51 protein-coding genes (2 of these 51 cut by a window edge) are annotated in these 56,590 nt (G+C 67.4%); 12 read left to right on the top strand and 39 right to left on the bottom strand.

Going from position 1 to position 56,590, the window contains the following annotated elements:
* The 10 genes from gmd to pstS all read right to left on the bottom strand — a co-directional run.
* Positions 1-688, bottom strand: partial view of a GDP-mannose 4,6-dehydratase gene (gene gmd, locus AC07V5_RS18535; protein ID WP_495117182.1) — the 5' portion only. 437 nt of this gene lie to the left of the window's left edge; only the first 688 of its 1,125 coding nucleotides appear in the window; the start codon lies at positions 686-688; its stop codon lies off the left edge, out of view.
* 17 nt (positions 689-705) lie between these two features.
* Positions 706-1,407, bottom strand: coding sequence for an exosortase-associated protein EpsI, B-type (gene epsI, locus AC07V5_RS18530; RefSeq protein ID WP_495117181.1), 702 nt, complete (start codon positions 1,405-1,407; stop codon positions 706-708).
* Positions 1,404-2,291 (bottom strand): exosortase B, encoded by an 888-nt coding sequence (gene xrtB / locus AC07V5_RS18525; protein ID WP_495117180.1) that lies wholly within the window; start codon positions 2,289-2,291, stop codon positions 1,404-1,406. Before xrtB ends, epsI begins: the two co-directional genes overlap by 4 nt.
* Before the next feature lie 17 nt (positions 2,292-2,308).
* Positions 2,309-3,163, bottom strand: coding sequence for a CpsD/CapB family tyrosine-protein kinase (locus tag AC07V5_RS18520; protein WP_495117179.1), 855 nt, complete (start codon positions 3,161-3,163; stop codon positions 2,309-2,311).
* A 31-nt stretch (positions 3,164-3,194) separates the two neighbouring features.
* Entirely contained in the window at positions 3,195-4,625 is a 1,431-nt protein-coding gene (epsF, locus tag AC07V5_RS18515; RefSeq protein ID WP_495117178.1) for a chain length determinant protein EpsF, read from the bottom strand.
* 16 nt (positions 4,626-4,641) lie between these two features.
* Positions 4,642-5,478, bottom strand: coding sequence for a polysaccharide export protein EpsE (gene epsE / locus AC07V5_RS18510; protein ID WP_495117177.1), 837 nt, complete (start codon positions 5,476-5,478; stop codon positions 4,642-4,644).
* Positions 5,475-6,443: an EpsD family peptidyl-prolyl cis-trans isomerase gene (locus AC07V5_RS18505; protein WP_495117176.1), complete on the bottom strand. Its 969-nt coding sequence runs from the start codon at positions 6,441-6,443 to the stop codon at positions 5,475-5,477. The genes epsE and AC07V5_RS18505 overlap by 4 nt, the downstream gene beginning before the upstream one ends.
* A gap of 267 nt (positions 6,444-6,710) precedes the next feature.
* Positions 6,711-7,442 carry a bifunctional demethylmenaquinone methyltransferase/2-methoxy-6-polyprenyl-1,4-benzoquinol methylase UbiE gene (gene ubiE, locus AC07V5_RS18500; protein WP_495117175.1) on the bottom strand — a complete coding sequence of 244 codons (732 nt, stop codon included), beginning with the start codon at positions 7,440-7,442 and terminating at the stop codon, positions 6,711-6,713.
* Between the two features lie 5 nt (positions 7,443-7,447).
* A complete protein-coding gene (locus AC07V5_RS18495; RefSeq protein WP_495117174.1) occupies positions 7,448-7,840 on the bottom strand; it encodes a gamma-butyrobetaine hydroxylase family protein in 393 nt (130 codons plus the stop codon).
* Positions 7,841-7,854: 14 nt separating this feature from the next.
* Positions 7,855-8,898: a phosphate ABC transporter substrate-binding protein PstS gene (gene pstS / locus AC07V5_RS18490; RefSeq protein ID WP_495117173.1), complete on the bottom strand. Its 1,044-nt coding sequence runs from the start codon at positions 8,896-8,898 to the stop codon at positions 7,855-7,857.
* A gap of 112 nt (positions 8,899-9,010) precedes the next feature.
* Here pstS and AC07V5_RS18485 point away from each other — a divergent pair, with 112 nt between their 5' ends.
* Positions 9,011-11,041 carry a M13 family metallopeptidase gene (locus AC07V5_RS18485; RefSeq protein WP_495117172.1) on the top strand — a complete coding sequence of 677 codons (2,031 nt, stop codon included), beginning with the start codon at positions 9,011-9,013 and terminating at the stop codon, positions 11,039-11,041.
* A gap of 64 nt (positions 11,042-11,105) precedes the next feature.
* Here AC07V5_RS18485 and AC07V5_RS18480 read toward each other — a convergent pair whose 3' ends face one another.
* On the bottom strand, positions 11,106-12,926 hold the full coding sequence (locus tag AC07V5_RS18480; RefSeq protein WP_495117171.1) for a S8 family peptidase: 1,821 nt from the start codon (positions 12,924-12,926) through the stop codon (positions 11,106-11,108).
* Between the two features lie 449 nt (positions 12,927-13,375).
* Between AC07V5_RS18480 and AC07V5_RS18475 the strand changes: the two genes are divergently transcribed.
* Positions 13,376-13,873, top strand: a complete 498-nt coding sequence (locus tag AC07V5_RS18475) for a hypothetical protein (protein WP_495117170.1) — start codon at positions 13,376-13,378, stop codon at positions 13,871-13,873.
* Here AC07V5_RS18475 and AC07V5_RS18470 read toward each other — a convergent pair.
* Complete coding sequence (locus tag AC07V5_RS18470; protein WP_495118008.1) at positions 13,846-14,286, bottom strand: HIT family protein; 441 nt, start codon at positions 14,284-14,286, stop codon at positions 13,846-13,848. The genes AC07V5_RS18475 and AC07V5_RS18470 overlap by 28 nt on opposite strands.
* A 5-nt stretch (positions 14,287-14,291) precedes the next feature.
* Positions 14,292-18,158, bottom strand: a complete 3,867-nt coding sequence (locus tag AC07V5_RS18465) for a DUF3683 domain-containing protein (protein ID WP_495117169.1) — start codon at positions 18,156-18,158, stop codon at positions 14,292-14,294.
* A 238-nt stretch (positions 18,159-18,396) separates the two neighbouring features.
* Between AC07V5_RS18465 and ugpB the strand changes: the two genes are divergently transcribed.
* From ugpB to ugpQ, 5 genes are read left to right on the top strand one after another with little or no spacing between them, the layout of a single operon-like run.
* Positions 18,397-19,701, top strand: a complete 1,305-nt coding sequence (gene ugpB, locus AC07V5_RS18460; protein ID WP_495117168.1) for a sn-glycerol-3-phosphate ABC transporter substrate-binding protein UgpB — start codon at positions 18,397-18,399, stop codon at positions 19,699-19,701.
* Between the two features lie 14 nt (positions 19,702-19,715).
* Positions 19,716-20,603: a sn-glycerol-3-phosphate ABC transporter permease UgpA gene (ugpA, locus tag AC07V5_RS18455; RefSeq protein WP_495117167.1), complete on the top strand. Its 888-nt coding sequence runs from the start codon at positions 19,716-19,718 to the stop codon at positions 20,601-20,603.
* Positions 20,603-21,451 carry a sn-glycerol-3-phosphate ABC transporter permease UgpE gene (ugpE, locus tag AC07V5_RS18450; protein WP_495117166.1) on the top strand — a complete coding sequence of 283 codons (849 nt, stop codon included), beginning with the start codon at positions 20,603-20,605 and terminating at the stop codon, positions 21,449-21,451. Before ugpA ends, ugpE begins: the two co-directional genes overlap by 1 nt.
* A complete protein-coding gene (locus AC07V5_RS18445) occupies positions 21,451-22,506 on the top strand; it encodes a sn-glycerol-3-phosphate import ATP-binding protein UgpC (RefSeq protein ID WP_495117165.1) in 1,056 nt (351 codons plus the stop codon). The genes ugpE and AC07V5_RS18445 overlap by 1 nt, the downstream gene beginning before the upstream one ends.
* On the top strand, positions 22,503-23,243 hold the full coding sequence (gene ugpQ / locus AC07V5_RS18440; protein WP_495117164.1) for a glycerophosphodiester phosphodiesterase: 741 nt from the start codon (positions 22,503-22,505) through the stop codon (positions 23,241-23,243). Before AC07V5_RS18445 ends, ugpQ begins: the two co-directional genes overlap by 4 nt.
* On the opposite strand, the gene AC07V5_RS18435 is transcribed toward ugpQ, so the two are convergent.
* Positions 23,203-24,561, bottom strand: a complete 1,359-nt coding sequence (locus tag AC07V5_RS18435) for a histidine-type phosphatase (RefSeq protein ID WP_495117163.1) — start codon at positions 24,559-24,561, stop codon at positions 23,203-23,205. The two genes, ugpQ and AC07V5_RS18435, sit on opposite strands and share 41 nt — an antisense overlap.
* A 37-nt stretch (positions 24,562-24,598) precedes the next feature.
* Between AC07V5_RS18435 and AC07V5_RS18430 the strand changes: the two genes are divergently transcribed.
* Positions 24,599-27,142 (top strand): TonB-dependent receptor, encoded by a 2,544-nt coding sequence (locus AC07V5_RS18430; protein WP_495117162.1) that lies wholly within the window; start codon positions 24,599-24,601, stop codon positions 27,140-27,142.
* 160 nt (positions 27,143-27,302) lie between these two features.
* Here AC07V5_RS18430 and AC07V5_RS18425 read toward each other — a convergent pair whose 3' ends face one another.
* The 4 genes from AC07V5_RS18425 to AC07V5_RS18410 form a co-directional block, all read right to left on the bottom strand.
* Entirely contained in the window at positions 27,303-27,875 is a 573-nt protein-coding gene (locus AC07V5_RS18425; protein ID WP_495117161.1) for a GNAT family N-acetyltransferase, read from the bottom strand.
* A gap of 82 nt (positions 27,876-27,957) precedes the next feature.
* A complete protein-coding gene (locus AC07V5_RS18420; RefSeq protein WP_495117160.1) occupies positions 27,958-29,229 on the bottom strand; it encodes an MFS transporter in 1,272 nt (423 codons plus the stop codon).
* 144 nt (positions 29,230-29,373) lie between these two features.
* Positions 29,374-29,748, bottom strand: coding sequence for a PPC domain-containing DNA-binding protein (locus tag AC07V5_RS18415; protein WP_495117159.1), 375 nt, complete (start codon positions 29,746-29,748; stop codon positions 29,374-29,376).
* A gap of 2 nt (positions 29,749-29,750) precedes the next feature.
* Positions 29,751-31,364, bottom strand: coding sequence for a gamma-glutamyltransferase family protein (locus AC07V5_RS18410; RefSeq protein ID WP_495117158.1), 1,614 nt, complete (start codon positions 31,362-31,364; stop codon positions 29,751-29,753).
* A gap of 122 nt (positions 31,365-31,486) precedes the next feature.
* Here AC07V5_RS18410 and AC07V5_RS18405 point away from each other — a divergent pair, with 122 nt between their 5' ends.
* Positions 31,487-31,843 (top strand): hypothetical protein, encoded by a 357-nt coding sequence (locus AC07V5_RS18405; protein ID WP_495117157.1) that lies wholly within the window; start codon positions 31,487-31,489, stop codon positions 31,841-31,843.
* An 80-nt stretch (positions 31,844-31,923) separates the two neighbouring features.
* Here the strand turns inward: AC07V5_RS18405 and AC07V5_RS18400 are convergent, their stop codons facing one another.
* From AC07V5_RS18400 to AC07V5_RS18380, 5 genes are read right to left on the bottom strand one after another with little or no spacing between them, the layout of a single operon-like run.
* Positions 31,924-32,913, bottom strand: a complete 990-nt coding sequence (locus tag AC07V5_RS18400; protein ID WP_495117156.1) for a S49 family peptidase — start codon at positions 32,911-32,913, stop codon at positions 31,924-31,926.
* 1 nt (position 32,914) lies between these two features.
* Complete coding sequence (locus AC07V5_RS18395) at positions 32,915-33,301, bottom strand: Rieske (2Fe-2S) protein (protein ID WP_495117155.1); 387 nt, start codon at positions 33,299-33,301, stop codon at positions 32,915-32,917.
* Complete coding sequence (locus AC07V5_RS18390) at positions 33,294-33,959, bottom strand: HAD family hydrolase (RefSeq protein ID WP_495117154.1); 666 nt, start codon at positions 33,957-33,959, stop codon at positions 33,294-33,296. The genes AC07V5_RS18395 and AC07V5_RS18390 overlap by 8 nt, the downstream gene beginning before the upstream one ends.
* Positions 33,960-33,969: 10 nt before the next feature.
* Positions 33,970-35,253, bottom strand: coding sequence for a hypothetical protein (locus AC07V5_RS18385; RefSeq protein ID WP_495117153.1), 1,284 nt, complete (start codon positions 35,251-35,253; stop codon positions 33,970-33,972).
* Positions 35,253-36,257 (bottom strand): RluA family pseudouridine synthase, encoded by a 1,005-nt coding sequence (locus AC07V5_RS18380; RefSeq protein WP_495117152.1) that lies wholly within the window; start codon positions 36,255-36,257, stop codon positions 35,253-35,255. The genes AC07V5_RS18385 and AC07V5_RS18380 overlap by 1 nt, the downstream gene beginning before the upstream one ends.
* 614 nt (positions 36,258-36,871) lie before the next feature.
* On the opposite strand from AC07V5_RS18380, the gene AC07V5_RS18375 reads away from it, so the two are divergent.
* The 3 genes from AC07V5_RS18375 to AC07V5_RS18365 all read left to right on the top strand — a co-directional run bounded on the left by AC07V5_RS18375 (position 36,872) and on the right by AC07V5_RS18365 (position 43,280).
* Complete coding sequence (locus tag AC07V5_RS18375) at positions 36,872-39,823, top strand: Rne/Rng family ribonuclease (RefSeq protein ID WP_495117151.1); 2,952 nt, start codon at positions 36,872-36,874, stop codon at positions 39,821-39,823.
* Positions 39,824-39,914: 91 nt separating this feature from the next.
* The gene (locus tag AC07V5_RS18370; protein WP_495117150.1) at positions 39,915-41,471 is read left to right on the top strand and encodes a POT-type proton-dependent oligopeptide transporter; all 1,557 of its coding nucleotides are present in this window, start codon (positions 39,915-39,917) and stop codon (positions 41,469-41,471) included.
* A 120-nt stretch (positions 41,472-41,591) separates the two neighbouring features.
* Positions 41,592-43,280 (top strand): COG3904 family protein, encoded by a 1,689-nt coding sequence (locus AC07V5_RS18365; RefSeq protein ID WP_495117149.1) that lies wholly within the window; start codon positions 41,592-41,594, stop codon positions 43,278-43,280.
* Between the two features lie 20 nt (positions 43,281-43,300).
* Here AC07V5_RS18365 and acpS read toward each other — a convergent pair whose 3' ends face one another.
* The 16 genes from acpS to fabD form a co-directional block, all read right to left on the bottom strand.
* Positions 43,301-43,699, bottom strand: a complete 399-nt coding sequence (gene acpS, locus AC07V5_RS18360; RefSeq protein ID WP_495117148.1) for a holo-ACP synthase — start codon at positions 43,697-43,699, stop codon at positions 43,301-43,303.
* A gap of 85 nt (positions 43,700-43,784) precedes the next feature.
* Positions 43,785-44,552, bottom strand: coding sequence for a pyridoxine 5'-phosphate synthase (locus AC07V5_RS18355; protein ID WP_495117147.1), 768 nt, complete (start codon positions 44,550-44,552; stop codon positions 43,785-43,787).
* A gap of 4 nt (positions 44,553-44,556) precedes the next feature.
* Positions 44,557-45,309 carry a DNA repair protein RecO gene (recO, locus tag AC07V5_RS18350; RefSeq protein ID WP_495117146.1) on the bottom strand — a complete coding sequence of 251 codons (753 nt, stop codon included), beginning with the start codon at positions 45,307-45,309 and terminating at the stop codon, positions 44,557-44,559.
* A 4-nt stretch (positions 45,310-45,313) separates the two neighbouring features.
* Positions 45,314-46,237 carry a GTPase Era gene (gene era, locus AC07V5_RS18345; protein WP_495117145.1) on the bottom strand — a complete coding sequence of 308 codons (924 nt, stop codon included), beginning with the start codon at positions 46,235-46,237 and terminating at the stop codon, positions 45,314-45,316.
* A complete protein-coding gene (gene rnc / locus AC07V5_RS18340; protein ID WP_495117144.1) occupies positions 46,234-46,926 on the bottom strand; it encodes a ribonuclease III in 693 nt (230 codons plus the stop codon). Before rnc ends, era begins: the two co-directional genes overlap by 4 nt.
* Positions 46,927-46,942: 16 nt before the next feature.
* A complete protein-coding gene (locus AC07V5_RS18335; RefSeq protein ID WP_495117143.1) occupies positions 46,943-47,323 on the bottom strand; it encodes a DUF4845 domain-containing protein in 381 nt (126 codons plus the stop codon).
* Positions 47,324-47,330: 7 nt separating this feature from the next.
* Entirely contained in the window at positions 47,331-48,314 is a 984-nt protein-coding gene (gene lepB / locus AC07V5_RS18330; protein WP_495117142.1) for a signal peptidase I, read from the bottom strand.
* Positions 48,315-48,344: 30 nt separating this feature from the next.
* Complete coding sequence (lepA, locus tag AC07V5_RS18325) at positions 48,345-50,153, bottom strand: translation elongation factor 4 (protein WP_495117141.1); 1,809 nt, start codon at positions 50,151-50,153, stop codon at positions 48,345-48,347.
* A 515-nt stretch (positions 50,154-50,668) separates the two neighbouring features.
* The gene (locus AC07V5_RS18320; RefSeq protein WP_495117140.1) at positions 50,669-52,138 is read right to left on the bottom strand and encodes a Do family serine endopeptidase; all 1,470 of its coding nucleotides are present in this window, start codon (positions 52,136-52,138) and stop codon (positions 50,669-50,671) included.
* A gap of 66 nt (positions 52,139-52,204) precedes the next feature.
* The gene (locus tag AC07V5_RS18315) at positions 52,205-52,726 is read right to left on the bottom strand and encodes a hypothetical protein (RefSeq protein ID WP_495117139.1); all 522 of its coding nucleotides are present in this window, start codon (positions 52,724-52,726) and stop codon (positions 52,205-52,207) included.
* Complete coding sequence (locus AC07V5_RS18310; RefSeq protein WP_495117138.1) at positions 52,720-53,307, bottom strand: sigma-70 family RNA polymerase sigma factor; 588 nt, start codon at positions 53,305-53,307, stop codon at positions 52,720-52,722. Before AC07V5_RS18310 ends, AC07V5_RS18315 begins: the two co-directional genes overlap by 7 nt.
* Positions 53,304-53,723 (bottom strand): hypothetical protein, encoded by a 420-nt coding sequence (locus AC07V5_RS18305; RefSeq protein WP_495117137.1) that lies wholly within the window; start codon positions 53,721-53,723, stop codon positions 53,304-53,306. Before AC07V5_RS18305 ends, AC07V5_RS18310 begins: the two co-directional genes overlap by 4 nt.
* A gap of 12 nt (positions 53,724-53,735) precedes the next feature.
* Entirely contained in the window at positions 53,736-54,980 is a 1,245-nt protein-coding gene (gene fabF / locus AC07V5_RS18300) for a beta-ketoacyl-ACP synthase II (protein WP_495117136.1), read from the bottom strand.
* Between the two features lie 48 nt (positions 54,981-55,028).
* Positions 55,029-55,268, bottom strand: a complete 240-nt coding sequence (acpP, locus tag AC07V5_RS18295; RefSeq protein ID WP_056204266.1) for an acyl carrier protein — start codon at positions 55,266-55,268, stop codon at positions 55,029-55,031.
* Between the two features lie 87 nt (positions 55,269-55,355).
* Positions 55,356-56,099: a 3-oxoacyl-ACP reductase FabG gene (gene fabG, locus AC07V5_RS18290; protein ID WP_495117135.1), complete on the bottom strand. Its 744-nt coding sequence runs from the start codon at positions 56,097-56,099 to the stop codon at positions 55,356-55,358.
* A 1-nt stretch (position 56,100) separates the two neighbouring features.
* Positions 56,101-56,590: the 3' portion of an ACP S-malonyltransferase gene (gene fabD, locus AC07V5_RS18285; protein ID WP_495117134.1), read on the bottom strand. It continues 458 nt past the right edge of the window; the window shows 490 of its 948 coding nt (coding positions 459-948); the start codon falls outside the window, past its right edge; its stop codon occupies positions 56,101-56,103.

Raw genomic sequence — 56,590 nt, 5'->3', positions numbered from 1 at the left:
AGTCGCGCAGCGCACTCATGTTGCCGAGGTAGAGGCAGTCCTGCAGGCCGAGTGCGATGCGGGCGATGGCGCGCGTGATCTTGCGGGTGACGAAGGTCTCGCCGCGCAGCGGGCTCTCATGGTTGAAGAGCACGCCGTTGCAGGCGTACAGGCCATAGGCCTCGCGGTAATTGACCGTGATCCAGTAGGCGTAGAGCTTGGCCACCGCGTAGGGGCTGCGCGGGTAGAAGGGTGTGGTTTCCTTCTGCGGGATCTCCTGCACCAGGCCGTAAAGCTCGGAGGTGGAGGCTTGGTAGAAGCGGGTCTTCTTCTCGAGGCCGAGGATGCGGATGGCTTCGAGGATGCGCAGCGTGCCGATGCCGTCGGCGTTGGCCGTGTACTCGGGCATCTCGAAGGAAACGGCCACATGGCTCATGGCGGCGAGGTTGTAGATCTCGTCGGGCTGCACTTCCTGAATGATGCGGATCAGGTTGGTGGAGTCGGTCAGGTCGCCGTAGTGCAGCTTGAAGCGCCGGTTGTCGACGTGCGGGTCCTGGTAGAGGTGGTCGATGCGGTCGGTGTTGAACGACGAGGCACGGCGCTTGATGCCGTGCACTTCGTAGCCCTTGGACAGCAGAAGTTCTGCCAGGTAGGCGCCGTCTTGACCGGTCACGCCGGTGATCAGCGCGACTTTGTTGGAACTGCTCATGATGGAAAAGGGGAAGGCTAGCCGGCAAGCGCGCGGCCGAAGACCTTCAGCCGCGCGGGCTGGGGCATGGCGGTGCGCATGTCGGCGATGAAGCGGGCCTGTACGCGGTAGCCCGCGTCGGCGTCGGGGTCGATGCTGGAGACACGCACCAGCATGCCGTCAGGGATGAGGCCGCGCAGCCCATAGCTGAGCTGCGCCAGCTTCTGCTGCTGGCCCGACACGGCAATGCGCTCACCGATGACGAACCAGAAGGTCACGGGCTCGTAGCGTTGCCCCAGCTTGGCGAACATGTGGCGCACGGGCAGCTGCGCGCCGGCAACGTCGACGCTGGTGTAGCTGCTCGAAACGATATCGAAGCCCTGGGCCGGGTAGCAGACGTCCGGGCGGTGGGCGCGCGTGGCATCGGACTGGTCGCCGCCATAGGCGATGGACAGCATGATGCGTTCGCCCTTGGGGCCGATGTAGGTGCGGCTGAGCGTTTGCGCGTAGAGCGACTTCAGCATCGCCTCAACATCGGGCGACACGATGCTGACCGGCAGATTGGGGTCGAGGCGCCAACTGCCGAAGGTCTTGGGGAAGAGGGTTTCCAGGTCGACCTTGGCCTGCTGGTCGGCCAGATGCACGGTGGGCCGCGTCACATGCGCCAAGCCAGAGGCCGAGACCAACAGCAGCGCCGCGAACAGCGCACGCAGCCTCACGGGCGTCAGCGCGCCGCTCATGCTGCACCCCGCTCGGGCCTGAAGAAGACGTTGAGCAGCTTGTCACCCAGCAGCATCAGCATCAGCGCGATCATGAAGAGCACCATGCCGGCGAAGCCATGCACGAAGCCCTGGCCAGCCGCGTCACCGAAGTAGTAGGTGACGAGCACGAGGATCATCACGCGGCCGATGTTGGCGCAGAAGGCGATGGGCACCAGCATGACGGCCAGCGTCACGTTGCGAGCCACCGAGGTGTAGCGCATCAGGTTCATGTAGAGCATGCCCAGCGCTTCGAGCGTGAACATGGAGTTCAGGCCCGCGCAGGCATCGGCCACCATGAGCTGGTACTGCCCCACGGTCAGCATGACACCCGACCGCCCGACCGGGTAGCCCAGCACGTAGAGCAGGTTGCTGGCAACGAGGGACACGGCCGACTTCAGCGGTGCCGTGACGACGGCGACCAATGCCTCGGGCAGAGGCACCATGAAGAGCATGAAGAACAGCGGGAACCAGATCATCCGCAGGCCCGGCCAGCCCTTGAACAGCAAGGCCAGGCCAGCCAGCACCCAGATCTGCGAGCCGATCGAGAAGATCCAGATGTCCTGCGAGCGGCCGAAGGCGTAAAGCAGCGCGCCGAAGCCCAGAACGAGTGCGCCGCTGACCGTTGCGGGCCGCGAAGGCAACTCGGCCAGCGCATGCCGCAGGCCGTAGAGCAGCCAGAGGCTGACCGCGAAGATGATCGGGCCGTGGCCCTGTTCGTCGCTGCGCCAGATCGTCTGGCTGAGCTCTACATATTCCGGGATGTAAACCACCAACAGCCCCACCAACACCAGCAGCAGAGCTGGCAGGTCGACGCGGGGGGGAAGAAGGGGCTGACGGCCGGCCTGAGGTGCGGTCGCAGACATCACGGAAACACTCGCAATCAGAACTCGTTGAGGACGGCGCCCAGCAGTTGCACTGAGCTGCCCGCCAGGCTGGCCACCAGGTCCTGCAACGCGGCAACCTTGTTCTCGTGCTTGCGGGTCAGCACCAGGGCGGCGCCGCACTTGGCCGCGACGACACAGGCATCGGACCCCAGCGAGGCCGCGGCGGTGTCGATGACGACATGATCGAACTTGGAGGTCAGCTCACGCACCAGCAGGCCGAAGGCCGGGCGCTCGATGAGCTCGAGCGGGTTGGGCGGGATCGGGCCGCAAGGCAGCACGAACAGACCCGGCACGCCGTCGACCGGCTGGATGACCTGGCTTTCGGAACGGCCGGACAGCAGCGAGGACAGTCCCGCTGCGTTGCTGACCTTGAACACCTCGTGCTGACGCGGGCCGCGCAGGTCGGCGTCGACGATGAGCGTGCGGCCGCCCAGCTGCGCCAGCGCCACCGCCAGATTGGCGGCGAAGTAGGTCTTGCCGTCGCCGCTGGCGGGGCTGATGACGGCCATGGCCTGGCGGACCGCGTCAGGCTTGCTGAGCCGCATCGTGACCTGGCTGCGCACCGCACGGATGGCTTCAGCCTGCACGGAGAAAGGCTGCAGCAGCGTGACCAGCTCCGGGCTGGCCAGGCGCCGCTCTGCGTTGGCGAGCGGGTAGTGGAATTGCTGGGCGAGCGCGTTGAGCACGTCGTCGGGGCTGGCCAAGCCCAGCGTGACGGCGGCTTCGCCGAAACGCACGCCATGTTCGCGCTGGTAGCTCAGGACCTTTTCGACTTCGGCGGCGCTGAGGTTGCGCGCGTCGCGAATCAGGTCGCCGATGGGGCGGTCATGCAGGTCTGCGGGGGCGTTCACGGAAGCTCCAGAAGTTGCGGCGTTCATCGGCTCAGGCGCTCTTGCCTGGCGCGTGGCCGAGCAGGCGTTGCTGCATCAGGTTGGCGGCAGTGGCCTTGCCAAACAGACGGCGGGCAGTGGGCGACGGCAGCACACCAAGAATGGGCAGCGCCACGGCTTGGGCGACGTCGTCGGCGCTACGCACTCGGCGGTCCATCATCTCCATCGCGACGACCAGGGCCACGGCCAGCAGGATGCCGGCGAACACGGCCACGGCCATGTTCAGGATGAGCCGGGGCGACGCGGCCTCCACCGGAGCGACTGCCTGCGACAGCACGGACACATTACTCTGCGTGGCCATGCTTTCCATCGTGGCCTGATTCAGGCGAGCCATGATCTGGTCGTAGGTACGCTGCGCGTTCTCGACGTCGCGCACGAGCACGGCGCCATCGTCGCGCACTGCCTTCATCTGCAGCACCTTGGCGCGCTGAGACTCAAGCGCGGCCTTGATCTCGCCGGCACGCTGCTGGTTGATGTTGTTGGCGATGCCCAGCGAGCTGCCAACCTTGGTCGTCTCGCTGTCGATGCGGCTCTTGAGCTCGGCCAGGTTGGCACGCGTCTCGATGACCTGCGGGTTCTTGTCACCGAGCTTGGAGGTGAGCTCCTGCAGTCTCGCGTCCAGCCGCGCCTGATCGGCCTTGAGGCCGGCGATCAGCGGGTTGTTCAGCACTTCCTGCATGCGGTCTGCGCTGGCGCCGCGAGCGGCGGTCTGACGGCTGCCCGAATCGGACGCCAGGGACTGCAGGCCGACGTACTGCGAGGACAGTTCGCTCAGGCGGGAGTTCTCGACATCCAGGCGCTCGTCGGTCGCGATGATGCCCTTCTCCCTCTGGAACTCGGACACCCTGGTTTGCGCCTTCTCGAGCGCGTCGCGGGCTTCCTTGCCGCGTTGATCGAAGAAGGACGAGTACAGACGCGCCGGCTCGACGCGCATCTCGATGTTGGTTTCGAGATAGGCCTGCACGAAGGCATTGGCCAGGGCCGCGGCGAACTTCGGATCAGCGGCCTTGTAGGTGACGGTGACCACGTTGGACTCGCGCGAAGGCTTCACGTCGAGCGACTTCTGGAACACCGTACCCAGCCACTGCTCGATCGAGCCCTCGCCTTTGGTCGCGCTCTGCCATTGCTCGCGGATCTGCGGGTTCTCGGTGAGCTTGAGGTTGCGCACGACCTTGAAGGCCACGCGATCACTCTGGATCACGTCGATCTGCGTTGCGATGAGACTGGGATTGATACCGCCCGGATAGAGCACGGCGGCCAAGGGATCAGGCTTGGTCGAATCGATGACGACCGAAGCCGCCGCCGTGTAGCTCTTGGGCCAGACCAGGCTGAGCACCAGGGCGATCACGACAATGCCGGCGAACACGCCGAGGGCCATCTTGTAGCGCGCGCGCAGGATGGCCAGGAATTGGACAAAGTTCATTGCTGGATCCCCAAAATCAGAACAGGCTCTCTTTGACGTAGACCACGTCACCGTCCTTGAGGCTGTCGTCCATGCCCGGTTGCACGACCTGCACCTTGCCGTCGGCCGCCTTGCGGTGCACGCGGATACCGCGCTCGGTGCCGCGCTGGTTCAAGCCGCCGCCGGAGGCAAGCGCCTGCATCACCGTCATGCCGCGCTCAAGCCGCATCGGGCCGGGGCGCTGCACTTCGCCATAGATATAAGCCAGTGGTGCACGGTCGACCCAGAGCACGTCGCCGTTCTGGATCAGCACGTCGTTGGCACGGCCGTTCTCGGCGCTGGGGCCGAAGACGCTGGGCAGGTCGATTTCCATGCGGAAGGGCTTGCCGCCGCGCGTGCCGCTGAGCACGAGGATGTCGCCGCCCGTGCTGGCCACGCCGCCGGCGTTGGCCAGCAGGTCGGTCATGCGCATGTCGGCGGTTTCGATGGGATAACGGCCCGGGCGATTGACCTGGCCGAGCACGCTGGCCTGGTTGCCCTTGACCTGCATGAGGATCAGCGTGACCTGGGGCGACTTGACGAAGCTGCCGCTCTTCAAGCCGTCGGCAATGACCTTCTCTGCGGCGCTGACGCCCAGGCCACCGATGCGCACGTTGCCCAGCAGCGGGTAGCTGATGACGCCGGTCTCGGAAACCCGCGTCTCCAGCGTCAGGTCGGGGTTCTGGTAGACGACGACGCGGACGATGTCGCCCGCACCCAGGCGGTATTCCGCCGGTGCAGTAGCCGCGGCGGCGGGGGCACCGGCCTGAGCCTGCGCACCCAGGGCACCGAGGCCCAGAGCGGCAGCGAGAAGCAGTTCTTTGATGCGCATCATTTCAAACCCATGCCCTTGGAGATGGAAGCAGAGTCGAGGCCGCTGGCGGCAGGTGCGGCGGTCGGCGGAGCCTCGGACGCGGCGGGCAGCGCAGGTGCCGCTGGCGCACCGGCAGGAGCCGGTTGGGCGAACTTGCCCACGTATTCGATCTTGGAGCCGTCGCGCAGTGCCTTGACGTCCTTCTGCACGGCCTCACCCTTGCGCTGGTTCAGCAGGAAGGCTTCGATGGCGGGGCGTGCACGCACCTCGTCAACGGCCTGGCTGCGCGAGCCCACGAGGAAGAGCACCGTCAACCCGGCGGGGTTGGGACTGAGCATGGAGTCGCCGTCCTTCATCTTGGAGATGGCGTCCAGGCTGGTCAGCGGCAGTTGCTCGGCGGCGCGCACGGCCTGGTTGCCGTTGAAGCGCAGTTCGGCGGACTTCAGGTATTCAGCGAACTCGTTGAGGTTCTTGGCCGCGGACAACTTGGCGCGGATGGCCTCGAACTGCTCGGGCTTGGCTTCGATCTGCAGCTCTTGCAGGCTGTAGATGCGGCGTTCCTTGAAAAGGGCCGGCTTGTCGTTGTAGTACTTGGCGATCTCTTCGGCGGTGGGCTTGGCAACGCTCTCGCCAACGCGCTCGGCGTAGGAACGGGCAATGATTTCGCGCTTGGCGGCCTCGATCTGCTGCACGACGCGGGGGTCACGGTCGAGCTTTTGCTCCTGGGCCTTCTGCACCGCAAGCTCTTGATCGATCAAGCGCTCCAGCACCTGGCGGCTCGCGGCCTCGGCCTGCTCGGGCTTGAGGCCGGGCTGGCGCTGCAGCACGAAGTTGATCTGATGGACGGTGATCTCTTCCTTGTTGACCTTGGCTGCCGTCTGGGACGCCTTGTCACCCTTGTCGCCACCACAGGCCGTCAGCAGCGCCGCGGCCGCGATGACGGTCAGCAGCAGGGAGGCCCGGTGATTGATGAGTCGCGTTGCCATCTTTTGAAGGTCCTTTTTATGCAGAGGAAGGGATCCCCGCCCCAATGTGCGGACGAGTGTAGCGGTGGGATATGTCGCTTCTAGGGCATGCACGAACCCATTACTGGCTTCGTGAGCGGCCCCGGGTTAGAGCGAAATCAAGCGAGAAGTTCCATCGCCCCCACGTTCTTGGGGGGCAGCGCTACGCGTTCAAGGATAGCGCCGTCCGCGCGCGGTTCGCAGCGCGGGAAAGCGCTTGTTAACCCTAAAGCAGCCAGCCAGCAGGCGTTAGCACTTGATGCCGGCGTGCAGAGCGACGAGGCCGGCGCTGAGGTTGTGCACGTCCACATGGCCGAAGCCGGCCGTCTTCATCATGGCCTTGAGCGTGGCCTGGTCGGGGTGCATGCGGATGGACTCGGCCAGGTAGCGGTAGCTGTCGGCGTCGCCCGCGAACAGCGAGCCGAGCTTGGGCAGGATGTTGAAGGAGTACCAGTCGTAGGGTTTGCGCAGCGGCTCGGCGATGCGGGAAAACTCCAGCACGAGCAGCCGGCCACCCGGCTTGAGCACGCGGCACATCTCGGCCAGGGCCAGGTCCTTGTGCGTCATGTTGCGCAGGCCGAAGGCGACGCTGACGAGGTCGAAGCTCTCGCTCTTGAAGGGCAGCTTCTCGGCGTCGGCCAGGCTGGTGGGCAGGATCAGGCCTTCGTCCAGCAGGCGGTCGCGGCCCTGACGCAGCATGGCCTCGTTGATGTCGGTGTGCACGACCAGCCCGGTCTCGCCCACCTTGCGGGCGAAGGCGCGCGACAGGTCACCGGTGCCGCCGGCGATGTCCAGCGCCCGCTCGCCGGGCTTGAGGTTGGCGACCTGCACGGTGTAGGCCTTCCAGGCCCGGTGCAGGCCGGCCGACATCACGTCGTTCATCAGGTCGTACTTGGACGCGACCGAGTCGAAGACGCCGCGGACCTTGGTGGCCTTCTCGTTCTCGTCGACGGTGCTGAAACCGAAATGCGTTTGACTCATGGGATTCAGTGGGTGTGGCAGCTGCCGCCGCCCTTGACGGGCATGGCGTCGTCGCGGCTCTTGCCGGCCGCGGCGAGGCGAGCCTCGTAGTCGGCCCACAGCGCGGCCTCCTGGCTGCCGAGCTTGTAAAGATAGTCCCAGGCGAACAGGCCGCTGGCGTGGCCGTCCGAGAACTCGGGCCGCACGGCGTAATGGCCGACCGGTTCCAGCCCGGTGATGAGGACGTCGCGCTTGCCGGTCTGCAGCGTCTCCTGGCCCGGGCCGTGGCCCATGACCTCGGCCGACGGGCTGTAGACGCGCATCAGCTCGAACGGGATGCGAAAATGCGCGCCGTCGTCGAAGGCGATCTCCAGCACGCGGGACTGCTGGTGGACGGTGATCTCGGTGGGAGCGGGCATCCGCTGAGTTTCGCTCAGAACGATTGGTAGGCAGGCAACTGGCCATCCTTGGGGCGCACCTGGGTAAAGCGCACCGCCAGGCGGGACTGCACGCTGATGGGCAGCGGCGCAAAGCCCGAGCCGCGGGTCAGGTCGTCACCATGCATGAAGCACCAGTAGAGGAACTTCAGCGCGCCCTGGGCCTTGGTGGCGGTGGCGGGTTCGGCATCCACCAGCACGAAGCTGGTCAGAGTGATCGGCCAGGCCTCGACGCCCGGACGGTCCAGCAGGGTTGCCAGGTCGTCGCCCTGGCGGTGCATGTCGCTCTCCAGCACGGCCGCGCTGAAGCCTCGCTCGGAGGGCGCGACGAAGCGGCCGGCCGCATTGCGCAGCTTCACGGCCGCCAGCTTGTCGCGCAGCACGCGGTCGTAGGACACGTAGGCGATGGCGCCCGGCGTGGCGCGCAGCGTCTGCACCATGCCGTCGTTGCCTTCGGCCTTCAGCGGCTCGCCCGGCCATGCCGGCGCCTGGCTGGCGCCGACTTCACTCTTGAAGGTGCTCGACGCCCCGGCCAGGTAGCGGCTGAAGCCGTCGCTGGTGCCGGACTTCTCGGCACGCACGACGCGCTTGATCGGCAAACCCGGCAGGGCGACACCAGGATTGAGCGCGGCGATGCGGGCATCGCTCCAGAGCTTGACCCGGCCCAGGAAGATTTCGGCGAGCAGTTCGCCGTCGAGCTGCAGGGCGCCGCCGCCCGGCAGGTTGACGACCGGCACGACGCCACCGACCAGCATCGGGATCTGCACCAGATGCTGCTTGGCCAGTTCGGCCGGCGGCAGCGGCGCGTCGGTGCCGCCGAAGTCGACTTTTCGGGCCGTGGCCTGCTTGATGCCATCGCCCGAGCCCGTGCCCTTGTAGCCAACGGTGCCACCACCCGCCTTCTGGAAGGCGCGTGCCCAGGTGTCGTAGACCTTGGACGGAAAGGTGGCGCCCTGCCCTTGCACGGGTTCGGCCAGGGCGGCGGCGGTCAACAACAGGGACGAGCAAAGGGCCAGGGTCAGGCGCGGAAGAACGGACATGCCAGGGACGGAGGTCTTGGTGAAAACCCGCAATCATGCCCTGTGTCTTCCGGCGAGATGGTCGGGTGGGGCATCTAATCTCCCGTTCCCACGGCTCAATACCCCCTCCGCCATGCCCCGTTTTGCCCGCCATCGCCTGGCTGCCGCAGCGACCCTGCTCAGCCTGGCTGCGACCACCCAGGCCCTCGACCTGAACGGCCTGTCCAAGGACGTCCAACCCTGCGACGACTTCTACAGCTTCGTCAACGCCAACTGGGAGAACGCAACCGAGCTGCCCGCCAGCCGCGCCCGCATCGGCAGCTTCGAACAGCTGCGCCAGGCCAATGACGAATTGCTGAACAAGGCACTCCGGGAGCTGGCCGACCAGCCGGCGCTGCAAAACACGCCCGGGCTGAAGCTCATTGCCAGCTACTACGCCGCCGGCATGGACGAGGCTGCCATCGAGGCCCGCGGCCTCACGTCGATCACGCCGCTGCTGAACCGCATCGACGCCCTGCAGCGCCGCGAGGACCTGCCCGCCCTGCTCGCCCTGCTGGCGCGCAGCGGCGTGGCCGCACCGCTGGGCTACGGCGTTCAGCCGGACCGCAAGGACACAAGGCGCAACGTGCTGGGTCTGGGCCAGTCGGGCCTGGGCCTGCCGGACCGCGACGACTACTTCCGCAGCGACGAGCGCACGCGCACGCTGAGCACGGCTTATCGCACGTTCGCCAAGGCGGTGCTGACAGCTTCGGGCCGCCCGGCGGGCGACGCCGAACTGGATGCGCTGATGGCCTTCGAGACCCAGCTGGCCGACGCCTCGCGCGAACGCGCCAAGCTGCGCGACCCCAATGCCAACTACAACCCGATGAGCCCAGCCGAGCTGGCGGCCGCTGCGCCGGGGCTGGACTGGCCCGCCTACCTGGCCGTGCTGACGGCCGGCGCCAAGCTGCCGCAGCGCTTGATCGTCGCCCAACCGGAGTTCGCCACGCGCGTGGCCAAGCTGGCCGCCGAGACGCCGCTGGAGGTGTGGCGCAGCTACCTGGCCATGCGCGTGCTGGACGCCGCCGCTCCGCGCTTGCCCAAAGCCTTTGCGATGGCCTCGTTCGAGTACCGCGGCAAGGCCATCACCGGCCTGCAGGCGCCCGCGCCGCGCACCGAAGACGTCATCGTGCAGATCGGCGGCCGCACCGGCGGCGAGCCGGTTGCGCTGGCGCTGGGTGAACTCTTTGTCGCCCGCGCCTTCTCGCCCGAGGCGCAGAAGCGCTCGCTGCTGCTGGTGGAGGACGTGCGCGCGGCCATGAAGGAGCGCATCGAGAAGCTGGAGTGGATGACGCCCCCGACGAAGGCCAAGGCGCTGGAGAAGCTGGCCAAGATGCAGCCCATGATCGGTGCGCCCGAGAAGTGGCCGCAGTACGAGGGCCTGCAGCTGAGCAGCACCGACTACGCCGGCAACTGGCTGAAGGTGGCGCTGTGGAACAGCGACCGCCAGATGAAGGACCTGGACGCGCCGGTGGAGCGCGGCCGTTGGCGCACCAGCCCGCACATCGTCAACGCCTTCGCGGGTGGGCTGAACCAGATCATCTTCCCGGCCGGCATCCTGCAGCCGCCCTTCTTCTCGGCATCGGCCGACGACGCCAGCAACTACGGCGGCATCGGCATGGTCATCGGCCATGAGATCACCCACCACTTCGACGACAGCGGCCGCAACTTCGACGCCGGTGGCTCGTTGACCGATTGGTGGACGCCCGCGGACGCCGCAGGCTACAAGGCCCGCGCCGACAAGGTGGCCGAGCGTTACGGCGCGATCTCGCCGCTGCCCGGCTACAACATCAACGGCCGCCTGACGCTGGGCGAGAACATCTCCGACGTGTCGGGCCTGCCCATCGCCTACGAGGGCCTGCAGCGCGCGCTCAAGCGCAGTGGCGGCGCCGACAAGAAGATCGACGGCTACACGCCGGCGCAGCGCTTCTTCCTCAGCAATGCATTGGTGTGGCGCAACAAGGTGCGCATGGAGTTCCTGATCAACCAGATCCGCACGGACAGCCACTCACCGGCCAAGTACCGCGTGCTGACGCCGATGAGCAACACGCCCTATTTCGCGCAGGCCTTCTCGTGCAAGGCGGGCAGCGCGATGGTGGCCGCGGACCCGCTGATGGTCTGGTAAGCCAACGCAGGACGAAAAAACGGGGCCCGAGGGCCCCGTTTGTCATGGCGCAGCGGTCAACCGCTTACCACTGCAGCTTCAGCGTGTAGGCGCCGGTACCGCTGTAGCGCAGCACCTGCACATACAACGTGACCGCGCTGGACCCGCCGTTGGCGTAGGTCGTGCTGTCCGCCTGGCCGGCCGCCTTCTCGCTGCTGGCCAGCGTCGAGCCCGAGCTGTTCTTCACGTAGAGGTCGAAGTCGTTGCTGCTGCTGGCCGCCGTCAGCGTTGCGGTCAGCGTCTTGCCGGCTGGCAACGTCACCTTGAAGTAGTCGGTGTCGCTGGTCGAGCTGACGGTGCCGGCCACGTTGGCCGGTGCCGACACGGTGTTGGCCGTGGCAATCGTGCCGTTGGACTCCGTCTCGTTGACCGTCGGCAGGCCACCCGTGCCGCTGATCGCCGCCACCGCAGCTGCCGCGTCCAGGATGCCCGAGCCGCATTGCGAGCAGGTGCCGGGGAAGGCACGCGCGCTGCTCTGCAGGGCCGCCTTGACCTGGTCCGGCGTGGCCGTCGGCTTGGCGCTCAGCATCAGCGCAACGACGCCGGCCACGTGGGGTGTCGCCATCGACGTGCCCTGGTAGTAGGCGTAGCTGTCGGCACCGGGCGCCTTGGTGCCGGCGTTCAGCGTGCTGAGGATGCCGTTGCTGCTGCTCGAACGCACATCACCCCCGGGGGCGGCCAGCGTCACGATCGAACCGTAGTTCGAGTAGTAGGCGCGGGCACCGTTGCGGTCGGTCGCGGCGACGGCGATGACGCCGGAGCAGTTGGCGGGGTTGGAGTTGCTGGCGTTCTGGTTCTCGTTGCCGGCCGCGACGACCACCACCGTGCCGCGCGAGCGGGCGCTGTTTATCGCGTTCTGCGAGGTCGTGTCGCAAGCGCCGCCGCCACCCAGGGACATGTTGATGACGCGCGACGGCGTGGCGTTGGCGGGCAGGCCCGACACCGTGCCGCCCGACGCCCAGATCATGCCGTCGGCGATGTCCGAGGTGTAGCCACCGCATTTGCCGAGCACGCGCACCGGCTGGATCTTGGCGTTGAAGGCGATGCCGGCGACACCCGACGAGTTGTTGGTCTTGGCGGCGATGGTGCCGGCCACGTGCGTGCCGTGCCAGCTGGAGTTGCTGGCCGCCTCACCGCTGCCGCACTCGTTCGCGGCGACCCAGTCGCCGGGGTCGCTCGGGTCGCTGTCGCGCGTGCCGCCGTCGTTGGCGACGGTGGCGTCGTTGATCATGTCGTAGCCGGCCACGGTCTGGCCGGACAGGTCGGCGTGCGGGCGGATGCCGGTGTCGATGACGGCGACGACGATGCCCGAGCCCGTGGCCAAGTCCCAGGCCGCCGGTGCGCGGATGCCGCCCGTGGTTTCGTAGAGATCCCACTGCGAGCTGTAGCTCGAATCATTGGGCGTCATCAGCGGGTACATCTTGCGGTCGGGTTCCGCGTAGGCGATGTTGGCGTCGGAGGCCTTGAGCTCGTTGGCCAGGCGCTGCAGGTCGCTGTTCGACAAGGCCTTGTCGAGCTTGAACACGTGCGCACCGGTACCGGTCTGGCGCAGCAGGCGGGCCTTGGCGCCGCGCACGGCGAGGGCCGAGTTGACGGCGCCCAGACGGGCGTCCATCGTGGGGGTAGCAATGCTGCGGGCGCGCAGCACGCCGGCGTCCTGGGTATCGGCCTCGGAGGCATCGCGGTAGCCGACGATGAGGCGGTCGGTGCTGGCGGCACGCGGCGCCACGCTGACAAGACCGCTATCGACCAGCGCGTTCGACACGCCGGCCTGGGCCCCGCCTGCGATCAGCAGGCCGCAGGCCAGTGCGAGCAGGGTCCGCTTGTTGGCAGAAGAAAAACTCATTTTTGGTAGTTCCAGAAAGTCGCCGTGGCGGACGGCGTGCCGGCTCGGCCCATGGGATCTCCACGCGAAGCGCCGCCGTTTCTTTCAGCTTGCCGGTTGGACTCGTCATCCCAAACAACTTCAACGTCCCACCACCGGCCTGGCGCAATCCGAAGCGGGGCGCAGTGTGTCCGCGGCACGAAGGCAGCCTTGTCACCGGCCGCAGTGACGGAAGTAACCCGAGCGGGGAATCACGGATGACAGCACCCGTGACGAATGGCATGCACACCCTCCAACAAGCGATTTGGCCCACCTGCAATTCAGCCGCGGTTTTCCGCGGGTCGTCGCATGCCACCGGCAACTCATCGCTTGCAGCTTGGGGCCGCTCAGTCGGGCGCCTAGCCTGAACACAGGTCGACGCAATTCGCGTCACTTGTCAGCCTGAAACCCGACCCCCACAGGAGCTCGTCATGTCCACCAGCAATTCGATTGCCCAGCGCACACCCCTGATCAACAGCCTGTTCGCGGGCATCGCTTGCGCCACCACGCTGATCCTGACCGCAGGCCCTGCGCTGGCTGCGCCCGGCGACCTGGAGCGCGTCGAAGTCAGCGGCCGAGTCGTCGAAGCGCCTGTGCGCTACGACCTGCGCGCCGGCTGCGCCACCATCGACACACAACTGCAGGACGCACTGCAAACCACCTGGGAGCGCGAGCGCCGTGTGGGCCAGGTGAAGGTGCAGATCGTCATGGACGGCGGCGACATCACCGCGGTTCGCGCTGATGGCATCTCGAACAGCGTCGAGCGCTCCGTGCGCAATGCCGTGAACAGCCTGCAATGCGGCCAGCAGGTTGCTGCCGGCACGCAGATCTACCGCTTCCGCGTCGACTTCATCGACCCCGATGACCGCCGCCAACGCATGGCCGGTGCCACGCGCGCGGGCTACCGGCTTGCGCTGCTCAACGACTGAGCCACGGCTTCGTCGACACGCTGAAGCGGCAGCAGCAATCGGGCTGCTGCTTCGGTCGTCAGCTCACGCTGCGCGGCGGCCCAGACGGGCGCCGGGAAATGGCTGTCCCAGTCGAAGCGCGCGATGACATGCCAGTGCAGATGCGGCACGACATTGCCCAGGCTGGCGATGTTGACCTTGGTCGGCGCCAGCAAAGACCTTAGAACGCGCTCGATCTCGGTGACAGCGTCCATGCAGGCGTGACGATCGGTGACCGAGAGGTCGCTGAACTCGGCGACATGCTCGGCCCAGATGAGGCGATAGAAGGCCGGGAACCGCCGCGCCTCATCACCTTCGACAACGCGCACGACGCGGAACTTCGGCGTGCGCGCGACGACAAGGCCGCCGTCGCCGGCACACAGCGGACACAGCACACCGCTCAAACCAGCACCCGCTCGATGCCGCCGTTGTTGGCCTTCGCCACGTACTCCGGCATCCAGTTCGGGCCGAGGATCTGGCGCGCCATCTCCACGACGATGTAGTCCGCCTCCAGCAATCCGTTCTGCAGGTCGTCGCCATAGCGCGTGAGGCCTTGCAGGCAGCTGGGGCAGGACGTCAGGATCTTCAGGTTCTCGTCCGGGCCGACCTTGCCGCTTTCGCGCAATTGCGTCTCGGTCTTGCGCAGCTCTTCTTCCTTGCGGAAGCGCACCTGCGTCGAGATGTCGGGGCGTGTCACGCCCAACGTGCCGCTCTCGCCGCAGCAGCGCTCGTTCTTGATGACGTTCTCGCCCACCAGCGCCTTCACCGTCTTCATCGGCTCCTGCAGCTTCATCGGCGAATGGCAGGGGTCGTGATACAGGTAGCTGGTCTTGGAGCCGAGCGTGATGCCCTTCTCCAGCAGGTACTCGTGAATGTCGATGATTCGGCAGCCCGGGAAGATGTCCTCGAACTTGTAGCCCTGCAGCTGGTCGTAGCAGGTCCCGCAACTGACCACCACGGTCTTGATGTCCAGGTAGTTCAGCGTGTTGGCGACGCGGTGGAAGAGCACCCGGTTGTCGGTGATCATCTTCTCGGCCTTGTCGAACTGGCCCGAGCCGCGCTGTGGGTAGCCGCAGCAGAGGTAGCCGGGCGGCAGCACCGTCTGCACGCCGGCATGCCAGAGCATGGCCTGCGTGGCCAGGCCCACCTGGCTGAACAGGCGCTCCGAGCCGCAGCCGGGGAAATAGAACACGGCCTCGGTCTCGCTCGCCATCGACGGCGGGCGAATGATGGGCACGTAGTCCTTGTCCTCGATGTCCAGCAGCGCGCGCGCCGTCTTCTTGGGCAGGCCACCCGGCAACTTCTTGTTGATGAAGTGGATGACCTGTTCCTTGATCGGCGCGGCGCCGACGGTGGCGCGCGGCGCACTCGTCTGCTTGCGCCCCGCGAGCTTGAACAGGTCGACCGCCAGGCGCTGCGCCTTGAAGCCGATGCCCACCATCGCCGTGCGCGCCAGCTTGATGGTCTCGGGGTTGGTCGCGTTCAGCATGAACATGGCCGCCGCGTTGCCGGGGCGCCAGGTCTTCTGGCCCATCTTGCGCAACAGGTTGCGCATGTTCATCGTCACGTCGCCGAAGTCGATCTTGACCGGGCAAGGCGACAGGCATTTATGGCAGACCGTGCAGTGGTCGGCCACATCCTCGAACTCCTGCCAGTGCTTGATCGACACGCCGCGGCGCGTCTGCTCCTCATACAGGAAGGCCTCGACCAGCAGCGAGGTGGCGAGGATCTTGTTGCGCGGGCTGTAGAGCAAGTTGGCGCGCGGCACATGCGTGGCGCAGACCGGCTTGCACTTGCCGCAGCGCAGGCAGTCCTTGATCGAGTTGGCAATCTCGCCGATGTCGCTCTGCTGCATGATCAGCGACTCGTGCCCCATCAGGCCGAAGGACGGCGTGTAGGCATTGCGCAGGTCGGCCGGCAGGGCCGCATCCTTGAGCAGCTTGCCCTTGTTGAATCGGCCTTCGGGGTCGACTTTTCGCTTGTACGCCGTGAAGTTGGCGAGTTCGTCGTCGGTCAGGAACTCGATCTTCGTGATGCCGATGCCATGCTCGCCCGAGATGACACCGTCCAGCGAACGAGCCAGCGTCATGATGCGCGCCACGGCCGCGTGGGCCGTCTGCAGCATCTCGTAGTTGTCGCTGTTGACGGGGATGTTGGTGTGCACATTGCCGTCGCCGGCATGCATGTGCAGGGCCACCCAGACGCGGCCACGCAGCACTTCCTTGTGGATGCGCTTGCACTCCGCCAGCAGCGGCTCGAAGGCCGCGCCGCTGAAGATGGCCTGCAGGGGCTTGAGGATCTGCGTCTTCCACGAAGCGCGCAGCTCGTGCGTCTGCAGGCCTTCGAAGAAGCCACTGTCCAGTCCGTCCAGCCACTGCTGCCACAGCTCGCCCACTTCGCGCAGCAGCGTCAGCGCCTGCTGCACGCGGTCTTCCAGCAACTCCGCGCTCGGGATCTCGCCGGCGTCGTCGCTCTTGCCCAGCGGCAGCTTGCCCGTCATGAACAAGGCTTGCAGCGCCGTCACCAGCGCCAGCTTGTTGCGCAGGCTCAGCTCGATGTTGATGCGCTCGATGCCCAGCGTGTACTCGCCCATGCGGTGCAGCGGGATCACCACGTCCTCGTTCACCTTGAACGCGTTCGTGTGCTTGCTGATGGCCGCGGTGCGCTTGCGGTCGAGCCAGAACTTCTTGCGCGCGTCGGCGCTGACGGCGGTGAAACCCTCGCCCGAGCGGCCATTGGCCAAGCGCACGACTTCACTCGCCGCGCGCGCCACGGCATCGGCGTCGTCGCCGACGATGTCGCCCACCAGCACCATCTTGGGCAGGCCGCCGCGCTTGCTCTTGGTGGCGTAGCCCACGGCCTTCAGGTAGCGGTCGTCCAGATGCTCCAGGCCCGCCAGCAGCACGCCCGTGTCGGCGATCGAGAACATGTAGTCCTTGATGTCGACGATGCTGGGCACGCAGTCCTTGGGGTTGCCGAAGAACTCCAGGCACACCGTGCGCACGTGGGCCGGCATCTTGTGCACGATCCAGCGCGCTGACGTGATGAGGCCGTCGCAGCCTTCCTTCTGGATGCCCGGCAGGCCGGCGAGGAACTTGTCCGTCACGTCCTTGCCCAGACCCTCCTTGCGGAAGACGCGGCCGGGGATGTCCAGTCTCTCGGTCTTCTCCAGCTTGGTGCCCGACGCGTCGAAGTAGCGGAGCTCGAAGCTCGCCAGCTCCGCGTCGTGGATCTTGCCGAGGTTGTGGTTGAGGCGGATCACCTCCAGCCACTTGGCCTCGGGCGTCACCATCTTCCAGCTGGCGAGGTTGTCCAGCGCCGTGCCCCACAGCACGGCCTTCTTGCCGCCGGCATTCATGGCCACGTTGCCGCCGATGCAGCTCGCCTCGGCGCTGGTCGGATCCACGGCGAACACGAAGCCGTTCGCCTCGGCCAGGTCCGCCACGCGCTGCGTGACGACACCAGCTTCGCTGAAGATGGTCGGCACCTCGCGGTCCAGGCCCGGCAGCTGCAGCATCTCCACGCCACGCAGCGCTTCGAGCTTTTCGGTGTTGATGACGGCGCTGTTCCACACCAGCGGAATGGCTCCGCCGGTGTAGCCCGTGCCGCCGCCACGCGGGATGACGGTCAGCCCCAGCTCGAAGCAGGCGCCCACGAGGCCAGCCATCTCGGCCTCGGTGTCGGGCGTCAGCACGACGAAGGGGTACTCCACGCGCCAGTCGGTCGCGTCCGTCACATGGGACACGCGCGACAGGCCGTCGAACTTGATGTTGTCCTTGGCCGTGTGGCGGGCCAGGGTCTTGGCGGCGCGCTTGCGCAGGCTCGCCACACTGTCGAACATCTTGGCGAAATCGGCCACCGCGCGGCGGGCGGCCTCCAGCAGCTCGCCCACGGCGGCGTCGCGCTGCGGGTCACTGGCCGGGTCGCGGCGCTTTTGCACCTCGGTCAGCCGGTGGTGCAGGGCTTCGATCAGCAGGCCGCGCCGCTTGGGGTTGTCCAGCAGGTCGTCCTGCAGGTAGGGGTTGCGCTGCACCACCCAGATGTCGCCCAGCACCTCGTACAACATGCGCGCGGACCGGCCCGTGCGGCGCTCCAGCCGCAACTGGTCCAGCAGCTCCCAGGCCCGGGAGCCCAGCAGGCGGATGACGATCTCGCGGTCGGAGAACGACGTGTAGTTGTAGGGAATCTCGCGCAACCGGGGGGCTGCGCTCTCGTCCGCCGAATTCGAGGCATCAGCGGTGGGCATCAAGGGATGCGGAGCGTTCATGGCAACCGGCGTGACCGGAAAAAGAGGCCTTGGCAGGCTGGATCGGACGGGCTGCGGCTCGGGTCGGCAGCATGGCGGGCAAGGACGCCCGGCTTGTGGCCACAGCCCCTTGCGGCAGGGGCTGGAATGCTAACCGAGGGGTCTTGCCCCCAGGGGGCCACCGTGTTTGTCCGCCATTCGTGGCTCATCAAGCGGCGCTATGCTGACCTTCAAATAAAACACTGCACGGAGACACTGGATGAAGCCGTTCGCCCTTCTTGCGACGTTAACAGCAACGTTGGCCCTGGCCACCTCAGCCCAGGCCCAGGTCGAGATCCAGTGGTGGCATGCCATGGGCGGGGCGCGGGGCGAATGGATCAACGACCTGGCCAAGGACTTCAACGCCAGCCAGAAGGACTACAAGGTCATCCCCACCTTCAAGGGCACCTACGAAGAATCCATGCCCGCGGCCATTGCCGCCTTCCGGGCCGGCCAGGCGCCCCACATCCTGCAGGTGTTCGAGGTCGGCACGGCCACCATGATGGCCAGCAAGGCCGCCATCAAGCCCGTGGCGGACATCATGAAGGAGTCGGGCATTCCCTTCGAGCCCGGCGCCTACGTGCCCGCGGTGGCCAGCTACTACACCGCGCCCAACGGCCAGATGCTGAGCTTCCCCTTCAACAGCTCGACCACGGTCTTCTTCTACAACAAGGACGCGCTGAAGGCCGCCGGCGTCGACAAGCCGCCCACCAGCTGGCCCGAAGTGGCTTCGGCCGCCGCCAAGCTCAAGGCCAATGGCAGCAAATGCCCCCTCACCACGTCCTGGATGAGCTGGACGCAGCTGGAGAGCTTCTCGGCCTGGCACAACGTCGAGTTCGCCACCAAGAACAACGGCTTCGGTGGCCTGGATGCACGCCTGGCCTTCAACACGCCCCTGCACCTGCGTCACATCGAGAACCTGGCCAACATGTCCAAGCAGGGCCTGTTCGTCTACAAGGGCCGCGGCAATTCGCCGGACGCCACCTTCATCTCAGGTGAATGCGCGATGACCACGGCATCGTCGAGCATCTATGGCGACGTCAAGAAGAGTGCCAAGTTCGCTTTCGGCATCACCGCCCTGCCCTACTACCCCGACGTGCCCGGCGCGCCGCAGAACACCGTCATCGGCGGCGCGAGCCTGTGGGCGATGGCGGGCAAGAAGCCGGCCGAGTACAAGGGCGTGGCCAAGTTCTTCGAGTACCTGGCGCGGGCCGATGTCGCGTCGGAAAGCCACAAGCGCACCGGCTACCTGCCGGCCACCAAGGCGGCCTTCATCACCACCGAGGCCGGCGGCTTCTACAAGGCCAACCCGGGCAGCGACGTGGCCGTCAACCAGATGATCCGCAAGACCACCGACAAGTCGCGGGGCGTGCGACTGGGCAACCACCCGCAGATCCGCACCATCGTGGACGAAGAGTTCGAGCTGATCTGGGCCGGCAAGAAGACCGCCAAGGAAGGCATCGATGCCGCCATCCAGCGCGGCAACGAGCAGCTCGAAAAGTTCGCTCGTACGGCAAAGCTCTGAGGCGCTGACCTGACATGGCGCAAGAGAAGCGCGTCGTCTTCCGCTCCCGCTGGCTGCCCTGGCTGCTGCTGGCGCCGCAGGCCGTGGTCATCGGCGTGTTCTTCTTCTGGCCGGCGGCGCAGGCGCTGCTGCAGTCGCTGCAGCAGCAGGACGCCTTCGGCCTGTCGACCGAATGGGTCGGCCTGGACAACTTCAAGGCGCTCTGGGCTGATGCGAGCTATCTGGGCTCGTTCAAGACCACGGCGGTTTTCTCCTTGCTGGTGGCGATCCTGGGTCTGTCGATCTCACTGCTGCTGGCCGTCATGGCCAACCGCGTGGTGCGCGGCGCCGGCATCTACAAGACGCTGCTGATCTGGCCCTATGCCGTGGCACCGGCCATCGCCGGCATCTTGTGGCTCTTCATGTTCGCGCCGTCCATTGGCATCGTGGCCTATGGGTTGCGCGCACTGGGCTACGACTGGAACCACCTGCTCAACTCCGATCACGCCATGACGCTCATCGTCATGGCCGCGGTGTGGAAGCAGATCTCCTACAACTTCCTGTTCTTCCTGGCCGGGCTGCAGTCCATCCCGCGCTCCCTCATCGAAGCCGCAGCCATCGACGGCGCCAGCCCCTGGCGGCGCTTCTGGGACGTGACCTTCCCGCTGCTGTCGCCCACCAGCTTCTTCCTGCTGGTCATCAACATCGTCTACGCCTTCTTCGACACCTTCGGCATCGTCGACGCCGCCACGCAAGGCGGCCCGGGCAAGGAGACGGCCATCCTGGTCTACAAGGTCTATCACGACGGTTTCAAGGCCCTGGACCTGGGCGGCTCGGCGGCGCAGAGCGTGGTGCTGATGGTGATCGTGGTCAGCCTGACGGTGCTGCAGTTCCGCTTCGTCGAGAAAAAGGTGCAGTACTGATGGTCGAGAGAAAGCCCTGGCTGGACTGGCTGGCCCACGCCATCCTGGCTGTCGGCGTGGCGGTGGTGGCCTTTCCGCTCTACATCACCTTCGTCGCCGCCACGCACACGGCCGAGGCCATCATCCACGCGCCCATGCCGCTGCTGCCGGGCAGCCATCTGCTCGACAACATGGCCACGGCGCTGGGCGGCGGCACGGCCTCTGGCTCCAGCGCGCCGGTGGCCCGCATGATGTGGGTGAGCTTCGTGACGGCCATGGTGATCGCCGTCGGCAAGATCGCCATCTCGCTGCTGTCGGCCTTTGCCATCGTCTACTTCCGCTTCCCGCTGCGGCAGCTGTTCTTCTGGGCTATCTTCGTGACGCTGATGCTGCCGGTGGAGGTACGCATCGGGCCCACCTACCAGGTGGTGGCCGACCTGCACATGCTCAACAGCTATGCCGGCCTGACCGTGCCGCTGATCGCGTCCGCCACGGCCACCTTCTTGTTCCGCCAGTTCTTCCTGACGGTGCCGGATGAGTTGGTGGAAGCCTCGCGCATCGACGGCGCCTCGCCGCTGCGCTTCTTCAAGGACGTGCTGCTGCCGCTGTCCACCACAAGCATCGCCGCCCTGTTCGTCATCCAGTTCATCTACGGCTGGAACCAGTACCTCTGGCCGCTGCTGGTCACCACCGACGAATCCATGTATCCCGTCGTCATCGGCATCAAACGCATGATCAGCGGCGGCGAGGCCGCCAATGACTGGAACCTCGTCATGGCCACCGCGCTGCTCGCCATGATCCCGCCCGCGCTGGTGGTGATCCTGATGCAGCGCTGGTTCGTCAAAGGTCTCGTGGACACCGAAAAATAATGGCTGCCATCTCGATCCGAAAGCTCTTCAAACGCTACGGCCACGGCGCGAAAGCCGTGCAGGTGATTCATGGCGTCGACGCCGAGGTCAAGGATGGCGAGTTCGTCGTCATCGTTGGCCCCTCGGGCTGCGGCAAGTCCACGCTGCTGCGCATGGTGGCCGGACTGGAAGAAGTCAGCGAGGGCGAGATCGCCATCGGCTCGCGCGTCGTCAACGACGTCGAACCGGCGGACCGCGACATCGCCATGGTGTTCCAGAACTACGCCCTCTACCCGCACATGAGCGTGGGCGAGAACATGGCCTACGGCCTCAAGCTGCGCAAGATGCCCCAGGCGCAGATCGACGAGCGCGTGCAGCGTGCCGCCAAGATCCTTGAGCTGGGCCAACTGCTTGCCCGCAAGCCGCGCGAACTGTCAGGCGGACAGCGCCAGCGCGTCGCCATGGGCCGCGCCATCGTGCGCGACCCGCAGGTCTTCCTGTTCGACGAGCCGCTGTCCAACCTCGACGCCAAGCTGCGCGTGCAGACCCGGCTGGAGATCCAGAAGCTGCACCGCGAGCTGGGCGTCACCTCCCTCTTCGTCACGCACGACCAGGTCGAGGCCATGACGCTGGCCCAGCGCATCATCGTCATGAACGGCGGCCGCATCGAGCAGATGGGCACGCCCGAAGAGGTCTACGGCAAGCCGGCGTCCACCTTCGTCGCCAGCTTCATCGGCTCTCCCGCCATGAACCTGCTGCCGGGCCGCCAGCACGGCGGGCAGTTCCACATCGACGGCGCGGCGTTGGACGTACCGCCGGGTGTTGAAGGCGACCTCACACTGGGCCTGCGCCCCGAGCATGCGCAACTGGCCGACCGGGGCTGGCCGCTGCGCGTGGAGATGATCGAGATGCTGGGCGCCGAGCGCCTGGTCTACGGCAAGCTGGGCAGCGCCACCCCCTTCACGCTGCGCCTGGACGCCACGCTGCCGTCGCCCCAGCCCGGCGACTGGCTGCATCTGGCCTTCAGCCCCGAGTACCTGCACCGCTTCGACGCCAAGACCGGGAAGCGGCTGTGAACACGCCCTGGCTCTACCCCCTGTGGCTCGCCCATCGCGGCGCCGGCAAGCTGGCGCCGGAGAACACGCTGGCGGCCTTCCGCATGGGCGCAGGCTTTGGCTTCCGCGCGTTCGAGTGCGACGTCAAGCTCAGCCAGGACGGCGAGGCCTTCCTGCTGCACGACGACACGCTGGACCGCACGACCAGCGGCCAGGGTTCGCCGGCCGGGCAGGACTGGGCCGAGCTGACAAAGCTCGACGCCGGCAGCTGGCACAGCCCGCCCTTCGCCGCCGAACCCCTGCCGCGCTTCGAGCAGATCGCCGCCTTCTGCCAGGCCAATGGCTGTGCACTGAACATCGAGATCAAGCCCTGCCCCGGCGAGGAGGCCCGCACCGGCGCGGCCGTCGCCCGCGAAGCGGCACGGCTTTGGGCCGGTGCCCTGCCGCCGCTGCTGAGCAGCTTCAAGCCCGAAGCCATCGCGGCCGCCCGCGACGCCGAACCTGCCTTGCCTCGAGCGCTGCTGCTCGACAAGCTGTGGGACGGCTGGCTCGAAACCGCCGAGGGGCTGGGCGTCGTCGCCGTCATCACCAACTACCGGCTGATGGACCGCGCCCTCATCGAGCGCCTGCACGCCAAGGGTTGGCGGGCGCTGGTCTACACGGTCAACGATGCGGCGATTGCCGAGCGGCTGATTGCCGACGGCATCGACGGGATCATCACGGACGCCGTGGATCGCCTCGGTCCCGGTAGCAGCTGACCAGCGCGCCTACCCGATAGAAGTGGCTGCCGGGCCGCAGCCTTGCGCCATCGCAGGCCGGCTTGAAGTCGGCTTCGCCCTCGTTCAGCAGCATGCGCACCAGGCGCTCGCCACCCTTGCCACGCCAGACCTCCCACTGCACATTGGCCGCCATCGGGATGACGTTCTCGGTGCGCCAGGCGCTGGCGGCATAGCTATAGGGCCGCTCGCGGGGCAGCGGCTGATGCACACCGGCAACGCCGATGGCGGATACCAGCGGTGCAACGATCTCGGCGTGGGCAAAGCGCAGCACGGCGCCTTCGCCGGTCGCAAGGCGATCCAGCATGTCGTCCAGCAGCTGCGTGGCGACGTCGTAGGCCGCCGGGCCGGTTTCGACGAGGCCCGGCCCCTTGCGATAGAAGTCCTCGGCGTCGTCATGCTCGGCGAACGCGGCCGCGGCTGAGGCCGGCACGTAGGCCGAGAAATCGCGCGCCAGTTCCAGCTTCAGATCGGCCGCCGCGCCACGCAGGTCGATGACATGCTGGGCGGCGTCGATTGGCTTTGGCAGGCGCGCAGCGAACTCGGCGCCGTACAGACCGGCAAGCAGGTGCTGAGCCGCAACGGCCAGGCGCGGGTCGGCGTCGATGCGTCGTTGCTGCTCGGCCAACTCGGGCCCGCGCAGCCAGGCCTGGTAGACAAGGCTGCGCTTCAACGTGGCTTGGCGGGCCGGCGTGTCCGCCGTGTCGCGCGATTCGCTGAGGCGGTGGAAATACAGCAGGAAGCGGTCCGAGCCCCAACTCGCCGGCACGCGCGCCTTGGGCGCCGCGCGCTGCAGCGATTCGACAAAGCTGCGCGAGCTGTCCACGGCGCGGTCCACGCCCGAAGTCAGCACCTCCACGCCCGGCCCGCCCTCGAAGAACACCGGTAGCCTCGCCGCGAGCCGCCGCGCCAGTTGCTCGTGCTCGACGACACCCAGCGCGCTCAGATTGCCGTAGCCGATGCGCTGCTGCGCCTCCATGAACCTCTGCAGGTCCGCGCCGAACTGTTTGCCAAGCGGCGTCAACGCGCCCCCGGCTTCAGCCTCCCGCCACAGCTTGAGCGCCGCCTCGTCGCTGCCCGCCTTGGTCAGCCCGCGGCTGCCATGGCGGGCCACGAGTTGCACGGCCACGGGCACGTAGCCCGCCGGCGCGGCCTCGTAGCGGGCGGCGTCCTGGCGCGGCGCGTACGGCGTCTTCGAGCCGAGGTGCTCGCTTGCTTCAGCCGTGTGACAAGCCAGCAGACAACCCAGCACAGGGCCGACCCACAACAACAGCCGGCCGATGTCATCGCCGATTCGCATTGGCTTTCTAGGCTGCGCGGTTTTCTTCTGCATTGCCATGAGCCTAAACATCTTCCGTGACAAGAACTCGACACCGTTGACCGCCCTGGGCGCCGCCATCGCCGCGCTGCTGGCGTCAACAGCCCAGGCCCAGACCGCGCCCGAGAAGGTCGAGACCGTTGTCGTGACCGGCCAGGCGTCCAGCCTGCGCAAGGCCCTGAAGATGCAGGCCGACGCCGACAACATCGTCAGCGCCATCGTCGCCGACGATATCGGCGCCCTGCCCGACGTGAACGCGGCCGAGGCGCTGGCGCGTCTGCCAGGCGTGTCCGTGCAGCGCGACCAGGGCGAGGGCCGCTACGTCGTGGTGCGGGGCCTCGGCCCCGACATGAACACCATCACCATCAACGGCTCCCTGGTGCCTTCGCCCGAGGCCAGCCGCCGCGGTGTCAGCATGGACGTGCTGCCCTCGGGCCTGATCCGCTCGCTGGAAGTCATCAAGTCGCTGACGCCCGACATGGACGCCAACTCCCTGGGTGGCACCGTCGACGTGAAGACGCTGTCGGCCTTCGACCTGCCGGCCAGCCTGCTGAGCGCCGGCGTGACCGTGAGCCGCGACCAGCTGACGCGCCAGAACAGCCCCGCCGCCAGCCTGCTGGGCGCCACGCGTCTGATGAGCGGCACGCTGGGCGTTGCGGCGGCGCTGAACGTCGACCAGCGCAAGTTCGGCTCCGAGGACGTCGAGACCGACGGCGCCTGGAGCGCGGGCAAGCTGACGGGCGTGGAACTGCGCCACTACCGCCCCAACCGCGACCGCGCCGCCTTCGCCGCCAACGTCGATTACAAGCCGGCCGCCGGCAGCAGCTTCTATCTGCACGGCATCCTGGCCCGCTTCAGCGACGACGAGGAACGCGATCGCCTGACGATCAGCAACATCACTGGCGGCTCGGTCGCAGAAGGCGCCACCGCCACCGTGCGCGCCGAGCGGCGCCTCCGCGACCGCAAATACACCCGCTCCATCGCGTCGCTCGTGCTCGGCACCGAGCAGGAATGGCAGGACTGGCTGCTGCAGGCCAGCGTCGGCCTGGGCAAGGGCAACGAGCGCACGCCGGAGCAGATCAACGATGCGCGCTTCCGCCAGAACAATGTGGCCGGCGTGTCCTTCACGGATACGGTCAAGCCCCTGGTGACCGGCCCGGCCGCGCTGTACGACGCCAGCAAGTACACGCTGAACGCGCTGACGATCCAGAAGCGCCGCAGCGACGACGACGAGCACAACGGCCGCGTGGACCTGACACGCGCCTTCACCTTGAGCGACGGTGGCAAGCTGGACCTGAAGTTCGGCGCCAAGCTCAGCCGCCGCGAGAAGCGCAACGACACCGACCAGTGGACCTACACCAGCGCTTCAGCCACCAGCCCGAACTACTGGGGCGCGGGCTCGACCTCGCTGTCGGCCTTCGTCAAGGGCGAGCAGCTGGACTTCGGCACCGGCGCCATCGGCTCGGCCATCGACGCTGACGCCATCTGGGCACGCCTGGCCACGCTGCCGCGCGATCCGGCCAAGGTGGCCGGCGCGTCGGCCCTGGCCGACTACCGCCTGAACGAGAACATCGACGCCGCCTATGCGCAGGCCTCGATGGACCTGACGTCGGCCTGGAATGTGCTGGCCGGCCTGCGCCTGGAGCGCACGCGCTTCGACGCCAGCGGCTTCGCCAGCTCGGTGACCGGCGTCATCACGCCCACGCAATACGCCAAGGGCTACAGCAACTGGCTGCCGGGCCTGCACACCCGCTACAAGCTGGACCGCGACACCAGCCTGCGCGGCGCCTGGACGAACACGGTCGTGCGGCCCAACTTCGACCAGCTCTCGCCCTCCATCACGCTGGCGAGCGCCACGGAGGCCACGGTCGGCAACCCGCTGCTCAGCCCCATGCGCGCCCACAACCTGGATCTCGGCGTGGAGCACATGCTGGGCAGCGATGGCGCGGTGTCGGCCTATCTGTTCCACAAGGACATCAAGGACTTCACCTACGCCACCAATCTCGCGGGCACCGGCCAATGGGCGGCCTACACCAGCGTGACGGGCTATGCCAACGGCCCCAGCGCCAAGGTGCAGGGTGTGGAGCTCTCGTACCAACAGCAGCTGCGCATGCTGCCGGGCTGGATGAACGGCTTCATCGTCGGCGCCAATGCGGCCTTCACGCATTCGAGCGCCGACGTCGGCCGCTTTGATGTCGCCAGCAAGACGGCTCTGCAGCGCAGCACCCGCCTGCCCGGCCAGTCCGACACGACGATCAACCTGATGCTGGGCTACGAGGCCGGTCCGCTGAGCACGCGCCTGGCGGTCAACCACAAGTCCAAGTACCTGCTGCAGTTCGGCAGCGACGTGACCAACCCGGCGCAGGACCAGGTCGTGGCCGGCCAGCGCCAGCTGGACCTGTCGGTCAGCTACAAGATCACGCCGTCGGTGCAGCTCACGTTCGAGGGTGTGAACCTCAACAACGAGCACTACTACACCTACGTTGGCATGCCCTCGCTGAACTACCAGTACGAACAGTACGGCCGCACCTACAAGCTGGGCCTGAAGGTCGCGTTGTTCTAGGAGAGGTTGAATAAGTCCCCGCGATGCAGCGCGCCCTGGTTTGGGATGGGCTGCAAGGCGCAAAGCACAGCCATAGCCTTTGCTATGGCGAGCATTTGCAACGCAGCAGACCGCCCAAAGCAGGGATGCGCTGCGCGCGAGGGATTTGTTCAGCGTCTCCCTATGCGATGCGGGAGTAGACGCAGGTGTCGCGCGGGTGGCCGTCGACACCTAGCGCCTCGTTCCGGAGAGTGCCCTCCAGCTCGAAGCCGCAGCGCTCGGCGACCGCGCGGCTTTTGACGTTGCGAGGGTCGCAGCGGATCTCGACGCGGCGTGCGGCCAGCAGGTCGAAAGCCAGGCCCGTCAGCAGCCTCACGGCCTCGCTGACATGGCCCTGGCCCGCCGCCTCGGGGCGAATCCAGTAGCCGATCTCGAACTTGCGCACCGCCCAATCCATGCGGTGCAGGCCAGTGCCGCCGAGCAGCCGGCCCGGGCTGCCGTCGGAACGGCGGGCGTAGATGTGGAAGCACAGGTCTCGGCGAGCGATGAAGTCCGCCTGCATGCGGCGCACAACCAGCTCCGAACTCTCCGCCGTCGGTGCATGCTGGGCCCAGGGCATCCAGGGCCGCAGATGCGAGATGGCCTGCGTGATGACGACTGCCATCTCGGCGCCGCTGCCGGTGCGCGGTGTCAGCAGCAGGGTGCGCTCGCCGTCCAGCCGCTCCGGGATGTCGATCAGCAAGGGATCGGTCATGGGAGCCCCTCGCCCGCCGGGTACGGCGACCGGTCCCCCGAGCTGACGCGCGCCGGCTCGGGAGCGGCCCAGCGCTCGGCGCTCATGCCGTCACCACCTCAACCGGCTTGGGCAGCTCACGCACGCCGCGAATGACTGGGTGGCGCCAGGCCAGCGCCGCCAGCAGGCAGGCGCCCACACCCGAGAAGGCCAGCGCCGAGCGCAGGCCCATGTGCTCACCCAGCCAGCCGCCGATCAGCGCACCCGGCCCCGCCGGCAACAGGATGAGCCAGCGCATCGTGCTCGTCATGCGGCCCAGCATGGGCGCCGGCGTGACGGCCTGGCGCAGCGACAGAAAGTTGATGAAGATCAGCACGGCGCCCACGCCGAAGGCGAACAGCATCACCCAGAAGCTGGCAACGCCGGCAGTGCCCGCGGGCATCAGCGCCAGTTGCAGCCAGCCCACGCCGCAGGCCGCATAACCCAGCACCAGGCAAGGCCCGGGGCCAATGCGGCGGCTGATGCGGTGGCCGAAGACGCTGGCCAGCACGGTGCCGGCACCCAGCGCGATGTACGACAGGCCCACCGTCTGCGGGCTCAGCTGCAGCTCACGCGTGGCGAACAGGATCTGCACGACCAGCGCTGCGTTGTGGAAGAGCTGCCAGCTGCCGGTGGCCGTGGCCAGGCTCACCAGCAACGGCCGCTCGCGCACGAAGCGCAGCCCGGCCTTCAACTCGGGCCAGAAGGCCTGGCCCTGCTTGGGCAGCAGCGCTTCCTTGACCTGGATGCCCCGCAGGATGGCGGCCGAGAGCAGCAGCAGCGCGGCGTCCACGGCCAGGGCCAGCGGCGCGCCCAGCATCTTGATCAAGGCGCCGGCCAGGCCGGGCCCGGCCACCTCGGCGCCTGACGACGCCAGCGCGTTCTTCGCATGCGCTTCCACCAGGCGCTCGCGCGGCACCACCTGGGTCAGCACGATCTGCGCGGCGCTGCCGGCCACCGTGTAGACGCAGCCGAGCACAAAGCCGACGACGTAGAGCCAGCTCATGCTCAGGACACCCAGCCAGGCCGCGACCGGCACGGTAGCCACCGCGACCGCGAGCAGGCTTTCGCCGACGACGTAGACCGGCAGCTTGCGCACGCGGTCCAGCAGCACGCCGGCGGGCAGCGAGAACAGCACGAACGGCAGGATTTCCATCGCCTGCAGCAAGCCCATCTGCGTGGGGCTGGCATTGAGCAGCACGGCCGCCGTCAACGGCAGGGCCAGCATGGTGATCTGGCCACCGAGGGAGGAAATCAGGATCGACGACCACAGCCGCCGATAAACCACGTCGCGCAGCAGATCGCCGGGCGCGAGGGTGAAGAACTTGGAGAACATGACGCTTGAGACTCCGACAGAACTCGACGGGCGGGGTCAGGCCCGCCGGGATGAAACGACGCGCTGGGGCGTCAGTCGAGGTCGAGCAGCTTGGTCATGCGATGCATGCTAGCAGCGCGGCCGTGCGGTGTCGCGTGCCGGCGGTCATGGCGTGCGCACGACAAGCTCGGTGTAGCTCGTCGCCGCGTCGAACTCGCGCGCCAGCGAGCTGGGTGGCAAGGCGGCGATCAGCAGTTCGGCCGTCGTGCGCACCTCGCAGCCGGCGCAGACGTGGCCGCCAAACACACGGCCCGAGGCGTCGGACACGCTGGCATGCAGGTGGGCGCCGTCCGGCGTCAGCGTGCCGCTGAGGGTCAGGATTTCGAGCGGTCCATCGATGCACGTCGGCCCCGGCTCGCCGGCAAAACGCAACTCCGCATGCGCCAGGCTGCCGATGCCCGCGACGACAAAGCCGGTGCGCCTGTCCGCCTGCAGCGCGTCGCGCAGGTCGTCGCCGGGGTTCAGCCGGAGCGCCTCCATCGTCACCAGCCCACGGCGGCGCCGTCGCGGCGCGGGTCGCTGGCGGCCACATAGCCCTCGACGCCCGGCTCGCCCAAGCGCCAGATGAACTGGCCGGCGCCGAAGTCCTGGTAGCTGTCGTGGATGTCGCCGATCTCGTGGCCGCGCGCGCGCAGGGCCTCGATGGTGGCCGCCGGCATGTGCGGCTCGACGTTGATCGACAGCCCCTCGTTGAAGCGCCAGCGCGGCGCGTCACAGGCGGCCTGCGGGTTCTGGCCGTAGCAGAGCATGCGCACCAGCGTCTGCATATGGCCCTGCGGCTGCATGTTGCCGCCCATCACGCCGAAGCTCATGACCGGCGCGCCGTCCTTGGTCAGGAAGGCGGGAATGATGGTGTGGAAAGGCCGCTTGCCTGGCGCAACCTGGTTGGGGTGGCCGGCTTCCAGCGTGAAGCAGTGGCCGCGGTTCTGCAGGCTGATGCCATAGCCCGGCAGCACGAGGCCGGAGCCGAAGCCCATGTAGTTGCTCTGGATGAAGCTGACCATCATTCCCGACTCGTCGGCGGCGGTCAGGTAGATGGTGCCGCCCTTGACGGGATTGCCGGCGCCGAAGACCTGGGCGCGTTGTGGATCAATCAGCTTGGCGCGCTCGGCGAGGTAGCCGGGGTCCAGCAGCTGCGCCGCGCTGACCGTCATCGCGCCGGGCTCCGCCACGTAGCGGTAGACGTCGGCAAAAGCCAGCTTCATCGCCTCGATCATCAGATGCTGGGCCTCGGGACTGTCGACCTCGTGCGCCGCCACGTTGCAGTGTTCGAGTAGGCCCAACGCCATCTGCGCCGCGATGCCCTGGCCGTTGGGCGGGATCTCGTGCAGCGTGTGGCCCGCGAAATCCTTGGCCAGCGGCGTGACCCATTCGGGCTGGTAGGCGGCCAGGTCGGCCTCGGTCAACGCACCGCCGGTCTCACTGGAAAAGCGCGCCAGCGCCTGCGCGATCTCGCCGCGGTAGAAAGCCTCGCCCTTGGACTCTGCAATCAGCTTCAGGCTGCGGGCAGCGTCGGCGAAGCGGAACAGCTCGCCCACCTCGGGCGCGCGTCCATGCGGCAGGAAGGCCTGGGCAAAGCCTGGTTGCGACGTGAGCTCGGTCAACGCCGCGGCCATCGCCCACTTGCCCTGCACGATGGGCGGCACCGCGTAGCCGCGCTCCGCAATCTCGATGGCAGGCTGCATCAGGTCCGCGAACAGCAGCTTGCCGAAGCGCTCACTCAAGGCCGCCCAGCCGCCAACCGCGCCAGGCACGGTGACCGAGCCCCAGCCACGCTTTGGCATGACCTGACCCTTGAAGAACTCCGGCGTCCAGGCGGCGGGAGCCGGCCCCGAGGCGTTCAGGCCGTGCAGTTGCTGGCCGTCCCACAGGATGCAGAAGGCGTCGGAGCCGAGGCCATTGCTGCAGGGCTCCACCAGCGTCATGCAGGCCGCGGTGGCTATTGCCGCGTCAACCGCATTGCCACCCGCCTGCAGCATGCGCAGCCCGGCCTGGGCCGCGAGCGGATGCGAGGTCGAGACGATGTTGCGCGCGAACAGGGGGCTGCGCCGGCTCGGGTAGCCGGCCTTCCAGTCGAAGCGGGTTGCGGTATTCATGCGCCCCATTCTGCCGGTGTAAGGCTTTGCAACCGGGTCAACGAGCGGCACGAAGCCGTCGTTGTCTCCACAAGCTTTCGCGAAGCCCGCAACGAAACCTAAACCACCCTGGAGCCCTCAAGATGAACACGCTGAAGACCACCATCGCCACCGCCCTCATCACGCTCGCCTCTGGCGTGGCCCTGGCGCAAAGCCCGACCCCGGCAACCCCTGCTGCACCGGCCGCCGTGAAGACCAACGCCGCCGTGACCACGCCGGCCGTGGCGACCGTTGCCCAGGCTGCAACGCCTGCCACGCCAGCCGTCAAGGTGGCCGCCGCAACGACGACACCGGCTGCCGCCACTCCGGCCACGCCCGCCGTCGCTGCCATGCCCGCCGCCCCGGCCAGCGCGCCTGCCAAGCATGGCCACAAGCATGCGAAGAAGCACGCTGAAGCCAAGGCCGCCGCGACCGCCAAGACCGAAACCAAGACGCAGTAAGCGCCTCAGCGCTCCGCGCAAGGCCGCAGCCCGCAAAGGCTGCGGCCTTTTTTTGTTCTCGTCTTCTGTTGCGCCGCGCGTCAGCGGATCGGCGCGAGCTCTCGCAGCGCCTTCACGGCGCCCGCGCCCATGGCCGCGCCGAAGCGCTTGGCCAGGCGTTCGGCCACGTTGTCCTTGGGCGTGTAGTCGATGACGTCCTCGGCCTTGACGACCTCGCGCGCGACGTAATCGAGATTGCCGAAGTGGTCGGCAAGACCGAGCTTGACGGCCTGCTCGCCGTTCCAGAACAGGCCCGAGAAGGTCTCCGGCGTTTCCTTGAGCCGCTTGCCGCGGCCCTCGCGCACGACGGCGATGAACTGCTGGTGGATCTGGTCCAGCATGGCCTGGGCAAAGGCTCGCTGCTTGGGGCTGAGCGGGCTGAACGGGTCCAGCATGCCCTTGTTCTCGCCGGCGGTCAGCAGGCGGCGCTCGACACCGAGCTTGTCCATCAGCCCGGTGAAGCCGAAGCCGTCCATCAGCACGCCGATGGAGCCGACCACCGAGGCCTTGTCGACATAGATCTCATCGGCCGCGGCGGCGATGTAGTAGGCGCCCGAGGCGCACATCTCCTCGACGACCGCGTAGACCGGCTTGTCGTACTGCTTCTTCAGCCGCTTGATCTCGTCGTACACGATGCCTGCCTGAACCGGGCTGCCACCGGGCGAGTTGATGCGCAGCACCACGGCCTGGGCGCCCGCGTCCTTGAAGGCGTCCTTGAGCGCTGCCAGCAGCAGTTCGGCGCTGGCCTCGGTGTCGGCGGCGATCTCGCCACGCACCTCGACGAGGGCCGTGTGCGGCGTGGACGACGGCGTCACATGCCGACCCGGCAGCCACATCGTGTAGACCAGCAGCGCTGCGAGCGTCAACCAGAACAGCCGGAATACCGTGCGCCAGCGCCGCTCCAGCCGGCGCTCGCGCAGGAAGTCGCGCGCCAGCTGGGCCAGCAGCGGCTCATGCCCGGGCGCCACCACGGGCGGCACGCCGACGGGCTCGGGCATGGGGGGCGGCAAGGTGTCGTCAGGGGTGCTCATATCAATCTTGGAAAGCGGGTTTGGTGTCGCGCGTGGGGTGCCAGTAGACCTCGCCGTCGTGCTCGGTCAGCTCGATCTTGGTCAGCCGACCGCGGTTGCAGGGGCCCATCAGGCATTGGCCGGTCAGCGGGTCGTAGACGGCGCCGTGGATGCTGCACATGATGAAGCGCTTGTCGTTGTCGAGGAACTCGCCCTCCTGCCAGTCCATCTCGGTAGGCACATGGGCGCAGCGGTTCAGGTAGGCGACGGCCTTGCCGTCGAAGCGCAGCGCGAAGGCGCGCACCGGCTCGCGCCACTGGATGACGTCGAAGCTGACCGCCTTGCCGCGCTCTGGCAGCTCGGCGGATGCGCACAGGCGCTGCAGCGGGGCGACTTCGGGCTCAGGCATGGGCGAGCAGCCAGTCATGCAGCTCGCGCGTCGAATGCGCGACGAAGAGCGGCTTGAACTCGGCGAAGGTCTCGTGGTCGTGCGCGCCGAAGCTGACCGCGACGCAGGGCACACCTGCATTGGCCGCCAACTGCAGGTCATGCGTCGTGTCGCCGATCATCAGCGTGCGCTCGGGCTCGGCGCCGAACTCGCGCATCAGCTCCAGCAGCATCTGCGGATGCGGCTTGGAGCGCGTCTCGTCGGCGGTGCGTGTGCCGTCGAACAGATGCCCCAGCGCGCTGGACGCCAGCACGCGGTCCAGGCCCACACGGTTCTTGCCGGTGGCCACGGCCAGCCAGTGGTGGCGGGCCTTCAAGGCTTCCAGCATCGCCAGCGTGCCTTCGAACAGCGACAGTTCATGCTCGGACGCCAGATAGTGGTGGCGGTAGCGCAGGCCCAGCTCGGGGTAGCGCTCCTCGGCCAGGCCGGGCACGGCATGCTCGAGCGCGTCGCGCAAACCCAGGCCGATGACGTAGCGGCAGTTGTCGAAGTCGGGTTCTGGCAGGCCGATGTCGACGGCGGCGCGCTGGATGCAGCGGGCGATCAGCGCCGTGGAGTCGAACAGGGTGCCGTCCCAGTCGAAGGCGATCAGGTCGAAACGTTGGGGGCGAGTGGTCATGGGTGGATTTTCAGCGCTGCGGGACCGGCCTGAAGCGGGAGGGGTCGCCCGGCACGCTTTCAAGCCGGCATTGCCAGCCGCTCAAGGGAGCGCCTGGCGTCGTCATGGCCTTCACGCCCGGTGACTGCGGCATAGCGCCCGATCCCCTCAGCAACTGCCAGAGGACTTCGAAGCGCGCGGCTTCCTCTTTCGGCCAGTTCTCGCAGTAGGCGCTCACGAGCACCGTGGCAAAGGGATCGCATGCGGCGAGGCCCCTGGGTGGCTTGTAGCTCGGGTCGATGCCGCGCACCCAGTTCGCAACATGGGGCTGCCAGGCCATGAACCTCTCTTCGGTGGCCCCGATGTACCTGAAGGCACCGTCCACGAGGCAGGCCTTGGCGGGCCCGGCGGTGTCGATGAGCTGGGCGAAGGAGTCCAGTTCACCACGCTCCGCGGCCTCACCGACGAGCCATTGCGGCTGCGGGCTGGCGCCGACGGACGGCGCCAGATCACCATAGGCCTTCATCAACTGCGGCTCGAGCAAGCGTCGCTCGATCAGGGCCCAGGGGAGAGGGCTCGCGATCAGCACGTCAGCGGCATCGGCACGCTCGTCGACAGTCAGCGCCGTCACACCCAGGCCTTGTTCCACGCGTGCCACGTCCTCGTCCGCGCCGATTTGCCAGATCGTCCGCAGCCATTTGCGCCGACGCGCGGGTGGCTCGCGCAGCGCGATTTGGGCCACCAGCCAAAGGAAAGTCGCGCGGCCACGGGCGCATGCTTCGCCTTGCAGGCAGTAGGCATTCATGGCCAGGGGCAGCGCCAGGTCTCGCCGGCCTTCGAGTGTCATGCGTCGCCAGAAAGCGGGTGCGCCCAGCGAGGGCTTTTCGACGTAGCGGCCCATGCTGTCGGCCCAGACCGCCAGGTGGCGACGCTTGTTGCCACTGCACCAGACGCCCTGGTCGGAACCCACGGTTGCCAGCACAAACTCTCGGTTGTGCGCTGCCCGCTTGGACGGCGCGAGCACGTAGGTGGGCTGCAGGCCTAGCTGCCAGAGGCGGCGACGCACGCTGTCCAGCCGCGCGGTGGCCAGTTCTGCAGGCAGCGCGGCGTCGTGCCGCAGCTGGATGCTGATCTTGTCGGCTGAACACTCGGCCACGCGCAGTGCCAGGCTGTCCACAGCCACCACGCCATCACGGGTGAGGCGGCTACCCTCTGCTTCGAAGCCGATGGCGATGGGATCGGGTTCCGCCAGGGTCAGCGCCTCGGCAGGCGCCATGCTCAGCAGCAGCGCGAGTGCTGCAACGAGGCGGCGCATCAGCTTCCCACTTTCAGGAGCACAAGACAGGCTTCAGGCAGAGGCGCCTCGCAGGTCACCGCCTCCCCCGTCGCCGGATGCTGGAACTGCAGCCGCCGCGCATGCAGGAACATCCGATCAAACTTCTTCGGGCCACGCGCCAGCTCGCGGTTGCGCTCGAAGTCGCCGTACTTGGGGTCGCCCACTATTGAGTGGCCGGCTTGTTGCAGGTGGACGCGGATCTGGTGGGTGCGGCCGGTCTTGATCGTCACGTCGAGCAGGCTGAACTGCGGCGTCCTCTGCATCACCTTCACCAGGCTGATCGACCGCTTGGCGTCTTCCTCCTCCAGCTTGCCCGGCCTGACCCAGCGCTCGCCGTCGCTGCCGACGAACTTCACTAGCGGCACGTCGATGACCTTGAGCTTGGCCGGCCAATCGCCCCAGACCAACGCCGCATAGGTCTTGCCGGTCTCGCGCTCGCGCAACTGGTCCTGCAGCGCCACCAGCGCGCTGCGCTTCTTGGCGATCATCAAGAGGCCCGAGGTTTCCTTGTCCAGGCGGTGCACCAGCTCCAGGAACTTGGCCGTCGGCCGGGAGCGGCGCAGCGCCTCGATGACGCCGTAGCTGACCCCCGAGCCGCCGTGCACCGCCACGCCGGCCGGCTTGTCGATGACGAGCAGGTGTTCGTCCTCGAACACCACCGGGAACTCGCGCGCCGGCGCCTCGGGCTGGGCGGCGCGCTCGGGCAGGCGCACCGGCGGGATACGCACCTCGTCACCAATTTCCAGGCGGGTGTCGGCCTGCGCACGGCCCTTGTTGACCCGCACTTCACCGGCCCGGATGACGCGGTAGACATGGGTCTTGGGGACGCCCTTGAGCTCGCGCAGCAGGAAGTTGTCCAGCCTTTGCCCGGCGGAACCTTCATCCACCGTCACCCGCCGGACCGCAGGCGCCGCGGTGGCCGCCTTGGGCGGGGTTTGCGTGGTGTCGGGCGGCACTTGGCCTGCCCCTATAATCCTTTTCACCACGTTGCTGCCGTAAGTATTTGATTTGCTTGATTTTAGCGGCGACAACGCGGGGCCGACGGGGCGCAGCCCTGGCGGCCACAAGGCGATGCAACGCGAAAGATGGCCGGCAGGTTTCCTCCCCGAGTGAGTGAACGGCCCGCCGCCCGACGCGGCAGAGCGATGACACAAGAACCCGCGAGCCCCGCTGCCCTTGATCGTTTTCAAGACACCCGGCGCCCGCAGACAACAAGGTTTCCATGGCGACAGAACGCTGAGGCCCAGGCCGATGCGAGCTGTCACCAGCGTCCAGCAGCCCACGCAGATGAGCATGCCCCTCCCCCCACACGCACCCCTGCGGCCCCGGCTAGATCCCGGTGTGGCCGCCCTGTTCCGGCCATTGGCCGGGCGGGTGCGCGCGGGAGCCGGCAGCTCGGCTCGCTTGCCAGCTGCTGCGACGCACGCGCCAACGCCGACTGCACGCTGACCTCACGGTCGGCCACGCTTTCGGTCCAGGGCGATTCCTTCCTCGGTTCTCAGCCATCGCCCGTGCATCTGGATGCCGCTTTCGAGCGGCGTGATGAACGTGCGCGTTTGCGGCGGTTTTGACTGCCCGGCGCGCGAGGAGTGATGACATGAAACGCATGCTGATCAATGCGACGCAGCCGGAAGAGCGGCGCCTCGCGATCGTTGATGGCCAGAAGCTGCTGGACTTCGAGACCGAAATCGAAGGCCGCGAGCAGCGCAAGGGCAACATCTACAAGGCCGTAGTGACGCGCGTCGAGCCGTCGCTCGAAGCCTGCTTCGTCGACTACGGCGAGGACCGCCACGGCTTCCTGCCGTTCAAGGAAATCTCGCGCCAGTTCTTCCGTGAAGGCACCGACGTCAAGAACGCGACCATCAAGGACGCGATCAAGGAAGGCCAGGAACTGCTGGTCCAGGTCGAGAAGGAAGAGCGCGGCAACAAGGGCGCAGCGCTGACGACCTTCGTGTCGCTGGCCGGCCGTTACCTCGTGCTGATGCCCAACAACCCGCGCGGCGGTGGCGTTTCGCGCCGCATCGAGGGCGAGGACCGCGAGGAACTCAAGGAAAACCTCGACCAGCTCGAGTACCCCAAGGGCATGTCCCTGATCGCGCGCACCGCCGGCATCGGCCGCACGGCGCCCGAGCTGCAGTGGGACTTGAACTACATGCTCAAGCTCTGGACCGCGATCGATGACGCGGCCAAGGGCGGCAAGGGCGCCTACCTGATCTACCAGGAGTCGTCGCTCGTCATCCGCGCGATCCGCGACTACTTCACGTCCGACATCGGCGAGATCCTGATCGACACGGACGACCTGTTCGAGCAGGCCCACCAGTTCATGAACCACGTGATGCCCGACCAGGGTCATCGCGTGAAGCGCTACCGCGACGACGCGCCGCTGTTCAGCCGCTTCCAGATCGAGCACCAGATCGAAACGGCCCACAGCCGCACGGTGAACCTGCCCTCGGGCGGCGCCATCGTCATCGACCACACCGAAGCGCTCGTGTCGGTCGACGTCAACTCGGCCCGCGCCACGCGCGGCGGTGACATCGAGGAAACGGCCACTCGCACCAACCTCGAAGCGGCCGACGAAATCGCCCGTCAGATGCGCCTGCGCGACCTGGGCGGCCTGATCGTTGTCGACTTCATCGACATGGAGGAGAGCAAGAACCGCCGTGACGTGGAACAGCGCCTGCGCGATGCGCTGCGCAACGACCGCGCCCGCGTGCAGTTCGCCTCCATCAGCAAGTTCGGCCTGCTCGAGATGAGCCGCCAGCGCCTGCGCCCCGCGCTGAGCGAAGGCAACCACATCACCTGCCCGCGCTGCAACGGCACCGGCCACATCCGCGACACCGAGTCCTCGGCGCTGCAGATCCTGCGCATGGTCCAGGAAGAGGCGATGAAGGACAACACCGCCGCCGTGCACGTGCAGGTGCCGGTGGAAGTGACTTCCTTCCTGCTGAACGAGAAGCGCACCGAGATCACCAAGATCGAACTCAAGCAGCGCGTCACCGTGCTGCTGGTGCCCAACAAGCACCTCGAGACGCCGAACTACAAGCTCGAGCGCCTGCGCCACGACGACCCGCGTCTGGAAAACCTGCAGGCCAGCTACACGATGATCGAGGAGCCGACCGACGAGGTGGGCATCACGCGCCGTGGCGACGTCGAGAAGAAGAACCGTCAAGAGCCGGTCATCAAGGGCATCCTGCCCGAGCAGCCCGCGCCCATGCCCGCTCCGGCGGCACCGGCCCCGGCACCTGTCGTCGCACCTACGCCGGCAACGGTTGTCGCGCCGCCCCCGCCGGCGCCCGAATCCAAGGGCTTCTTCAGCCGCCTGTTCAGCTTCTTCGGCGGCGGTGCGCCGGCCCCGGCACCCGTGCCGGCCGTCCAGGCGCCTGCAGCCGCTCCGGCCGCAACCGACAAGCCGAAGCGCGAAGGTGGTCGTGATGGCCGCCGCGACGGTGGCCGCCGTGGCGAACGCGGTGAGCGTGGCGAGCGCGGTGAACGCAACGAGGCGCGTGGTGGCCAAGGCGGCCGCCGTGACGGCAAGCCGAGCGAAGCCCGCGGTGAGCGCGGTGACCGCAACAAGCGCGCCGAAGGTGCCAGCGACAAGCCCGAACAGCAGCAGCGCCCGGAGCGCACCGAACGCGGTGATCGTGCCGAACGTGGTGAGCGCGCTGAGCGCGGCGGTGAGCGTGGTGACCGCCCGGAACGCGGCGAGCGCCGCCCGCGTGGCGACCGCCAGGAACGCCAGGACCGCGCGCCGGCCGAAACGGTGGCCGCATTGCCGGTTGCCGCGTCGCTGACCGAGGACCTGGCCGCCGTCCACGACGCGCCGCCCGCCTTTGTCGACAGCCAGGCCGAAGCCGCCCTGCCCCCGACCGGCGACACGCCGGCCGGTGAAGAGCGCCAAGGCCGCGGCCGCCGCCGCCGCCGTGGTGGCCGTGACCGTGACGACCAAGCCGGCACCGGCACCGAAGGCACGGCCGAGGCCAACTCGGAAGCACCGGCCGAAGCCGCTGCCGACACCGCCGCCGAAGCCACCGCACCGGCCGAAGGCGACGACGCCGGCGAAGGCCATGGCCGCGAAAGCCGCCGTCGCGGCGGTCGCAATCGCAACCGCAACCGCCGTGAGGAAGGCGCCGAAGGTCAGGAAGCCGCTGCTGGCGAAGAAGCCCCCTCCGCCGCGCCGCTGCAAAGCTCGCTGATCGAAGACGCGATGGCCAACGCCATCCCGGTGGCCCGTGCGCCTGTCCAGGCCCCGGCACCCGTGGCCGCTGCACCGGTTCCGGTCGCAGCGCCTGTGCCTGCTCCGGCACCGGTTGTCGAAGCCTTCAAGCTGCCGCTCGGTGACTTGAACGCCATCGCCGAAGGCGCCGGCTTGCAGTGGGTCAACTCGGACGCCGACAAGATCGCAGCCGTGCAGGCCGCCATCGCCGCCGAACCCGCGCCCGCCCCGCTGGGCCGCGAGCCGGCAGCAGTCGTGGTCATCGACGAGGGCCCGCTGGTGCTCGTCGAGACCCGCAAGGACCTGAGCCAGGTGAAGCTGCCGTTCGAAGCCTGATAGAGGCTTGATCGCCCCGTAGTGCCCCTCCCCGAACGCCGCCGGCCACAAGCCGAGCGGCGTTTCTCATAGCCTGAACACGAGGCCACCCATGACGACCACCGCCCCAGCAGACGCCGCCATCGCGGCAAGCCACGCGGCCAAGATGCCGCCGCAGATCCCCTACATCATCGGCAACGAGGGATGCGAGCGCTTCAGCTTCTACGGCATGCGCAACATCCTGACGGTCTTCATGATGACCAGCCTGCTGCTGGCCATCCCCGAGGACATGCGCAAGGCCGAGGCCAAGGAGGTGTTCCACACCTTCGTCATCGGCGTCTATTTCTTCCCGCTGCTGGGCGGCTGGCTGGCCGACCGCTTCTTCGGCAAGTACCCGACGATCTTCTGGTTCAGCGTCATCTACTGCGCCGGCCACGCCTGCCTGTCGATCTTCGAGAACAACCTGAAGGGCTTCTACTTCGGGCTCTTCCTGATCTCGCTGGGTTCGGGCGGCATCAAGCCACTGGTCACCAGCTTCGTGGGCGACCAGTTCGACAAGAGCAACCGGTCCCTGGCGCAGAAGGTCTATGACGCCTTCTACTGGATCATCAACTTCGGCAGCTTCTTCGCGTCGCTGCTGATGCCCCTCGTGCTGAAGAACTACGGCGCCAGCGTCGCCTTCGGCCTGCCGGGCGTGCTGATGCTGCTGGCCACGATCATCCTGTGGAGCGGCCGCAAGAAATATGTGCACCAGCCGGCGCGCGGTGCCAACCCGCACAGCTTCCTGAAGGTGGTGTGGACGGCGCTGAAGGCCGGCGGCTTGGGGCTGGCAGTGGCGGCGCTGGGCCTGCTGCTGGCGGCCTACAGCCTGAGCCAGATCGCGAGCCTGGGCTTCGTCGCAGCCGTCTGCCTGGCACTGGTGCTGGTGATGGGCTTTGGCGGCGTCGGCGCTTCGCTGCAGCTGGACCGCGCCCGCGGCGTGCATCCCGATGAAGCCGTGGACGGTGTGCGCGCCGTGCTGCGCGTGCTGGTGCTGTTTGCGCTGGTCACGCCGTTCTGGTCGCTGTTCGATCAGAAGGCCTCGACCTGGGTCCTGCAGGCCGACCAGATGAGCAAGCCAGCCTGGTTCCAGTCGTCCATGATGCAGGCGCTGAACCCGTTGCTGGTGATGATCCTCATCCCCCTCAACAACCTCGTGCTGTACCCGACGCTGCGGCGTATGGGCCTGCAGGTGACGGCGCTTCGCCGCATGGGTACGGGCATTGCGCTGGCGGGTGCGGCCTGGATCGTCGCCGGCGTGCTGCAGCTGTGGCTGGACGAAGGTTCGACGGTCAGCATCGTCTGGCAGATGCTGCCCTACGCGCTGCTGACGCTGGGCGAGGTGCTGGTGTCGGCCACCGGCCTGGAGTTCGCGTACAGCCAGGCGCCGCTGTCCATGAAGGGCACGATCATGAGCTTCTGGAACCTGTCGGTGACGGTGGGCAACCTCTGGGTGCTGCTGTCCAACGTCAGCATCAAGAGCCCCTCGGCGCTGACGGCGATCAAGTCCAGCGGCTACAGCGAGACAGCCTGCCTGATGTTCTTCTTCGCCGGCTTCGCGCTGGTGGCCGCGGCGCTGTTCGCGCTGGTGGCCAGGCGCTACCCGATGCTGAACAACTACCGCGGCTGATGTCACGACTGAGGCGGCATGGGTGAAATTACCCGCGCCGCCTGATGCACTGAGCGCCCGCCGCGCTCTACGATGCCGCCCGACTGCCCCCGGGCGGCATTACTTTTTCGCCGGTCCCTGATGACACAGCGCCCCTACATCGACCCGACGTCTGCGGCGGCGGACGCCGCCGGCCCGCCCCCTCCCAAGGAGGCTCCGGCCGCCTGGCAGCAGGCTTCGCATCACCCGCGCACGCGCCCCACGCCGGGCCGCCCGCCACGCGTTGCGCCAGAGGCCCCGAAGACGGGTTATTTCGCCGCCCACTGGCGCGGCGAACAAAGCCTGCCGCGCAGCTACTGGCTGAACAACTTCCTTGTCGCCACGCCGCTGGCCATGCTGCTGACCGGCTTGATGAGCTGGATCAGCGTCAAGGGCGACTCGCTGCAGGTCAGCGCCATCGTCGTGCTGCTGGGCTTCCCGTTGCTGCTGGCGCTGAACGTCTGGTGCCTCGTCGGCGCGTGGCGCTCGGCCACCACCTACCTGCGCGAATACGGCTCGCTGCTGTGGGGCTGGCTGGCCCGCATCAGCCTGGTGCTGGGCACGCTGCAGCTGGCGGCCTCGGTGCTGTTCGGCTTCCTGCCCAGCCTGGGTGAGTACTGGCAGATGGCGCGCGGCATCGACCCCATCGGGCAGGCCAAGTTCAGCCTCTCGGACGACGGCCGCAGCCTGCGCCTGGACGGCGTCATCGGCATGGGCGACGGCGAGCGGCTGCGCGCGCTGCTGGGCAGCGAGGCGGCTCGCGGCCTCAAGCGTGTGGAGCTCTCGTCTCCCGGCGGCCGCGTGCGCGAGGCCGAGCGCATGGCCAGTGCACTGAAGGAGCACCGCCAGGAAGCGCGCGCCGTGGGCACCTGTGCGAGTGCCTGCACGCTGGTGTTCCTGGCCGGCAACCCGCGCCATCTGGCGCCGGAAGGGCAGCTGGGCTTCCACCGCGCATCGACCGGCACCTACAACCCGGTGTTCGAGGAGCTGGCCAACCAGCAGCTCGCCAAGACCTACCGCGAACTGGGCCTGCCGCAGATCATGATCGACAAGACGCTGCGCACGCCGTCGCGCGGCATGTGGTTCGTGCCGCGCGAGGAATTGCAGGCGTATTCACTGATCGCGCCCTCGCCGCGCACGATGGCCATCCCCCTGCCCGCGGCAAACGCCCCGCTGGCCGACTTCGACGACGCACTGCGCATCCATCCGGTCTGGGAGGCGCTGGACAAGCGCAATGCCGGCATCATCAACGGCGTCGCCAAGCGCATGTTTGCGGCACGCGCGGCCGGCGCCGCCGACGAAGACGTGCAGGCCACCGCGCTGGCGCCGCTGGCGGGCCAGATGCCTGGCTTGGTCAACGGCACCGACGGCGTGCTGCGCCGGCGCTACGTGCAGATCGTGACCGACCAGCTGAAGGCGCTGCGCACGCCGCCCAAAGCCGGCGCCCGGCCCGCCTGCCGCGACCTGCTGGACGGCCACCTGAGCGCACGCCAGCAGTTGCCGCTGGAGCTGCAGGTGCGCGAGACGGCATGGCTGCTGGACGCGGCCAACGGCACGCCGCCGCGCTGGCTGCCCAAGCCACCGAGTGCCATCGAGATCGAGGTGCTCGACCGCTCCGTCGGCTCTGCCGCGATGGGCATGCTGTCGCGCCTGTGGGCCGACACGCCGGATACCGCCTCGGCTGCGCCGGGCGCACCTTGCGAGCCGGTCATCGCGATGCTGGATCGCCTGCAGGCCCAGCCTCCCGCGCGCCGCGAGCTGGCCGAGCGGCTGCTGTTCCACGGCCGCTGAGCCTGCCGCGGCCGGCGACGTCAGGTGGCGGTTTTCTCGACGACGACGAAACTGACTGCGTAGTCGCTCTCGTCGCTCAGCGTCACCAAGCCGCTCAAAGCCCGCTCGGCAAACCAGTCCGCCAGCGGGCCGGAGAGCTTGAGCACCGGCTTGCCGCTGGCTTCGTTGAGGATCTGGCAGTCGGGCAGGCGCATGGGCAGGTGCAGCCCGAGGCCGATGGCCTTGCTGAAGGCTTCCTTGGCCGAGAAGCGCGTCGCGAGATAGCGGATGCCGCGCGTCTCGGAGCGCGCACGGCGGGCGCGGAAGACGCGCAGCTCGTCGGCGCCCAGCACCTTCTCGGCGAAGCGCTCGCCGCGCCGGGCCAGCGTGGCCTCGATGCGGCGAATGTCGCAGATGTCGGTACCGATGCCGTAGATCATGTCGGCTCCCCGCCCGCCGGGTACGGCGGTCGACCCTCCGAGAGGGTCGGGCCTTGCTTGGGGCGGCCCGGCACGGTGGCCCGCATCATGCGTAGGCCGTCGCGATGACACGCAGATAGGCGCGCACGGTCTCGGTGTAGCCCAGCTCCAGCGCGTCAGCAACGAGAGCGTGGCCGATGGAGACCTCCTGCACACCCGGCACATGGCGCAGGAAGACGCTGAGGTTGTCGCGACTCAGGTCGTGCCCAGCGTTGATGCCCAGGCCCACCTTGAGCGCGGCCGCAGCCGTGGCCGTGAAGCCGGCCAGCACGGCGTCCTGGCGCTCGGTGCCAAAGGCGCTGGCGAAGGTCTCGGTGTAGAGCTCGATGCGGTCTGCGCCCAGCTCGGCCACGGCGGCCATCGCGGCAGGGTTGGGGTCCATGAAGAGGCTGACGCGCACGCCCAGGCTCTTGGCTTCCTCGATCAGCGGCGCCAGCCGCTCGGTGTCCTGCGGCAGCGTCCAGCCGTGGTCGGACGTGAACTGGTCTTCCGAGTCGGGCACGAAGGTGACCTGGTGCGGGCGGTAGCGGCGCACGAAGTCCATCAGGTTCTGCGTCGGGTTGCCTTCGATGTTGAACTCGGCCTGGGGCCAGTCCTTCAGGAAAGCGGCGAGGTCGTCGACATCGCCCGCGCGGATGTGGCGCGCATCGGGCCGCGGATGCACGGTGATGCCCTGGGCACCGGCGGCCAGGCACTGCTCGGCGGCGCGCAGCACGCTGGGGATGCCGAGGTGGCGCGTGTTGCGCAGCAGCGCAACCTTGTTGACGTTGACCGACAGGGCGCAGCGGGCGCCGGCGTGGGCGAAGGGGTTCATGAGGTCAGGGATCGAGCAGTTGTTGCACGTCGACCATCAGCGCGCGAGTGCGCAGTGGTTGGTGGCCCAAATGGTAGTGGAGCAGACCGCGCAGCGTGGTCTTCAGGCCTTGCGGCTCGGCCGCGCAGGCCTGGCGCAGCGCGGCCGTGCTGCCGTGCAGCAGCGCGGCTTGCAGCTGGATCAGCAGCGTGCCGGGCAGGCTGGCATCGCTGTTGGGCGGAATGACGCCGGACTCGGGCGAGAGCTGGTAGCGGCGCGCGGGGTCGATCGGACTTTGTGTCGGCGTGACGACGCTGAGGTCGGGCAGCAGGCCCAGCTCGGACAGCAGCTTGATCTCGAAGGCTCGCAGCGCGGTGTCGCCTTCGGCCAGATGGGCCAGCGTGTCGGCATAGGCGTCGAAGAGCCGGGGGTGCGGGTCGTGGCGGGCCAGCAGCTTCATCAGCAGCTCGTTGAGGTAGTAGCCCGAGAACAGCGCCGCACCGGCCGGAAGCGTCGCGCCGCCGCCCCACTCGGCGCTGCGCAGCGTCTGCACGTCACCGCCTTCGGCCTTGGCTGGCTTGGACAGACTCACGCTGATGCGTTGCAGCGGCAGCAGTACGGCGCGCAGCTGCGAGTACGGCCGCTTGGCGCCCTTGGCCGCGACGGCCAGGCGGCCGGACTCGCGGGTGAACAAGTCCAGGATGAGGCTGGACTCGCTCCAGTCGTGCTGGTGCAGCACGTAGGCGGGCTGGGCCGCCGGCGGGCGCGTCAGCCGCATCGAGTCATTCGTAGCCGTAGCTACGCAGATGTTCCTCTGTGTCGGCCCAACCGGAGCGCACCTTGACCCACAGCTCCAGGAAGACACGACCGTCCATCAGGTGCTCCAGCTCCTGGCGAGACTCGGAGCCGATGCGCTTCAGGCGCTCGCCGCCCTGGCCGATGATCATGCCCTTGTGGGCGTCGCGTTCGACGACGATGCTGGCGCTGATGCGGCGCAGCTCGCCCTCTTCTTCCCACTTGTCGATGATGACGGTGGAGGTGTAGGGCAGCTCGTCGCCCGTCAGGCGGAACAGCTTCTCGCGGATGATTTCGCTGGCGAGGAACTTCTCGCTGCGGTCGGTCAGCGCATCCTCGGCGTAGAACCAGCCCTGCTCGGGCAGGTAGGGCTTGAGGATCTTGAAGAGGCGCGTGACGTCGGCCTCCTTCTTGGCCGACAGCGGCACGAATTCCGTGAAATTGCGCCGCTCGGCCATGCCCTTGAGCCAGGGCGCCAGCTCGGCGCGGCGGTGCACGGCGTCGAGCTTGTTGGCGACCAGCACGACCGGCTTGTCCTCGGGCAGCAGGCCCAGCACCTTGGCGTCGTCCAGGCCAAAGCGGCCGGCCTCGACGACGAAGAGCACCAGGTCCACGTCGGCCAGCACACCGTGCACGGTGCGGTTGAGCGTGCGGTTGAGCGCGGCGTTGTGCTTGGTCTGGAAGCCGGGCGTGTCGACGAAGACGAACTGGGCTTCGTCCACCGTGCGCACACCGGTGATGCGGTGGCGCGTCGTCTGCGCCTTGTCGGAGGTGATGCTGACCTTCTGGCCGACGAGGGCGTTGAGCAGCGTGGACTTGCCCACGTTGGGGCGGCCGACGATGGCGATGAGGCCACAACGTTGAGCGGACGGCTGCGGTACTTCGGATGCGGGCACAGTGGTCTCGGTCATGGTTTGCCTCGTTCGGCGTTCAATCTGTCCAGCAGGCGGCGAGCGGCCTCCTGTTCGGCGGTGCGGCGAGAGCGGCCAACGCCCAGCTCGGCGACATCGAGTGCGGGAACGGCGCATTCGACCTCGAAGGTCTGAGCATGCGCCTGGCCACGTGTCGCGACGATACGGTAACTGGGCACGGCAATGCGGCGGGCCTGCAGCCACTCTTGCAATGCGGTCTTGGCATCCTTGGCGAAGTCCCCGGCGCTGGACGCACTTGCGATGGTTTCGCTGAGCAAGCGGCGCACGATGCCCAGCGCTGCTTCATAGCCGGCATCGATGTAGGCGGCGCCAAGCAGGGCCTCGACGGCGTCGGCCAGGATGGAGGGCCGCTGAGCGCCGCCGCCACGGGCCTCGCCATCGGACATCTTCAGTACGGCCGGCAGGCCCAGCGTCAGGGCCAGTTTGTGCAGGCTGTCCTCGCGCACGAGATGGGCACGCACGCGCGTCAGGTCGCCTTCGTCGGAGCCGGCATAGCGTTCGTAGAGCAGGCTGGACACGGCCAGGCTCAACACGGCGTCGCCGAGGAATTCCAGGCGTTCGTTGTGGTCGGCGCCGTAGCTGCGGTGAGTCAGCGCGCGAGCCAGGAGATCGGACCGCTGGAAGCGGTGGCCGAGGCGGCGTTGCAGGTCGTCCAGTGAGGCGCTCATTGACGCAAGGCAGGCGTCAACGCGACTTGCCCCGGTACTTGATCATCAGGTAGACCGGCCCGAAGAGGTCGACCTCTTTGTCCCAGGCGAACTCGATGACGACCTTGTCGTTGCCGTCCTTGGTGACGACGAGGTCACTGCCCTTGATGCTCTGGATGGAGTATTCGACCTGGATGGACTTGTCGAATTCCTGGCGCACCTGGGGCACCGTGGCCGGGTTGCCTGCCGCGATGCGGTCGACGACGCGCTGCACCGTGTAGTACTCGAGCACGGTCGGGAAGACCTTCATGCCGACGACGGCGGTGACCGCAGTGATTCCGCCCCAGAACAGCAGGCCGATCAGCGTGAGGCCGCGCTGGCGGTGGGGAAACGACGAAGGACGGCGACGAGGGCTCATCTGGGCATCAATCGAAGAAAGTACCGACGCGCTTGAGGTTACCGAAATTCATCCAGACCAAGAAGGCCCTGCCGACGATGTTCTCGTCCGGCACGAAACCCCAGAAGCGGGAGTCGCGCGAGTTGTCGCGGTTGTCGCCCATCATGAAGTAGTGGCCGGCCGGCACCTTGCAGGTCACGCCTTCGAGGGTGTAGCGGCAGTTTTCCTGGAACGGGAAGGGGCCGTCGGCGCGATCGGGCCGGAAGAAGCGCGGGGCGTCGGGCTGCACGAGGATCTGGTGTGCCTTGTCGCCGAGCTTTTCCGTGAAGCGCGGCCGGTAGACGCGTGGCGAGCCACTGTCGTCATAGAAGTTGTCCACCGGCTGCGTCACCGCGAGCTGGCCGTTGACGTAGAGCTTCTGGTTGACATAGCTCACCTCGTCGCCGGGGATGCCGACGACGCGCTTGATGAAGTCGGTGCTCGGGTCTTCGGGGTAGCGGAAGACCATCACGTCGCCACGCTTGACGTCGTTATTGGAGATGATCTTCTTGTTCAACACCGGCAAGCGAACGCCGTAGTGGAACTTGTTGACGAGGATGAGGTCGCCGACGAGCAGCGTTGGCACCATGGAGCCCGACGGGATCTTGAAGGGCTCGAACAGGAAGCTGCGCAGCAGGAAGACGACGAGGATCACCGGGAACAGGCCGGCGGTCCAGTCCAGCCACCAGGGCTGTTGCAGGATCTGCTGGCGGGCCGGCTCGATGTCGCCATCCACACGGGAGATGCCCTGGGCGGCCAGGGTCTCGCGGCGCTTGGCGTCGTTGGCCGCCAGCGCATCGGCAGCAGCACGGCGGGCCGGTGCGAAATGGAAACGCTCGGCCAGCCAGTAAAACAGCGTCACCGCGGTCAGGACGAAAAGCAGCAGCGCGAAGTTGCCGTTCCACCGACCGGCGTACCAGCCGCCCAGGTAGGCCACCAGGGCCGCGTACAAAACACCGGTCAGAGCGCTCATCAAGGAGGTTTTCAAGGCTGGATTGGGGGGTCAGTCGTCGACTTGCAGGATGGCGAGGAAGGCTTCTTGCGGCACCTCGACCGAGCCGATTTGCTTCATGCGCTTCTTGCCGGCCTTTTGCTTTTCCAGCAGCTTGCGCTTGCGGCTGATGTCGCCGCCGTAGCATTTTGCCAGCACGTTCTTGCGCAGCGCCTTGATGTTCTCGCGCGCGATGATGTTGCCGCCGATCGCCGCCTGGATGGCCACGTCGTACATCTGGCGCGGAATGTGTTCGCGCATCTTGGCCGCCACACCACGGCCACGGAACTGGCTCTGCACGCGGTGCACGATGATGGACAGCGCGTCGACCCGGTCGCCGTTGATCAGGATGTCGACCTTCACCACGTCGGATGCGCGGTACTCCTTGAACTCGTAGTCCATCGAGGCATAGCCGCGCGACACGCTCTTGAGCTTGTCGAAGAAGTCCAGCACGATCTCGGCCAGCGGCATCTCGTAGGTCAGCATGACCTGCTTGCCGTGGTAGGCCATGTTCAGTTGGTTGCCACGCTTCTGGTTGGCCAGGGTCATGACCGGGCCGACGTAGTCCTGCGGCATGTACAGGTGCACGGTGACGATGGGCTCGCGGATCTCCTGGATCTGGCCCACCTCGGGCATCTTGCTCGGGTTCTCGACCAGGATCACCGTGCCATCACCCTGCACCACTTCGTACACCACGCTCGGCGCGGTGGTGATCAGGTCCTGGTCGAACTCACGCTCCAGGCGCTCCTGCACGATCTCCATGTGCAGCAGGCCCAGGAAGCCGCAGCGGAAGCCGAAGCCCAACGCCTGCGACACCTCGGGCTCGTAGCGCAGCGAGGAGTCGTTGAGCTTGAGCTTCTCGAGTGCATCGCGCAGTTGGTCGTACTCGCTGGCCTCGGTCGGGTAGAGGCCGGCAAACACCTGCGGCTGAATCTCCTTGAAGCCCGGCAGCGCCTCTTCGGCGGGGCCCAGGTTGTTGGGCAGCTTCTTTTCCAGCGTGATGGTGTCGCCGACCTTGGCGGCCTGCAACTCCTTGATGCCCGCGATGATGAAACCCACCTCGCCGGCATTGAGTTCCTGGCGCGGTTCCGACTTGGGCGAGAACACACCCAGGTTGTCGGCCGGGTAGACGGCGTTGGAGGCCATCATGCGGATGCGCTCGCCCTTTTTGAGCGTGCCGTCGACCACACGCACCAACATCACCACGCCGACGTAGTTGTCGAACCAGCTGTCGATGATCATCGCGCGCAGCGGCGCATCGACCACGCCATTGGGCGGCGGCATGCGCGCGATCACCGCTTCGATGATCTCGTCGATGCCCATGCCGGTCTTGGCGCTGCAGGGGATGGCGTCTTCGGCGTCGATGCCGATCACATCCTCGATCTCGGCGCGTGCGTTCTCCGGATCTGCGTTCGGCAGGTCCATCTTGTTGAGCACCGGCACCACCGTCACGCCGAGGTCCAGCGCCGTGTAGCAGTTGGCGACCGTCTGCGCTTCCACACCTTGCGACGCATCGACGACGAGCAGCGCACCTTCGCAGGCCGACAGCGAGCGGCTGACTTCATAAGAGAAGTCCACATGCCCCGGCGTGTCGATCAGGTTGAGGTTGTATATCTGGCCGTCCTTGGCCTTGTACTGAAGCGCAGCGGTCTGCGCCTTGATCGTGATGCCGCGCTCGCGCTCGATGTCCATCGAGTCCAGCACTTGCGCTTCCATCTCCCGATCACTGAGCCCGCCACAGCGTTGAATGATGCGGTCGGCCAACGTGCTCTTGCCGTGGTCGATGTGGGCAATGATGGAGAAATTGCGGATGTGATTCATGGAGTCTGCAGCGCGCGGGGCCGGAAGCTCAACGGCGCGAGCCGTTGCATGGAAGGCTCATATCGCGCAGCGATGTGAAGGCGCTGAAAGCGCCGTGCCGAACATAAAAAAAAGGCACGTCGAAGAGGCGACGTGCCTTCCAACAAAAGGTATGGCAACTGCTTGTTGGGCCTTCATTGTAGCCAAAAGGCCCGGCCGGGAAGCCGCACCAGCATTGGTTTTCCGGCCGTTGCAGGCTGCCAACAAGGATTTTTAACCACAGGTTATCCACAAGTTCCTGTGGATCCCCTGTGGATCAAATCAGGGTGTTGCCGGTGAACGTCGATTCCACCTTGAGACGCCCATTTCCGGGCGTGTCTGGACACGATTTTAGCGGTCCGCGCGAACAATCCCAATCTTTCTCGATAAGTTAGCCGGCGCCAACTTCTAAAATCGGTGGACAACCTCAGCCACCCAACCGGTCGGGCTTGCCGCATCGCGGAAAGCCCGAGCTGACTGCCTAGGTTTGTACCGGATCAGTTCGCCGGCTTGAGCAGCACGAAGCTGACCACATCCTCGCGACGCACCACCAGGTTGATCACCTTGGCCTTGTCCGCCTTGGCGATCTGGGCCTGGAAGCTCTTGACCGAGGACACCTCGACGTTGTCCACCGACAGGATGAGGTCGCCTTCGCGCAGGCCGGCGCGCGCAGCGGCACCCGTGGCGCCCTCCACCTTCACGCCTGACTTGAGCTTCATCTCCTTGCGCTGGGCATCGGTCAGCTCAGACACCTTCAGGCCGAGAGCCGCGCTCGGAGCGGTGGCTGCGGGCGCGGGCTCGCTGCTGCTCTCGCTGCTGGTGCCCGGCTTCTTGCTGCGCTCGTCTTCGCCGATGGTGACGACGATGTCCTTGGTCGTGCCGCGGCGGAACACGGTCAGCGTCGTCTTGGCGCCGGGTTTCACGTTGGCGACCAGGCGACGCAGGTCGGCGGCCTTGTCGACGATCTTGCCGTCGACCTTGGTGACCACGTCGCCACCTTCAACGCCGGCCTTCTCGGCCGGGCTACCGGCGATGACCGAGCGGATCACGGCGCCCTGCGGCTTGCCCAGGCCAATGGCCTCGGCGATTTCCTTGGTGATGTCGTCCGGCAGCACGCCAAGATAGCCGCGCACGACGCGGCCGCCGGCGCGCAGCTCGTCGGCCACGCGGATGGCATCGGCGATGGGGATCGCGAAGGAGATGCCCATGTAGCCACCGTTCTGGCTGTAGATCTGCGAGTTGATGCCGATGACCTCGCCGCGCATGTTGACGAGCGGGCCGCCGGAGTTGCCGGGGTTGATGGCCACGTCGGTCTGGATCAGCGGCAGCAGCTCACCGGTGTCGCGCTGCTTGGCGCTGATGATGCCGGCCGTCACGGTGTTCTCCAGGCCGAAGGGCGAGCCGATGGCCATGACCCATTCGCCGACACGAGACTTGTTGCTGTCGCCAACCTTGACGACCGGCAGGCCCGTCGCCTCGACTTTCACGATGGCCACGTCGGAGCGTTGGTCGGCGCCGATGATCTTGGCCTTGAGTTCACGCTTGTCGGTCAGCGTGACGATGACCTCGTCGGCGCCTTGCACGACGTGGGCATTGGTCAGCACATAGCCGTCAGCGCTGAGGATGAAACCGGAGCCGACACCACGGCGCGTCGGGCCGTCGTCGTCGGGCGTGCCGCCGCCGCGCGGTGCACCGCGGCGCTGGTTGGGCACGGGGATGCCGAAGCGCCGGAAGAACTCCTGCATCTGCTCGTTCATCTCCGCCTGGCCTTCGGCCACCTTGACCTTCTCGGCGGTGCGGATGTTGACGACCGCGGGGCCCACGCGCTCCACCAGCTCGGTGAAGTCCGGCAGCTCGCGCGGTTGAGCCGTGGCGGGGGCCTGGCCCAGGGTCAGCGCCAACGCCAGCGCCGTGCTCGACAACAGAAAGCGCGTGCGCGCGGGGTGGAGGCGGTTCTCAGCGTGCATGTGGAATTTCCAGGAATTCAGCAGGAGCGGTGACGGACGGAACAAATGGGGCGAGGCAGCTGCACTTCAAGGATGCGACGACGAAGCCGACGACTCTGGCAGAGCCAGTCCCCAATCGATGACCTCGGGCGGCGCGTCGCCCGGCAGCGTACGGCCTGCAGCCGTCTGAGCAAAGCTCAGGCCGCTAAGCCCCTGCACGCGTGGTGTTGTGATTGGTGCAGCGGTGGCGACAGTGTCGGCGTCGGCCGCCGGCGGGGGCCGCAGCGTGCCGATGCCGATGGCCACCACCACGAAGCCGGCTGCGACTGCGACGGGCGCGAACCAGTCGCGCCGGCGCGGGAGCTCGGCCACCTCGGCCGGCAGTTGGGCATGCAGGGCTGCGAGCAAGGCCTCGGGATCGCGACGCAATTCGGGCAGCTCCGCGGCACGCACGCCATCGGCCGCGGCATGCCACAACGCCCAGCGCTCGCGCAGGCCCGGGTCGCTCGCCCAGGCGGCATTCACGCGCGCCCAATCGGCCGGCGTCGCGCGGCCGTCCATGACTGCGGACAAGGCCTCGTTCAGCGTGTCGTCAGTGGCGCTCACCATCGCCGCCCTCCTCTGCCGCCCAGCAGCGGCCGCAGGCGCGCGGCGACGGCCTCGCGGGCTCGGAAGATGCGCGAGCGCACGGTGCCCGGCGGGCAGCCCATCAAATCGCCGATCTCGTCGTAGCTCAAGCCATCCACCTCTCGCAGCAACAGCGCCCGGCGCTGATCCTCGGCCAGGGCCTCGATCGCCTCGTCCAGCTCGCGCGCCAACTGGCGGCTGGCAAGCAAGGCCTCGGGGGTTGCATCGTCGCTTGGAGACGCGTCACTGCCGAAAGTTCCCTCGTCGTCATCCAGCGATTCGACAGGCCGCTGGCGCGCGCGGTGACGCTTGGCCGCGTTGATCGCGATGCGGTAGATCCAGGTGTAGAAGGCGCTCTCGCCGCGGAAGGCCGGCAGCGCGCGGAAGGCGGCCAGGAAGGTCTCCTGGCAAAGGTCGGCCACGTCAGCAGGATCGCGCACGCTGCGCGACAGCAAGCGCTCGACGCGGCGCTGGTACTTCAGCACCAGCATGTCGAAGGCGGCGCGGCTGCCGCCCTGAGCTTCGCGCACCAGCAGCGCGTCAGCGTCCGCGTCGGCGCTCATCGCTGCACGGCCCCGCCCGGCGCGGCGAACAGCGTCGCGCGCAGTGCACCCCAATGCGCAACCTGCTGGCGGCGCGACAGCGGCAGCCAGCACGGGCCAGGGCTGGCGTGCAGCAGCAGCCAGGCGTCGAGGTCGATCAGCACGGCGAGTTGCACGCGGGCTTCGTCATCGCGGTCGAGCTCGGCCAGCCACCAGGCTTCGCCATCCCAGCGCAGCCGGCGCGGCTTCACGGCCGCAGCCCGCCACGCCCAAAACCCGACAACGGGAACGGCCAGCAGCAGTGGCCAGGCTTGAGACTGATGGCTGAGCGCCCACGCGGCCAAACCGCCCGCTGCGAGCAGGCCGACAAGCGCTACAGCAGCCTGTACGGCCGGCTGGGGCTGGAGTTGCACGACGACCGGCGGCGTGCGGCGCATCGCCGGCTGTGCCTAGACGCGCTTGAAGATCAGCGTGCCGTTGGTGCCGCCGAAGCCGAAGTTGTTCTTGGCGGCGATGTCGATCTTCATGGGCCGCGCCTCGTTGGCGCAGTAGTCCAGGTCGCACTCGGGATCCTGGTTGAAGATGTTGATCGTCGGCGGCGCCACCTGGTCGCGGATGGCCAGGGCCGTGAACACCGACTCGATGCCGCCCGCGCCGCCCAGCAGGTGGCCGGTCATGGACTTGGTCGAGCTGATGACCATGCTCTTGGCGTGATCGCCGAAGGCCAGCTTGATCGCGTTGGTCTCGTTCACGTCCCCCAGCGGCGTGGAGGTGCCATGGGCATTCATGTACTGGACCTGGTCGGGGTTCATGCCCGCGTTGCGCAGCGCCGCGCGCATGGAGCGCTTGGGGCCGTCAACGTTGGGCGCGGTCATGTGGTACGCGTCCGCACCCATGCCGAAACCGGCCAGTTCGCAATAGATCTTGGCGCCGCGCTTCTTGGCGTGCTCGTACTCTTCGAGCACCAGCACGCCGGCGCCCTCACCCAGCACGAAACCGTCGCGGTCCTTGTCCCAGGGGCGGGACGCGGTCGCGGGGTCGTCGTTGCGGGTGGAGAGCGCCCGGGCAGCGGCGAAACCGCCGATGCCCAGCGGCGACACCGCACCTTCGGCGCCGCCCGCAATCATCACGTCGGCGTCGCCGTACTCGATGAGGCGGCCGGCTTCGCCGATCGCGTGCAGGCCCGTGGTGCAGGCCGTCACGATCGCCAGGTTGGGTCCCTGGAAGCCGAAGTTGATGGAGACATGGCCCGAGATCATGTTGATGATCGAGGCCGGGATGAAGAACGGCGAGATGCGGCGCGGGCCGCGGTTGATCAGCTCGGTCTTGGTGTCTTCGATCAGCGGCAAGCCGCCGATGCCAGACCCCACGAGCACGCCGATACGCTCGGCCTGTTCTTCGGTCAGTTGATCGCCGGTGGGAATACCGGAGTCACGCACTGCCTGGAAGGCCGCCGCCAGCCCGTAATGGATGAAACCATCCATGTGCCGGGCTTCTTTCGCTGGGATGTAGTCCTCGACGTTGAAGCCCTTGACCTCACCCGCGAAGTGGCACGCCAGGTTGCTGGCGTCAAAGCGGGTAACGGTGGCGATGCCGGAACGACCGGCGAGGATATTGGCCCAGCCTTCGGCAACGGTATTGCCGACGGGACTGATCAGGCCAAGACCGGTAACAACGACGCGGCGACGGCTCATGCAGTGCGGATCAGAGTTGCGAGAGAAAAAGGACTGAGGCCGAAGCGCTCAAGCCTTCTGGTGCTTGACGGCGTAGTCGATCGCCAGCTGCACGGTGGTGATCTTCTCGGCCTCTTCGTCCGGGATCTCGATGCCGAACTCGTCTTCGAGGGCCATCACCAGTTCCACGGTGTCCAGAGAATCGGCGCCCAGGTCGGCAACGAAAGCCTTCTCGTTCGTAACGTCGGCTTCCGCCACGCCGAGTTGCTCGGCGATGATTTTCTTGACTCGTGCTTCGATATCGCTCATGAATCCTCCAGGAGGGATTTGCTGAAAACAGCCCATTATTCTACGGGCTCTAGATGGGTGCCCCTAAATCAGGGCGCCCGGGCCAAATCAGCCCATGTACATGCCGCCGTTGACGTGCAGCTCGGACCCGGTGATGTAAGCACCTCCCGGTGACGCCAGGAAGACGACGGCGGCGGCAATTTCTTCAGGCGCGCCCAGGCGCCCCAGCGGGATCTGCGACAGCAGCGCAGCCTTCTGGGCCTCGGGCAGCACCTCGGTCATGTCGGTGGCGATGAAGCCCGGCGCGATGCAGTTGACCGTGATGTTGCGGCTGCCCAGCTCGCGGGCCAGCGAGCGTGTCAGGCCGGCCACGCCGGCCTTGGCCGCCGCGTAGTTGGCCTGGCCGGCATTGCCGGAAGCGCCGACGACCGACGTGATGTTGACGATGCGGCCGCTGCGCTGCTTCATCATCGGCTTGGTGGCCGCGCGGGCAAGGCGGAACACCGCCTTCAGGTTGGTATCGACGACGGCATCCCAGTCGTCGTCCTTCATGCGCATGGACAGGCCGTCACGCGTGATGCCGGCGTTGTTGACGAGCAGGTGCAGGCCGCCGTCCTTGGCGACGATGTCGTCCACGGCCGCCTGGCTGGCAGCGGCGTCCGTCACGTTCAGCACGATGCCGCGGCCGCCGTGGGCCGCCAGGGCCTCGGTGATGCCGGCGGCGCCGGATTCGCTGGTGGCCGTGCCGATGACGCGCCAGCCTTCGTTGGCAAGGGCCAGCGCAATCGCACGGCCAATGCCTCGGCTGGCGCCGGTGACGAGGGCGATGCCCTTGTTTGCGGATTCAGTCATGTCAGCCACCTCCCAGCAGCGCACGGGCCTCGGCGAGCGAGGCAGGGTCGAAGATGCAGGCGGCCTGCAGCTCAGCATCGATGCGCTTGGCCATGCCGGTCAGCACCTTGCCGGGGCCGGCTTCGATGATGTGGCCGATGCCATGGCCTTTGAGCGCCTGCACGACCTCGACCCAGCGCACCGGGCCAAAGGCCTGGCGGTAGAGCGCATCGCGCATCGCCGCGTCGTTCTCGGTGATGGCGACGTCGATGTTGTTGATGACGGGGAAGGCGGCGGCCTGGAACTGCACCGTCGCCAGCTTTTCCTTCAGCCGCTCGGCGGCCGGCTTCATCAGGCTGGAATGAAAAGGTGCGGACACCGACAGCGGCAGCGCGCGCTTGGCACCCGCGGCCTTCAGGATCTCGGCGGCCTTGTCGGCGCCGGCCTTGCTGCCGGCGATGACCGTCTGCTTCGGGTCGTTGAAGTTGACCGCCTCGACGGCCTCACCGGTC

Source organism: Roseateles sp. GW821-FHT02E12, from assembly GCF_059421665.1.
The sequence above is the reverse complement of the archived record's forward strand: the minus strand, read 5'-3'. Positions and strand labels throughout refer to the sequence as shown.

Coding starts and splice junctions, on each gene's coding strand:
- acpP (WP_056204266.1), bottom strand. CDS start 55,268: ATGAGCGATATCGAAGCACGAGTCAAGAAAATCATCGCCGAGCAACTC.
- AC07V5_RS18420 (WP_495117160.1), bottom strand. CDS start 29,229: ATGTTCTCCAAGTTCTTCACCCTCGCGCCCGGCGATCTGCTGCGCGAC.
- xrtB (WP_495117180.1), bottom strand. CDS start 2,291: ATGTCTGCGACCGCACCTCAGGCCGGCCGTCAGCCCCTTCTTCCCCCC.
- AC07V5_RS18385 (WP_495117153.1), bottom strand. CDS start 35,253: ATGCGCCGCCTCGTTGCAGCACTCGCGCTGCTGCTGAGCATGGCGCCT.
- AC07V5_RS18375 (WP_495117151.1), top strand. CDS start 36,872: ATGAAACGCATGCTGATCAATGCGACGCAGCCGGAAGAGCGGCGCCTC.
- AC07V5_RS18370 (WP_495117150.1), top strand. CDS start 39,915: ATGACGACCACCGCCCCAGCAGACGCCGCCATCGCGGCAAGCCACGCG.
- lepA (WP_495117141.1), bottom strand. CDS start 50,153: ATGAATCACATCCGCAATTTCTCCATCATTGCCCACATCGACCACGGC.
- ugpA (WP_495117167.1), top strand. CDS start 19,716: ATGGCGCAAGAGAAGCGCGTCGTCTTCCGCTCCCGCTGGCTGCCCTGG.
- AC07V5_RS18355 (WP_495117147.1), bottom strand. CDS start 44,552: ATGAACCCCTTCGCCCACGCCGGCGCCCGCTGCGCCCTGTCGGTCAAC.
- AC07V5_RS18480 (WP_495117171.1), bottom strand. CDS start 12,926: ATGAGTTTTTCTTCTGCCAACAAGCGGACCCTGCTCGCACTGGCCTGC.
- AC07V5_RS18405 (WP_495117157.1), top strand. CDS start 31,487: ATGAACACGCTGAAGACCACCATCGCCACCGCCCTCATCACGCTCGCC.
- fabF (WP_495117136.1), bottom strand. CDS start 54,980: ATGAGCCGTCGCCGCGTCGTTGTTACCGGTCTTGGCCTGATCAGTCCC.
- AC07V5_RS18445 (WP_495117165.1), top strand. CDS start 21,451: ATGGCTGCCATCTCGATCCGAAAGCTCTTCAAACGCTACGGCCACGGC.
- AC07V5_RS18465 (WP_495117169.1), bottom strand. CDS start 18,158: ATGAACGCTCCGCATCCCTTGATGCCCACCGCTGATGCCTCGAATTCG.
- epsE (WP_495117177.1), bottom strand. CDS start 5,478: ATGATGCGCATCAAAGAACTGCTTCTCGCTGCCGCTCTGGGCCTCGGT.
- AC07V5_RS18310 (WP_495117138.1), bottom strand. CDS start 53,307: ATGAGCGCCGACGCGGACGCTGACGCGCTGCTGGTGCGCGAAGCTCAG.
- AC07V5_RS18395 (WP_495117155.1), bottom strand. CDS start 33,301: ATGCCTGAGCCCGAAGTCGCCCCGCTGCAGCGCCTGTGCGCATCCGCC.
- fabG (WP_495117135.1), bottom strand. CDS start 56,099: ATGACTGAATCCGCAAACAAGGGCATCGCCCTCGTCACCGGCGCCAGC.
- AC07V5_RS18390 (WP_495117154.1), bottom strand. CDS start 33,959: ATGACCACTCGCCCCCAACGTTTCGACCTGATCGCCTTCGACTGGGAC.
- AC07V5_RS18335 (WP_495117143.1), bottom strand. CDS start 47,323: ATGAGCCCTCGTCGCCGTCCTTCGTCGTTTCCCCACCGCCAGCGCGGC.
- era (WP_495117145.1), bottom strand. CDS start 46,237: ATGACCGAGACCACTGTGCCCGCATCCGAAGTACCGCAGCCGTCCGCT.
- AC07V5_RS18475 (WP_495117170.1), top strand. CDS start 13,376: ATGTCCACCAGCAATTCGATTGCCCAGCGCACACCCCTGATCAACAGC.
- ugpE (WP_495117166.1), top strand. CDS start 20,603: ATGGTCGAGAGAAAGCCCTGGCTGGACTGGCTGGCCCACGCCATCCTG.
- AC07V5_RS18485 (WP_495117172.1), top strand. CDS start 9,011: ATGCCCCGTTTTGCCCGCCATCGCCTGGCTGCCGCAGCGACCCTGCTC.
- AC07V5_RS18425 (WP_495117161.1), bottom strand. CDS start 27,875: ATGACCGATCCCTTGCTGATCGACATCCCGGAGCGGCTGGACGGCGAG.
- AC07V5_RS18505 (WP_495117176.1), bottom strand. CDS start 6,443: ATGGCAACGCGACTCATCAATCACCGGGCCTCCCTGCTGCTGACCGTC.
- AC07V5_RS18410 (WP_495117158.1), bottom strand. CDS start 31,364: ATGAATACCGCAACCCGCTTCGACTGGAAGGCCGGCTACCCGAGCCGG.
- pstS (WP_495117173.1), bottom strand. CDS start 8,898: ATGTCCGTTCTTCCGCGCCTGACCCTGGCCCTTTGCTCGTCCCTGTTG.
- recO (WP_495117146.1), bottom strand. CDS start 45,309: ATGCGGCTGACGCGCCCGCCGGCGGCCCAGCCCGCCTACGTGCTGCAC.
- epsI (WP_495117181.1), bottom strand. CDS start 1,407: ATGAGCGGCGCGCTGACGCCCGTGAGGCTGCGTGCGCTGTTCGCGGCG.
- AC07V5_RS18400 (WP_495117156.1), bottom strand. CDS start 32,913: ATGAGCACCCCTGACGACACCTTGCCGCCCCCCATGCCCGAGCCCGTC.
- AC07V5_RS18415 (WP_495117159.1), bottom strand. CDS start 29,748: ATGGAGGCGCTCCGGCTGAACCCCGGCGACGACCTGCGCGACGCGCTG.
- AC07V5_RS18305 (WP_495117137.1), bottom strand. CDS start 53,723: ATGCGCCGCACGCCGCCGGTCGTCGTGCAACTCCAGCCCCAGCCGGCC.
- acpS (WP_495117148.1), bottom strand. CDS start 43,699: ATGATCTACGGCATCGGTACCGACATCTGCGACATTCGCCGCATCGAG.
- rnc (WP_495117144.1), bottom strand. CDS start 46,926: ATGAGCGCCTCACTGGACGACCTGCAACGCCGCCTCGGCCACCGCTTC.
- AC07V5_RS18365 (WP_495117149.1), top strand. CDS start 41,592: ATGACACAGCGCCCCTACATCGACCCGACGTCTGCGGCGGCGGACGCC.
- lepB (WP_495117142.1), bottom strand. CDS start 48,314: ATGAGCGCTCTGACCGGTGTTTTGTACGCGGCCCTGGTGGCCTACCTG.
- AC07V5_RS18435 (WP_495117163.1), bottom strand. CDS start 24,561: ATGCGAATCGGCGATGACATCGGCCGGCTGTTGTTGTGGGTCGGCCCT.
- ubiE (WP_495117175.1), bottom strand. CDS start 7,442: ATGAGTCAAACGCATTTCGGTTTCAGCACCGTCGACGAGAACGAGAAG.
- AC07V5_RS18430 (WP_495117162.1), top strand. CDS start 24,599: ATGAGCCTAAACATCTTCCGTGACAAGAACTCGACACCGTTGACCGCC.
- AC07V5_RS18315 (WP_495117139.1), bottom strand. CDS start 52,726: ATGGTGAGCGCCACTGACGACACGCTGAACGAGGCCTTGTCCGCAGTC.
- ugpB (WP_495117168.1), top strand. CDS start 18,397: ATGAAGCCGTTCGCCCTTCTTGCGACGTTAACAGCAACGTTGGCCCTG.
- AC07V5_RS18495 (WP_495117174.1), bottom strand. CDS start 7,840: ATGCCCGCTCCCACCGAGATCACCGTCCACCAGCAGTCCCGCGTGCTG.
- AC07V5_RS18320 (WP_495117140.1), bottom strand. CDS start 52,138: ATGCACGCTGAGAACCGCCTCCACCCCGCGCGCACGCGCTTTCTGTTG.
- epsF (WP_495117178.1), bottom strand. CDS start 4,625: ATGAACTTTGTCCAATTCCTGGCCATCCTGCGCGCGCGCTACAAGATG.